We start from the raw sequence: 55,718 nt of genomic DNA on the forward strand, positions 1-55,718 counted from the left end.
CGACAACCACCGTGAGTGACGGCTACTGCATCTTCTGACTCCACATACCTGCCTCTGATGGCGTGAGACTACAAACAATCGACCCTACCCCGTCGTTGTCTTGCGTTCAACAAGGCAAGATTAAACCAATCCACCTTCGCACGCTCCACCTCTATGGGTCGAAGCCCTGTATCGCAAGCTACAGCAATTAATGAAGGAACCTTCCAAGAACTGGCTTGCTTAAATTCTTCAGGCCCCACGTCCTTCTTTGGAATCCCCAATCGCTTTGCGACGAAGATTTTGAGCTGATCTCGCTCTGCGACACTCATCGTCTTATTATTGTAACTCTTGACTGAGGAATATCGAAGCGCCGCCTGGTAGAGATCTCGAAATTCAGTAGGATAGAATCGGTCCTTCTGATGATTGGATTTAACACTGTTTGTGTTCCGAAGATCGATTCCGTGTTCCCAATCCTCGATGTTTTCGTGCCGCCGTTCCCGGTAGTAGTCGAATAGACGACGGAGAGATTTGACATAGTGGTAAGCAACGGAATCAGGATGGGGAGTCCGATCCCGGACGAATCGGATCAGCTCTGTGGCCTGCTGTGGTGTGAAATCACTCGTGTATTCTTTCTCGTTATCCCACAACCATCGGAACGCCTGCTCTATGCGGTAATGCGTCCCGCGAACTGTCTCGCGTGCAAACCCCTCGTTTCGGTCGGGGTTCTTCCCCTCTTCATTTAGGTAATGAATAAAATCCTGCTTGAAATCACGGTAGTCCTGAGCAAGAAAGGGAGCGAACTTTTCTAATTCTTCTTGGGTGGGTCCAGATACTGGAGGCCCTTCGTAGTCCTCTGACTGGTCGTTATACTCATCGTCGGGCTGATCGTCGTTTGTGTACATTGGCGGTATCTGTCGTGTTATTTGCGATCTTTCGACTGTTTATTTCGCTAATGTAGCCGTCGAAAGATCCCGATAGAAGGGGTAATACCGCCGTATGCGCCTACTCCGGCATTGACCGATAGCGCGGCGCTTGGGAAGCCACTGTCCTACCACTGGACCACTGGCGCGCTAGCACCCCGCCCGTGCTGCTTCGGCGGGCCGCTGTGTACGTAATGAACACCAGTCCGCTGGTATAAAAGGTTCGGAGCGGACCGGCGTCTAGTCGTCGGGTGTTTCGACTCCGCGAATCTCGAATCTCGCCCCACCGTCGTCGTTTTCTCCGACCGTGATTTCCCACTCGTGACGCTGGACGACCCGCCTGACGATACTGAGTCCGAACCCCAGGTTCTCTGGCGCGGTCGAGTACCCGGATTCGAACACCTGCTCGCGATCGGCGTCCGGGATCCCGGGGCCGTCGTCCTCGATGTAAAACCCCGCCCCGGTCTCGAGTACCCCGACCCGGACCGTGACGTAGTCGCCCCCGTGCTCGATCGCGTTCCGAAACACGTTCTCGAAGAGGTGTTGGAGCGCGTCGCTGTCGGCACAGATCGTTTGTGTGCCTTCTCTCTGGAGCGTCGCGTCGGCCGACTCGATCATCTCCCACGACCTCTCGGCGACCGCGGCGAGATCCACCGGCCCGGTCTCACTGATCGGGCGACTCGCCCGCGCGAGGGTCAGCGTTCGCTCGATAATCGTCGACATCCGGTCGTGCGCCCGTTCGATGGTGTCGATCTGTGGGCTCTCGCAGTCCTCACGCAGCAGTTCGAGATTACCCTGCGCGACGTGGAGGGGGTTCTGCAGGTCGTGAGAGACGATCCGGGTGAACTCCTCGAGATTGTCCCTCTCCCGTTCGGCTTGTTGCCGTTGCTTGCGCGCCTTTTCGGCCTCGATGCCCCGCAAAATTGCCTGTGCCTGAAGAATCCCCATCAGGAGCCCCGCACCGCCACCGATCGCAGCGCTCCACCGGACTGTCCCGACGACGAGTATCGTCGAGAGAGGCTGTATCTGGATGTTGACCACCAACACTAGGAGAATCATCCCGATCGTTCCGCCGACCCACCAGCGACCCACCTGGTCGTACCGCTCGGATGGCAACTCGCTGTCGGCGAGCCAGTATCCGCCGTACACGAGGCCGATCACGAACGGAACCGAGGTGAGGATTCCGATGGGGAATCCACTGTACGGCATCCCCGAGACGGACACGTACACGAACAGTTCCCCGACGAGGGTGAGACTCAGGAGGCCTCCCGTCCCCGCGATGGCGTACGGCCACCTCTCTGTCGACATTCTACTCACTGTTTTCATCGGGTTGACCGACGACAGTGGCCTGCTCGCCAGTTGGCCCCGATAGCCTCTGTAACTTTGTTGGCGTTCGGAAAAAGCGTTGTGTGGATACCGTCTGTCACCGTCTCGTATGTCCGGCAACGAATCGTGAAGGATACACGTGCCGAACGTATAGGACGAGTCACATTCCAGAGAGTCCCGCAGCAAATGCGGCTCGCTGCCGCATTCGCTCACACCAGCTACATATGGCATCCATCTTACTCGTCGAAGATACGGACGTGCAGGCGACGCTGTTACGCAACTACGTCCAGAAGGAACACACGATCGTCGGGACAGTGTGCGGCGCCGACGACGCGGTCGAACTCGCACGCGAGACGAACCCCGACGTCGTCGTGATGGATCTCAATCTGGCGGAGGGCAATGGCATCGACGCGACTGAGTCGATCAAATCACTCGACACCACTATTTCGGTCATCGTCAGTACCGTCTATGTCAGTAACGAGGTGAAGATGCGCGCGTTCGAAGCCGGCGCCGATGCGTATCTCTTCAAACCGTATAGCCGGCAAGACCTGCTAGAAACGATCGAAGAGACGATAGCATAGCACCGGAGCGGTGTTCTGATCTCGATTACGCTCACTGTTTCCCGCCGAGTGCCGTCCACGGGGGTGGCGCTCGGCGGAAAAAACGGGAGTGATCGTGACGAATCCTTCGATCGGCTGCAGCGACGGCGACACCACCCGTCACGCATCCAGGCGGTGGAACAGCGCCTCGAAGTCCTCGTCGTCGAGTTCGGTGATGTGTTCTTCCGACTGTTTCCGGAGGCGCTCGATGTCCTCCTCCAGTTTTCGATACTGCTCGTTCGATTCGAGGTCGAACCGTGGCTTCTGGGAGGAAAGCGTTTCGCGTTTCGAGAGTTTGGCGAAGAACTCCCGTAGCGTCTCGGTGTACTCGGAGCGCCGCAGGAGACAGTCGACGACCGTCGTGAGTTCCTCCGCGGAGATCGGTTTCGTCACGTAGGCGTCGAAGCCCATCTCTAGGATGTCGAAGTCGGGATCGACTGCCGTGATCATCGCCACGGGGCACTCGGGGTGGCGCTCGCGGATCTCCTCGAGCACCGCGTTCCCGGAGAGCCCCGGCATCCGGCGATCCAGAAGCACCACGTCGATCGAGTCGTGGACGTTCTCGATCGCCTCGGAGCCGCTGTGGGCTGTTTCGACGGTGTGCTTCGCCGAGAGCCACGAAGCGTACAGATCTGCGAGATCCGCTTCGTCGTCTACGACCAGTACGTGTGATTGATTGTCCATACGACCCCAACAGTGTGAGATTAGTTGACCGCCGAAAGAATAAATCTGGCCTTCGGGTTGGCCGTCGTCCCACAGGCGGACCTTCCGCCGTCGGCCTCTCTCGCGGGTGATACCTCTCCTAGGGACTTTGCGCCCGCTGATCGGCCCCAGTCAGAATCACTCACGTCGCCGCGAGTTTCCGTCCGCGGAGTCCGTTTTTTGCTCTTCCTGTCGCACCCACTCTCCGAGGTTGTCGAAGGTAGACTCCACGTCGCTGTCGTCCCTTTCGCGATCCATCGGCTCGCGGTTGCCGTCCACTGAGAACGACTGCGCGTCGTCGCGATTCCCGGATCGGTCGGCGGTTTCTTCCGGTGGTGAGTTTTCGATTGCATCGGTGAACTCGAAGGGGGTATCTTCCGTCGGACTCTCCTCCGGTTCGTTCCATCCGTACTCGCGGGAAGCGGACGACGACGCGTTGCGATCGATTGCTGCTCCCGGGGAACTGTCCTGCTCTGTCGTCGGCCGGTCGGTAGTTCCGAAGTCTCCGCCGCCATTCTCGGTCGATTCCCCACCGACGGGCTCTTTCTCGAACGCGTCGGCCTGAGTGGTTCGGTCTGAGTCGGCCGATCGAGCGTCGGGATCCTGTCCGGGTCCTGCTTGAGAGGGAGACGATGCCGTGGTGTGCTCTGCTGGCTCGATCCCGGCGCCGGCTCCCGTACTCCCGTGTGCGTCGGATCCGGCGCCGTTTCCTTTTGTCGTCACGACGGCTTCGGAGAAGAACAGCCACTTGTCGCGCTCTTCGATCCCAGTCAGAATGCTTTCACAATTCGGACAGTAGGGCCGCGATAGCAGATCGAGATCGACTGTCTCGGCACACGACTCACATTCGCCGGCGTGTACACCCGCCGCTGCGGCATCACGTTTGAGCGAATCCAGTACATCGCGCTCCCAGCGGAGCCGTGAGAGTGCGTCCCCGTAGTGTGAGTCCGCACTCTCGATGTCGGTTTCCAGTTCGTCGGTCCGGGAGATAAGGTACTCGAGAACTGTCTCTAGGTTGTCAAATTCCGTGTCCAGCCACGAACGGATCTGGTCTTGCTCGGCCGTTAATTTCTGCTGTGCCGTGGCACGCGTGTCCTTTTCGCGGCTGAGTTCAGCCTCCAGGCCGTCGATGTCCTCTGCAAGCGAGTCGTAGTCGTCGGTTATTGACTCGCGCGTCGAATCCAGTTCCGTCGCCAGTCCGTCGAGCTCAGCTTCTATCTCGGAGATCCGTTCGACTACCGCTTCTGCGACCGCATCCAGCGATTGCCCGCGCTCGACTTCCGATTCGAGCGTCGACTCTAGTTCGTCGATCCGGTCTTGGAGTTCATCGAGACGGTCGACGATGGCTTCGTGGCCGCGGTCTGTTTCCGCGGCGTCGTCGGACGGTATTTCGTTCGATTCCCGACGATCGGCGTCCGTCCCCTCAGATCCGATGTCTGTCGGCAGCGGGGTCGAACTCTCCGACTGGGACGGATCGAACGGCGGATCGGTGCTTCCGGTGTTCTCAAGCAGTTGTGTCATCTCGGTGAGCGTCCAGTACGAAGAGATCAACTGCTCGAAGAGCTCCTCCCGGGAGAGCCCCTGCGTTGCGGCCTGCTGCTCGAGCCACTCGTCGAAGGACTCCTCTTCGAACGGATCGCCGCCCGGGTCCGGAAACTCTTCCGACATCTCGATATTGTTCGGTGAATGAAACTAAAGATCGTACGAGTAAAAGCTTTGTTACCGTTCCTGTTTGCCAAGTTTCGGCACTTCGGCGCAATGGGTCCCGTTGTCTCTGTAGATTGATACCAAGGTGCCACCGATGACTCCGCTCCGGAGAGACGGCGGCGCGTTGGACGCCCTGCCCGCTCTCTGCAGCCGCCGATACAAATTCCGGTATATTTATTCGCTATCCAACGTATTCCTCGGTATCCCCGGAGAGATCGCAGCGCCTCTTCCGTCGGCGTTTGCCCCGACGCCGACGCGACACTGTGCGATCGACTCACGGGACGTGCGGGACAGGAAGAGCAGTCCGTTGCCGTGCGCTCTTCGACGGACTCACTCCCGATGCAGGGCCCCCTGACCCAGGAACACAGCAATGAACGGCACTGACGACTTGCAACCCGACGATGAGGCCGACGACGGGGAATCTCTCTCTGCCTCCCTGGAAGACCTCGCGAATTCGGTCCGGGAGCGACAGGGCAAGACGCGACGCTCGGATGACAAAGAGCGAAGCGAGGATAATTCCTTCGAGTGGGTCAACGTCCCGGAGCAGGAGGAGACACACACGACCGACAGCATCCCCTTCGAGACGATCGACGACGCCTCCGACGTCCTGGTGCTCGGCCCGGTCCAGGGGGCCGACTGCGACCGAAACTGTACAGCGCTTCTGTCGTACGCTGTTCCGGACCGGACGAACATCCTCGCGGTTACGGTCACGCGCTCTGCGAACGACTGGCTCTCGATGTGGCAGCGGTACAGTTCCGGGTCACCCGCCAGTATGGTCGTCGTTTCTCTGGGTGAGGAGACTGGTGGTGCGCCTGCCTCGACGACCATCTCGACCCAGAGCGGGCCGGAGCAAATCACGATCGAGACCGTCTCGGACCCCTCGGATCTCACCCGGCTCGGAATCACGCTCAGTCGGCTTATCTCCGATATCTCGACGGAAGAGGAGCGAACGGCAGTCTGTGTCCACTCGTTGACCGCGCTGCTTCAGTACGTCGAACCGCGCCGTCTGTTTCGGTTTCTGCACATCTTCCGGGGGAAACTGTCGTCGGTCGACGCGATGGCACACTACCATATGGACCCCGATGCGCACGACAAACAGACCGTGGGCGTATTCAGATCGCTGTTCGACACCGTCGTCCGGATCACCGACGACGGCGACCTCGAAATCGTCTCCGCGCCGTGAACCGCCTCGGCCTGCCCCGCCTGTAATCTGCGTCGGATTCACTCACTCCGCGAGTTCCGGCGGCGGCCCGTCGTCACCGATGTGCATCTGTCGGCTGTAGTAGAACTGGACGAACGCCGAAACGCCGAATGTCACGAGCACGACCGCACCCCAGGCCAGGTCGGGAAGCATCGTAAACGGCCGGATCTCCAACCACGCGAGCAGCAGGATCGCGGCGTTTGCGACTGCCAACCCGGCGTAATAGAGGCTCCAGGGGACGCTTTCTTCGGGGACGACTTCCAGGTAGAGATCGATATCCCGCATCGACTCCGAGAGGGTGACTGTCCCGTCGTCATCGTCGTACTCGACCAGTCCGTTGTCGTCCATCGTCTGCAGGTGAGACTGGTAGAACGCGATGTAGACCCGCTTTCGCTCCTGGGAGGTGAGTTCCTCGACCTCCTTTTCGTTCTCCCAGGCGGCCACCTGTTCGGCCAGCTCCTGCACGGAGACGGGTTCGCCGCGCTGTTTGAGGTAATGCAGCGCGTACCGGCGTCGCGTCTGTGAGAGCGCGTCGTAGAGGACATCGTTCGATAAAGACTCGGTTTCGCTCTCAGGCACCTCAGTAGCCATCTGTTAACTGTAACAAATAACTTGACCGACTGGTCAGGCGTAAAGTTGTCGCTTGTCTCGACCGACGTTCGCCGTCCGTGTCGGCGAGTGCAGCAGCACCGATCGATTAAATCGGGGATTAAGACGTTTTGTTCCCATTCTTTCTCACTGACAGAACCGGATCCTACAAGAGGCTCCGGCGCGTATCGTTAGTTAGGAGACACCTATCGACGGTCGTTTCGGGGGCGCCGATCCCGACTGATCCGCTCGCCGGCGTTCGATCGAGGCGGGAAGGCCCCCCGAGGCCGTTGGTGTATCGTTCAGACGACCACGCGCGGGAACCTCAGCACGACTATGGGACGCAAAACACGGCTGTTCGGACTCCTCGCTATCTTCGCGGCGATCAGCCTCGTGACCGCAACCGGCGCGTTCACCTCTGTTGAAGCCTCCCGGACTGCGACAGTGAACGTCGCGGGCGACGGCAGCGCCCTGCTCGCGATGGATCCCGCTGAGGGACCGAACGGCGACGAGTACGCCCGCATCTCGAACGGCGAACTCGAAATCAACCTCGCCGGCTACACCTCCAGCGCCACCGGCGTCAATCCCAACGCGACGACGGACGTGAAATCGGTGTTCGTCATCACGAACCAAGGGAGCCAGGAAGTAGAGGTGGGTATCACTGACAGCGGCGACAACGACGGCGCAGTGACGTTCTACAACGCCTCCGACCCGGACACGTCGGCAGCAAAGGGCGGACTCGAACCCGGCGGCGCGAACGCGACACTGAGCCCGGGAGACTCGGTGACTGTCAGCATCGAAGTCGACACCACCGGCCTGAGCGGGACGCCCGATCTCGTCGATGGAATCACCATCACGGCGCAGGCGACCAGCAATTAACGACCGATTAGTGTTTCGAGCGGTCGTATTTGCCTTCAGCGGCTCAATCCCGAATCTCTGTCCCCCTCCCGAGTTCCGACTGTTAGATGCGCCTAACTACCGTCTCAGCGCCTGTTAGCGATTACTAACCGTTCAGTAGGTCGGGCTTACAAAGGGGGTAGGATATGTAGGGGTAGGTAAGCCCTGACGGGCTGGCGCGGCGGTCGCGTCGGCTCTCGGGCAACGAAAACACGACAACCCATCCAACTATGAGACCCAAAGGAAAACTGTTCGCGCTGTTCGCAGTCTTCGCCGCCATCGGCCTGGTGACTGCGAGCGGTGCGTTCACGACGGTGACGGCAGAACGGACAGCTGAAGTGAACACAGCCGGCGATGGGGCCGCGCTGCTTGCAATTCAGCCGGCGGACACCGCTAATGGCGACCAGTACGCACGCCTGCAGAACGGCGAAGTTGAAATCAACACGGCTGGAAATTTTGATGGTGATCTCAATAGTGCCCCAAACGGAGTCAACAACAACGCAACGACAGAAATCAATAAGATAATCAATATCACGAACCAAGGGTCGCAAACAGTTGCTATCGAGATTGAGACAACGGGGGGCAACAGTTCAGCGGTAACTTTCTACAACGACAGCTCCTATAGCGAAAATATTACTGTCGCTGGTTCCGGTAAAGATGCTAATCATCAGTTAAAGCTCGGCCCCGGTGATACGACGAATGTGTCAATGAAAATCGACACGACGAGCCTAAATCTTGATCAAGACGCCGAACTCATCAATAACGTTACAATATACGCAAACGCGACGAACCCGGCATAATAGCATTCGCGGATAGGTGGCCCTTTAATTTCGGATCTCCGAGACGACAGACTCTCGGCAACCGTCGAACGCTAGCAGTCGAGTAGTCATCTTATGACCTTCAGGCAGCCGTACCTACGGGATCACCCAAAATGAACCTCATAAAACTCACCCCAATCCTCATCGCCGTTGTCGCTCTCGCGCTGGCCGTCCCGACCGGGGCGGTCACGATCGGCGCCACCGACGACCCCTTCGACGACAACGGCGTCGTCCTCGCTCCTGCCGACGGGCCGAACGGGGAGTACGCCAGCGTCGGCGCGGACGGGAACCTCAGCGTCGATCTAACCGATCCCGGGGTCAACACCAACGGCCAGACGGTCATCCGGCAGGTCTTCGTGATCGAGAACCGCGGCGACCGCGACGCGCGGGTGTGGCTCACGCACGACGCGACCGATTCGGTCATCCTCTACGAGGCGCTTTCGAGCGGCGTCCGCACCGAACCCGTCATCGAGCAGCGGGCGATCCAGGGCGCGGCGAACGACGCGACGCTCGCGCCCGGCGAACAGCTCGTCGTGAGTATCGCCATCGACACGCGGTCCGGCGAGGCGGCTGTCGGCGACACTCTCCTGTCCGAGATCTCCCTGCACGCGCGGCTGCCCGAGACGAGTGAGAGCACGGGCGGGAACGAGACTACGGGTGGCCCAGGAGTCTCGGAGGAACCGACAGGCGTCGAAGTCGAGCCCATCTCCCCGGAGACGGTGGTCTCCGAGAACGGCACCGACAACGGGACCGAGTCGGAACCGGCGGAATCGTTCACCGTCGAGGAGATGGACCCCGAGACGATCCCCGACGATCCGAACCCCGGCTCGAAGCCTGAGCCGCGTGCGGTGATCACGCGGGCAGACTTCTCGGAGCAATCGGCCAAACAGACCGAGCAGCTCCGTTCGCGCGGTGTCGACACGCTCACCCTCGTCGGCGAGGAGGTCACACTGGACGGCAGGCGGTCGACGATCAACCGGACGAACGGCGTCGATCGTGAACGCCGGATCGTCAAAGCCGTCGACATTCAGGCGCCTCCCGGCCAGGAGGATCAGCCGGCGATGGTCCGGATGGAAGTGTCGAGAGAGCGACTCGGGGTGACCGATCCCGCGAACGCCCGGATCGGCCATCTGACCGAGAACGGGTGGGAGCTACTCAGGACGAACGTGGTCTCGACGACCGAGGAGTCGGTCGTCCTGGAGGCGCGGACCACCGGTTTCAGCCCCTTCGCCGTGTTCAGTAGCCCGGAGGTCACCTACGAGTGGACGCTCCCGGACGGCACCACCGTACAGGGCGAAAACGTCCGGTCGTCGTTCGAGGAACCCGGCATCTACAACGTCACCCTGGAAATCACGGACGCGCTCGGCAACACGGACACGACGGACTATCGGATCCTCGTCAACGACGAACCGGAGATCACGATCGAGACGCCCGAGCGCGTCACCGCGAACAACTCGACGACGCTCCGCGCTAACGTCACCGACGAGGTCGGAAACGTCTCCGTCACCTGGGATCTCCCGAACGGCTCACAGGTCGACGGACGGACGGTCAACTACACGTTCGAGAACGGCTCCTACGACGTGACCGCGACGGCAGCAGACGAGTACGGCGCGAACGCGACGGCGGAGACGACGATCACCGTCGGCCCCGCTGCCGCCGGCGGATTCGGTGTGCTCGGCATCGTCTCCTCACGGGGCGTCCCCGTGCTCTCGTGGCTTGTGACGGCGAGCCTGCTCATCCTCGTTCCCGTGGTGGTGCTCCGCCTGTGGCGGTACGGCCTCCCGTCGCTTCCGGGGTGGATCACGGCTCCGGCTCGGCGGCGCCAGGGACCCCGGATTACGGCCTTCGAAGATCCCTCCTGGGACACCCACCGCAACGAGTTCGAGATCTCGACGCTGCGCGTGGAGGATCCGAACGGCGACCTCGAGACCGTCGAGATTTCCATCCGCACGGCCGGGGGGACAGAAGTCGCCCGCCAGACCGTCGATTTCGGACGAACGGACGTCTACGAGGCCTCACCGGTGTACATTCCGGGGATTCCGACCGTCGACGTGGACCCCTCCCGGAAATATTTCGTCCGCATCCGTGCCGTGGATACGGACGACAACGAGGATACCGCGACCTCGGCACTCCAGTTCCTGCCGACGTTCGATCCTCAGTTCGATCGGGGAGTAGCGGCCGATTGACAGTCGATTTCATAGCGAGCGGTCGTCGACGCGCTGCTGCCGCGTGTGTGCATCGTTGCCTCCCGTGCGAAGCATTTACTATCGTGAAGCTGAAACAACATAAGTGAACGTCGACGGACAACAGACGCGCTAACAGCCCAGACAACGCGCCTCGTCGGCAGGAATCCTCTATGAACGACGCCGTCCCTACCGCCGTCCGCCGAAACCAACGCGGGGGTGCATAAGATGCCCCGCAAGCGACGCCGGGGGTCCGGCGGCGGCAGTCGCCGCAAGTTCCTGCTCGTCTTCGGCAGCGCAGCGGGCGTCATCGGCCTCGGCGGTGGAAACATCGCGACCGGCGCATTCAGTTCGGTGAACGCGGCGAGAACCGGGAACTTCAGCGTCGCGTCCGAGGGCAACGCGATGGTCGGGGTTGTCGGCCAGGGCCCTGTGAAAAAGAACAGTCGGGACCCGATGGTCAAATTCGAGAACAACAGGCCCGCCGCGCTGGAGATAACGGTCTCGCTGGATACCTGTTCGGATGGGACGCTCTACGACAACGACGGCGAATCGGGGTGTTCGGTGACGTTCACCGTTATGAGTGGGAACGAACAGTACGTCGACATCGACGCGGCCGTCACGGGAACGATCCCGTACAGCGTCAACATTAGTGGTTCGGACTTCGCGCTCGACACCTCCGGGAGCGTGGATGCCGAATCCGGCAACGTGGCCGGCGCAGTCAGGATCAAGAAACCGACGAAAGATAACGAATTCACTGCGAGACGGAACAAAGACGAGTGGGACACGAAAGTCAGCGTGAGCGACGACGACGGCGACGGCGATCTCGACCGGATCGAACTCGAAGTCACCGAAGGTCAGTCCGGCGGGACAGTCGTCGCTACCAGGACTATCACGCTCAACGGCACCTTCGACTACAAGAACAACAACGAAACGATCCAGCCGGACGATTCGAGCTACAACGTCGCGAAGGGGCAACTGTACACCCTCACCGTCACCGCATACGACGTCGACGGCAACTTCTCGACGTCGACGGTGCAGGCCACCGGCTGATCGCCGAGACCGTGGGCGAGATACTGTTTGCTCTGCGCGGTGTCGAGGCGTCTCGCTCCCGACACCGCCCTGCGAAGCAGTTTTGTCGCTCGAATAACGAATCCAGGTGATGCCGGGACGGGCACGGGGACTATGTCGGTGATCAAGCAGATCGAGCTGGCGGTCGGCCGGTACGGCCGCTTTATTGCCCTCGGAATGGCGATTCTGGGGCTCGTCGCCCTCGGTGGCGCGGGGCAGACGTATCTGAACCCGCCCGTCGAGGAAGTCACCGAGAACACCAACACACAGACGATCCAGACGACCACGGAGACGTCGGCCGTCGTCGAGAACAGCACACCGCTGTACGACGAAGGGCAGGTGTTGCGCGATATGCCGATCTACTTCTTCGAGGCGTCGCCGGAGCTGACGTTGCGCATCCGAACCGATGTGCCGGGCGGCCAGCAGGTCCAGGTCTCCCAGCGACACGTCATCCAGCTCCGCGCGACCCGTGACGGGCAGACGTTCTACGAGGACCAGCGGGTTGTCGCCGCAGATCAGACCCGGGTGTCCGACGGAACGGTCTGGGTGAACACCACGATGAATATGCAAGACGTTCGCTCGTACGTCTCCGAGAAACAGAGCGCCGTCTCGGGGGCCGGGAGCCTCCAAGTCACGCTGCGACAGAGTGTGACCTACGAAACGAACGATTACGCGGGGACGCTCAACACGTCCGCGCCGCTTGCCCTCTCCGGAGAGACGTACTGGATCGACGGCGACCTCTCGGCGAGTCGCACCCACAGCACGCCGGTGACTCGGCGCTCCGTCGGCTCACCGGATATGACGATGGTGGGCGGTCTCGGTGCTCTCGGGATCGGGTTGCTCGCCGGTGCGGTCGCCGTCATCCGGCGCTCCCGGGAGATCGATCCGCTCTCGGTCGAGACCGATCTCGCTCGCTCGCGATACGACGAGTGGATCTCCAACGGCGAGATTCCAACGAAATCGGACAAGGAGTACATCCGGACCGACTCCCTCGAGGATCTCGTCGACATCGCGATCGACTCCAACGGCCGCGTGATATACGATCGGAGCCTCGATGCGTACGCCGTCGTGCAGGGCGACCTCGTCTACTACTTCATAACCGACGAGACGGCACTCACCGAGTGGTTCGACGTCTAGGTGATTCGATGTCCAAGTGATTCGACGTCCAAGTGATTCGACATCCGAGTGATTCGACGTCCGGCCCGTCCACCGATCACCGAAACCACCGGCGCAGTCGCCGCAGTAACGGCTGTTTGGTGCGGGAGTCCACGCGGATCGCCCCCCAGCCGACGACCGCGGATGCGATTCCCACGAAGCCGAGTCCGACGAGGGCGTTGATCGCCAGTACCGGGAGCCACGGATGGACCGTGTACAGCCCGTGGATGATCGGCCGTGGGAGCAGTGCCAGGTAGCGATGTTCCACGAGTGTCCGTTCGTAACTCCCCGTCTCGGGCGGGGCTGAGATCGTCACGGTCGCGTTCGCCTGGCCCCCGCTGCCGACGTACAACCGCTGTGGGGTGACGTTGATCCCCTCGCTACCCGGTTCGAGGTAGACGACCGTCGGCACGAGCCCGTTGCTCGGGACCACGTACGTCAGATTCTCGCTTTCTCCAGTGGGGATCACGCTCGGTCCCGGTGCGTCCGACTGCGAGCTGACGAAGGTGAACGTCTGTGCGCCGGCAGGGGCGACCATACTCAACGTCAGAATCAGCACCAGGACGGCGGTGAGACCGACTATCACGAGCCGTGCGTCGAGCACGCCGGTCTCCCGTCTCGTCCGCCGTTCCCGTTTCTCCGAGGCGAGCACCGCGCTCACGACGTACGACAGCACGCCGATGGCGAACAGCAAATACGCCAATCCCTGGGTTCCGAGGAGGGCCCGCGTTCCGAGCATCGTCGCCAGCGTGCGCTGGGTGGTCGTGAGGAGGTCGTTGACGCCGGTAACGAGCACGCCGACTTTGGGGATGACGACGACGGTCCCGCCGACCTGAAGCGCCTTGGCGACGATCTGGTCGCGTTCGACCGGCGGCTCGTCGCCGTCCTGATCAGTCACGGGATTCGCGTCCCCCTTTGTGATGAATCCGCTGCTCGTCTCGTCGACGACACGGTGGGTAGTGAGTGAGCCGCCGTTGAGAGTTTCCGCACGGAACGTGACGACGTCACCCTCCTCGACCGGGCCCGCAATCTCGGCCGGCACAGCGATGAAGCCGTCTCCGGGTTCGAGCGTCGGCGACATACTCCCGGTTTCGACGAACGCCAAGAGTACGGGCTGTCCGAGCAGTTGCCCGACGAGAAGCGAGCCGACGAAGACGACAACGATCGCACCGAGCGTGTACGATCCCAGGGTACGAAGGTTCATTGTGTGATCCGAAGGGTCGTCCGAGACGGACCGAGAGAGCGGCTATCTCTCCGCCCGTCGGGAGCGGTAGTCGTTTTCACGTTCGGACGACGTGGTTACATCAAGTCGATGCAAAAACATAAGCTGTCGGTCATCGCAGCGAGGCTCCCTGGCGTGCAGTTGTTATAGGAGCGTTTGCGAGTCTTCGTTCACACGATCGTACGACAGCGTGCGATCGGATGAATAATCAGTTGCAATCACTACGATAGCTGCCGCTCGATCTGCTCACGCTGGTTTCGCAAGTATCACAACGTGGCCGGCGGTTCGCGATTCTGTGGATGAATCCGGTAAAATAGCGCGCGGAAGTATACGATCGTTCATATATCAACCGGAAGAGGTGAGTATTAGTGTCCCGAGTCGGTACTGACTGTCGATGACTACGCAAGAGGCGGTTCTCGCCGAGGACGCACCGCTGGATCTGAGACTCTCCGATCCGGAGCTCGAATCGACGGTGGAGCATCTCACCACCTTCATCGCCGACGTCGTCGACGACGCGGGCGCCGAAGGGGCGGTGCTCGGCCTCTCGGGCGGCATCGACAGCACGACCGTCGCGTACCTGGCGGTCGAGACGCTCGGCGCCGACAGCGTCCACGGGCTGGTGATGCCGAGCGTGGTGAACACCGAGGACAATATGAGCGACGCCGAATGGGTCGCACAGGAGCTCGGGATCACCTACGACGTCGTGGAGATCCAGCCCATCGCGGAGGCGTTCTTCGAGGCGTTCCCCGAGGCCGAAGACGACCGGACGGCCGCCGGCAACGTCTACGTCCGGACGCGGGCCGTGATGAACTACTTCGTGGCGAACTACGAGAACAAGGTCGTCCTCGGGACCGGCAACCGTTCGGAGGCGCTGACGGGCTACTTCACCAAGTACGGCGACGGTGCGGTCGACTGCCACCCGATCGGCAACCTCTACAAACAGCAGGTCCGACAGCTCGCGGCGTCGCTCGGCGTCCCCGAAGAACTGGTCGCGAAGACCCCCTCCGCGGAGATGTGGGCCGGCCAGACCGACGAAGCGGAGATGGGACTGGACTACGACACGCTGGATGCGATCCTCGCGCTCCACGTCGACGGGCCGCTGTCGACGGCCGCCACCGTTCGCCATCTCGACGTCACCGAAGCGCAGATCGAGCGGGTCGTGGAACTTTACGAACGGAGCGCCCACAAGCGGTCGATGCCGCCGGCGCCGGAGCCGCAGCACCTGTAGCGCGTTTCTCCCGCTCTCTCCTCAGTTTCGTCCCTCGGGCCACCGCTCCGCGAGCGTCTGATAGAGCCGACGACACCGCTGCAGCGCGTCGATCGAGACGCTCTCGGTGGCGGTGTGTGCCTCCCCGGGTGCTGCAGCGCCCGCGACGAGGCAGGTCGTCCCGGCGGCCGCGAGCCACCCGGCGTCGGTCGCGTGTGGTTTGGTCACGCGCTCGGGCGGCGCCGCCTGGGCCGCGTCGGCCGCGGCGAGTGCGGCGTCGGCGAACGCCTCGTCGTCGCAGGCCATCGGCGGGAGGTCCTGATCGACGGTCCATTCGACCCCGTCTATCTGCTCGGCGCGTTCGAGCGGAGTGCGCTCGCCGGGCACGGTGCGCTCGTCGACCGTCACCGAACAGGTTTCCGGGATGACGTTCCACGCAGATCCCCCCTCGATTTCGGTCACGACGACGCTCCCGCGGACGTGTTCACCGAGAACCTCCGTCGACGGCGCGTCGAGGCCGCGCACGACGTCCACCGCGTCGCAGGCGCGATAAACCGCGTTCTCGCCCGCTTCGGGCTCGCTGGCGTGCGCGGCCGTGCCACGGGCAGTGAGCGTCGATCCCCGCCGGCCGTGGTGGGCGACGGCGACGTCGGTCTGATCTGCGCCCGCGTAGTTCGTCGACCCTTCGCCGACGACGGCGTAGTCGGGCGCGAACCCGTCGTCGATGGCGGCGCGCGCGCCGACGCCGCCCGCCTCCTCGCCGACGAAGGAGGCGAAAACGAGTTCACCCGCGGGATCGGCGTCGCGGAACGCGCACATCGCTGCCGCCAGCGAGCCTTTCATATCCGCCGTCCCGCGGCCGTACAACCGCCCGTCGCGCTCCTCGACGAAGTATGCGGTCTCACCGTCATTCTCCGCCTCGGATTCGACCTGCGAGTCGTCGGGCGCGACGACGTCGTGGTGGCCGACGAGCGCCAGCGAGGCCGCGCCTTCTCCCCGCTGCGCGAAGACGTTGCCGTGGTCGTCACGCCGGACAGTCGCGTCGGTCTCCGCGCGCAGCCACGCCTCGATCTCGTCGCCCGCGGCCGTCTCCTCGGCGTGGCTCGGAATCGACACGAGCCGACGGGTCAGTTCCGTTACCTCCGCTCGATTCCCGCTCACGGTGGGACCTCGTTCGGCTTCGTACAAAAGGCTCCGGCCGCGAGGAGCCGTTACGGCACGATGAGAAGTCGACTTGAGAGTGTGAGACGGGTGACCGGGAGATCGAACGACCGAACGTACTTCGGTGCGGGCTTCACCCTCGGGGTCGGGCTCGCATACTGCTTACTCTCACTGTTTCCCGCCGAGCGCCGTCAACGGAGGCTGCGCTCGACGGGAAGAGACGAGAGTGATCAGTATCAGGTATTCGCCTCGATTACCGGGAGAGAGCCGAATCGAATCCACTCCTTGTCGGTTCTGTTGTCGATAGTGGGTACGAGCGGACGGGAAGATTAATCAGAATAAAACATATAACAGAATAGTTATATATTCGCACTTTACGCAAGCTTCTTCTCTCCCACTGAAAACAATACAAAACTGATATCCATTGTTATCTTGATGGCCTAAACGCCCAAATATGGATATAACCGAACGATCTCACCACTGCTGGACAACTCTACTTGATGGGTTTTGGAAAAGAACAAAATAAAATTATCATATAGCTACACATAAATATAAATTAGTTTATATTGATCTTGGGCGCCAAAGACGACAGATAGTGGTTTACTTTTTACTGCTCGTTGTGCCCGCACTCTTATCCGGACCAGCGTTTCATAAACTCCCTTCCCAGCGCTCTGCGGTCACAGTCGCGTTCAGTTACGACGGCGGAAGTGACCACCGCGAACTGTTCCGTGCCGAGTACAAAAATGAGGGCTCATCAGGCTTGAAAATAATAAAAGTTTACTACATTTCAAGTCCATCTCTCACTATGGTTCCCGAGCCAGTTCTCGAAACGGAGGGGATTCTGTCTCTCCTGGACACACTCCGGTCCTCGATCCAGCAGGAACGTCGGTGTCTGAGAGACGAACGCGAAGCGTTCGACGATTTTCGGTCCCGTCTCGAATCCATCGAGCCGACGAAACCGGATCACGCCGCGGGGGTCACACAGCCGCTGCAAGTGGAACGGACGGTGGGACTCGATAGCGTACGAAATGCCTACGAGTCCACCGTCATGAGCGTCCCTCACTACGACGCAGAGTACGGCGATACCTACGAACAGAGCGTCACCGAAGAATTCGGTCCGGAAGTGGGACTGCTTCTCACCGAAGGGAACTGTTTCGACCAGCGCCTCAAGACAGCGCTACGGGAGAAGATACGCCAGTGTCGGCGCGAACGTGACCAATTCCTGCAGACGCTCGAAATCGAAGCCGACTCCGTCGGCGCGGTCGAAAACAGACTCCGGCCGATAACCGACGAACTCCGAACCTTCTCCCCTGAGTGCTCCGGAACGGAGAGCTACGGAGCACTCGAAGCCGAATGGAACCGGTTGCGGCTGCTCGCGACGAAGGTCGACCGAATCGCCGGCGACCGTCAGACGGCGATCAAGCGGCAACGAGACGTGTTCAATCTCACGCCGGAGGCTCCCGACATCCCGACCTATCTCTATCTGGATTTCGAGGACAACTATCCGCTGCTTTCGGCGCTCGTCGACATTCAGCGGACGATCGAAGCATATCAGTCGGAGCGCGAATATGCGCTTTCCGAACGGTGAATCGGCTGTCGTTCGACCCCGGAGCCTCACCGTTTTCGAAGGCGGTCGACGTACTCGAAGTGCTCGACGCGTCCTGAGCCTGGTGACTGCACGGCCCTGATTGATCGAACGAGCAAACCCGTCATCACAGAGCGCACTGGATCTCGCCCTCGCAAACGACCAGTCCAATCTCGCCTTCGGAAGCGACAACTCCAACAGGTGGACGGGAACTATCGAAAGAATAGCCGCGGAAGCGGGAGCGGTCGACGACTACGCTCCGCCTTTCGCGGAGACCGTCGCGCTGTCCTCGAGCGTCCGTGCGACGACGTACAGACACCAGATGAACAGCCACAGCGTGACGCTCGGGGCGACCACCCACCACCACGCACGGGTCAGTTCGCCCGAGCCGAACACTTCGTGGAGCATCAGCCCCCAACTGACCGTATCGGGGTTCCCCAGCCCGATGAAGCTGAGACTGGCCTCCAGCAGGATTCCCCACGTGATCGCAAACACGAAGTAAATCAGGATGAGCGGAAGCAGGTTCGGCAGCAGGTGGTAGTACATAATCTTCAGATCCGACGATCCTGCTGCCCGGGCGCTTTTCACGAATTCGCGCTCTCTCAGCGACAACGTTTCCGAGCGTGTGACCCTCGCGACCGACCGCCAGAAGAGCAGCGCGATCACGACGGCGATGATGTGGAGTCCCGATCCGAAGATCGCAACGAGGATGATCGCCATCGGATAAAACGGCAGCCCGTACGCCATATCCGTCAGGCCCATCAGTATGGTGTCGATGACACCGCCGTAGTAACCGGAGACCAGACCGATATTCACGCCGATGGTGACGACCAGGATGGCCGACAACCCGCCGACGAAAAGCGACGTCCGGAACGAGTGAATCGTCTGGCTCAACACGCTGTATCCGAAGTACGTCGTCCCCAGCGGGAACTCGCTGCTCGGGGATTCGAGCTGTGCGGTCCCGCCGGACGGCGTCTGTATGTACTCGAACGGACCCGGAAGGGGAAGCAGCGGCCCGACGAGTCCGATAAGCACGTATATACCCAGTATCGCGAGTGCGAACCGCCCCCATCGGTCCTCGAACAACGGCTCGAAGAAGTCCCAGACGATGCTCCGTGCCCGGGATGCCGAATTGTAATATTTTTGGTAGTTCATGTTTTCCCGTAACTGATCCGCGGATCGAAGTATCCGTATGCCAAGTCCACGACGAGGTTGGTCAGCAACACCACGACAGCCACGAGGAAGAATGCCGCCTGTGCGACCGGCATATCCTGCCGCTGTGCGGCTAACACCAGTTCTCGACCGATGCCGGGCCAGGAGAACACGACCTCGATCAGGATCTGTCCGCCGAAGGCGACGCCGATCATCGGCGTCAGCCACGTCAGAAGCGGCAGCATACTGTTACGTGCCGCGCGGCGGCGGACGTTTCGAGGGTGGAGTCCCTTGAGTTTGTGCAGTTCGATGTAGTCCTTCTCGCGCTCCCCGATGATGTTGTTCCGCATCAACATCATCGGATCGGCGATGTAATGGAGTAGCGCCGTCGTGAACGGCAGTGCTGCGTACTTGTAGAATGTCGGAGATGCAAGCTGTTCAAGCGGGGACATGTCTCGTCCACCGATCGGACCCATCCCACCGGTCGGGAGCCACCCGAGGTTGTACGAGAAGGTGATCAAAAGCACCAGTCCCAGGATGAAGTGAGGAACTGCCCGGAGCGACACCGGGATGTACGTCCCCCATCGGTCGATCTGTGTGCCTTTGTTCCATCCCACGACCGAACCCCAGAAGTACGCGATCACCATCACCAGCCCCAGCGCCGGGAGCATGATCATCAGGGTGTTGACTAGCCGGGGGAAGATCACGTCTCCGACCGGTTCGCGGTAGAAAAAGGAGATGCCGAAGTCCCCTTGAAACACGTTCGCGATGAAGATGAGATACTGTTCGTGGAGCGGTCTCGTCAATCCGAAGTTCTCCAGCATCGCCTGTCGCGCCTCCTCGGAGAACTGTCCCGTCAGGAGCGCCGCCGTCGGATCGCCGGGCATCACCCGAAACAGCACGAAGATCGTCGACAGGATGAAAAACAACATAAAGACGAAACTCGCGAGCCGTCTCGCCACAAACTCTGTGAGTGAATTCGACATAGTGGGTTCCTGTCGCCGCTACTCGGCGGGGTAGTGGAGTTGACCGTCGTCGTCGTATTCGTAGCCCGCGTCCCTGAGTGTCTGTTTGGCGGCTTCGAGATCCCGCTCGACCGGCTGCAGGTCGGCGGAGAACGACGACTGCGGGTGCACCAGCGTCCCGTCGCCGACGTCGGCCTCGCCGTTGTAGAAGACGTCGATGATCCGGTCCGGATCGGTCGCCAGCATCAGCGCCTCACGGAACGCCGGATCGCTGAACGGCTGCTGCCCCAGATTGAAGCTCATCTTCATCTGGAGGACGCTCGCCGCACTCGATTTACTGATGTAGTCGTTTTCATCCGCGAGATTGTTGGTCACGGATGGCGGCGGCGACGACGTCGTCATGTGGATGTTCTGCTCTTCGAAGTCCGCCCGGATCGCTTCCATACTGGCCCGGTTGACGAAGACGAACTCGTCGAACGCGGGCGTCTCCCAGTGGTCGTCGAACGCCTCGTACCGGATTTCCGTGTCGGTGATCTCCGTGATCTCCAGCGGCCCGCTGCCGACCAGCTGATCCACGTCTGCGTTCCAGTTCACCGGCTGCTCGACCTCGTCCGGGACGTCCTCCCAGATGTGCATCGGCAGGATGTTCATAAACGTCATCGCGCTGTTGAGGAACGCGACGTTCGGCTGGGCGAGGTCGACCCGAACCGTCAGATCGGTCTGCATCTCGGCGCCTTCGACGTCGCTGAGGAACGGATCGTACTTCGGGAAGGAGTACTCGTTGAGGAACTCGAACGTGAACTCGAGGTCCTCCGCGGTGAGGGACTCCCCGTCGTGGAACGTCATCCCCTCGCGGAGCGTCATGTCGATCGTCGTGTCGTCGACCTGGTCGTAGTTCTCGACGGCCCAGTTTATCGGGTCGCCGTCGAGGCCGACCCGACTCGGCGTATCGTACGCGAGTTTGAGCAGGTACTGGAGGTCGTTCGAGCTGGGCGCCAGCGGGTTCGGGACCGCAATCTCCTGTTGGGCACCGACGATTAAGGTGTTGGTGTCGCCAACGGGTTCGGCGGTCAACACGGTCATCGTCCCCGTCGTCCGGGCGCCGATGAACTCCGTCGGCTGGATGTCGAACTGTCCCGTGTTGATCGGGAGCGTCGCCTTCGGCCAGACGTACACGATTTCCGGGAGGTCCTCCCGGAGGATCTCCTGCATCTGTCCGATGATCTCCGCTCGCTCATCGGGATCGTACGCCGCCCGCTGTTGGTCGAACAGGTCGTCGTACTCCTCGTTTTCGTACCCCGAAATGTTCACCGCCGAATCCGAGGTGTACGTCGAAAGGTGGAAGTCCGGATCGACGCGGTCCGGCGACGATCCCCACGGCGTGTGGCTCACGTCTTCCGGGGTGTTCGTGTATGCCTCGCCCACGAACGTGCCCCACGTCGTCGTGTCGAGCTCGAAGTCGACGCCGAGTTCGCTCCACTGGTTCGCCGTCTCCCCTGCGAGATCAACAAAGTTCGAGAGTTCCCCCACGCGGATCTGCTGTGTGCCGACTGGTTCTCCCTCGACGCCGCCACCGCCGCCACCGCCGCCACATCCTGCGAGCAGGGCTGCCGTCGCGACTGCGCCACCCTGAAGCACTGTTCGTCTGTTGACCGACTGTCCGTCTCGACTGCGTCGTGAATTGGTATTTTCTGTCATAAGTGGACCCGTGCGTCCGGTTCACATATACCGCTGCCTCAAGCGTACAGCGGCATATATAATATAATTTTTGGTGATAGTACTATCCTGGCGGGCGCCCGTCACGTCGTGTGCTCGTCGATGGCCGCCGACAGCGCACCCTCGACACTCGTCGACTCCTCCTCGAAGGGAAGTTGGACTGTCCGGTGGTCCAGGGCCATCCCGGCGACCTCCCGTAGCATCGCGGTGGTAACTGTTGTCTCACCACGGAACGCCGCGAGGGCGCGGACAGCCCGCCGGAGCGTGTTGTCGCCGCGATGCCCGTCCACGCCGAGGCGGATGTTCGTCTCCGCGATGGCACGTTTCACCGGCACTGGTATCGAAACCGAATCGAGCCGATCGCGTGCATCGACGATATCCCGCGTAAGCGCTGCTTCCGTTTCAGCGTACTCCCGTCGGAAGCCCGCAGGGTCGGTCTCGAAGGCGGCCCGCCGGTCGCTGATTTCGACGCGTTCGGCGACGTCCTCGACGCCCTCGACGTCGACGACGAGGCCGAAGCGATCGAGCAGTTGGGGTCGCAACGATCCCTCCTCGGGGTTCATCGTGCCGACGAGGATGAACTCGGCGGGATGCCGGTGGGAGATCCCCTCGCGTTCGACGACGTTTTCGCCCATCGCGGCGGCGTCGAGCAGCGCGTCGACGAGGTGGTCGTCGAGCAGATTCACCTCGTCGACGTACAGGATGTTCCGATTCGCGGCCGCAAGCACGCCCGGTTCGAAGCGGGCTTGCCCTTCGCCGAGTGCCTGCTCGATGTCGAGCGTGCCCGTGAGTCGGTCTTCCGTCGCGTCGAGCGGCAGGTCGACCACGCGCATCGGGCGCGTTTCCGTCGGCAGCGACTCGCCCGCCTGCGTACGGTGCCGACACTCCTCGCACATCCGCTCGATCGCATCGGGCGGACAGCCGTACGGACAGTCGGAAACGACTGTCTGCTCGGGGAGGACGTCGCTGAGGGCTCGGACAGCGGTCGATTTGGCGGTGCCGCGCTCGCCGCGGATCAACACGCCGCCGATCGTCGGATTGATCGCGTTGAGGACGAGCGCCCGCTTCATCGACTCCTGGTTTACGAGTGCGGTGAACGGAAACGGTCCGTCCGTCGTCGATTCGGTAGTCTGTAAGTCAGTGTTGGTCATTGCTGGATGAAATCGCCATCAGGTAGTTCGATCATCGGGAGATACTCTCCGCCCATCGCGTCGGCGAGCCGTCGGTTCCACTCGAACTCCTCGCGCTTTGCGGCCAGTGCCTTCTGATCGGACCACAGTGAGTACTTCGAGTCGTTCAGTCCGTAGCCGGTATCCACGTAGACTGATTCGATATCGGCGTTCCCCAGTGCGGTCGCGATTCGGAGCGCTTCGTCCTCCGGTTCGGCACCGTCCTCGTAGGAGACGTTCGCCTTCCCGTCGCTGAAGAGGACCACGAGCGGGTATGCCTCGCTGTCCCGGCGTCGCTCTCGCTCGGCGAGTTCGTAGGCGGCGACGAGGCCGTGACTCAGCGGCGTGTTCCCGCCGACTCGGAGTTCCGAAACGCGCTCCCGCGCCCGACCGATATTCCGGGTCGGCGACACGATCACCTCCGCGTCGCGTCCGCGAAACGCCACGACTGCAACGCGGTCACGCGTTTGATACGCGTCTTCGATGAGAGACAGCACAGCGCGTTTGGTCTCTTTCATCTTCGAGCCGTTCATCACGCTCCCGCTGGCGTCGACGACCAGAATGAGGAGGCCCCGCGCGCTGTGTTCGCGGATCTTGCTCCGGATGTCCCCGGTTCTGATCTCGAACTGGCTGTCGGCTCCGCCGGCCGCGTTTCCCTGTCGGTGTGCCGCGGCCCGGAGCGTCGCATCGATTGCAACGTCCGTAACGTCGTCACGACGGCGCGCGCCCACGTACCGGCCGCTCCGGAAGCGCACTTTCGACGGGATCCGACGCCCGTAGTCGTCGCGGACCCGCCGATCCTGCGAGATGCGCATCGCCGTCCGGTCGATCGGATAGGTCGACTCCGTCTCGGTAATCAGGTCGTTTCGTCCACCGGTGACTGGGACGCGACCGTCGGACTCGTGATCGCTTGCGGTCGTATCGGCGGCCTCGCCGGCGTCGACGTCGTCAGGCAACAGGACCGCTTCCTCGTCTTCGCTGCGGTGTTCGTCCCCGTCCTGTCGGTGTGGTAACGCGAGGGCCAGTGCTTCCTCCAGATGGCGCGCTTCGACCGTTTCGACCCCATCGAGCGCGGCAGCCGCGACCGCCGTCCGCCGAACCGCGATATCGCCACGCAGTCCCGGCACGTGCTCGTCGACGGCGCGTGCAGAAATCGCCGTTCTCGTCTCGTCGGGGATAGAAACCCTGTCGAGACGGTCGCGGGCCTCGACGATATCTCGCGCGAGCGCCGCCTCCGTCTCCGCGTACTCCGCTCTGAATCCGTCGGGGTCGGCCTCGAAGGCGGCCCGTCGGTCGCTGATTTCGACGCGTTCGGCGACGTCCCCGACGCCCTCGACGTCGACGACGAGGCCGAATCGGTCGAGCAACTGCGGTCGCAACGACCCTTCTTCGGGGTTCATCGTGCCGACGAGAATGAACTCGGCGGGGTGTCGATGGGAGATCCCCTCGCGCTCGACGACGTTTTCGCCCATCGCGGCGGCGTCGAGTAGCGCGTCGACGAGGTGGTCGTCGAGCAGGTTCACCTCGTCGACGTACAGGATGTTCCGATTCGCTGACGCCAGCACGCCCGGTTCGAACCGTGCCTCGCCTCCGCCGAGTGCCCGCTCGATATCGAGCGTGCCCGTGAGACGGTCTTCCGTCGCGTCGAGCGGCAGGTCGATCACCCGCATCGAGCGCGTCTTCGTCGGGAGCGACTCACCACGTCGAGTGCGGCGGCGACACTCCTCGCACATCCGCTCGATCGCGTCGGGCGGACAGCCGTACGGACAGTCGGACACGACCGTCTGGTCGGGGAGCACGTCGCTCAGAGCACGAACGGCGGTGGATTTGGCGGTGCCGCGTTCGCCGCGGATCAACACGCCGCCGATCGTCGGATTGACTGCGTTGAGGACGAGCGCCCGCTTCATCGACTCCTGGTTTACGAGTGCGGTGAACGGATACGGGCCGCTCATTTTCCGCCCATCACTGTGGCTCCGACGTCACGCGGCTTTCGGATTCGGCCGTCGATCCGACACCCGACGGTTGCTCGTCGCGGTCCGCTTCCGTCACCTCGTGGTGGAGGAAGCAGGCGACCTGTCTGTCGGTCTGACTATCGTCGAGCGCCGGAACCGCACGCGAGCACTCCTCCATCGCGTCGGGACAGCGCGGGTGGAACTGACAGCCCGGGATGTCGCGGTCATCGTCGTCCTCGGGAATCGGCAGCAACACCCGTTCGCGGTCACCTGTGAGTGTCGGCAGACAGGCCACAAGCGCGCGCGTGTACGGGTGTTTCGGGTCGTTGACGACCTGCTCGGCGGTCCCCTGTTCGACGATCTTCCCGAGGTACATCACGGCGATCCGATCTGCCACCGACTGCACCACAGAGAGGTTGTGGGTGACGTAGACCATCGCGAACCCGTGTTCCTCCTGTAGCCGGTCGAGCAGCCGCAGGATGCCCGACTGCAGGGAGACATCCAGCATCGACAACGGCTCGTCTGCGACCAGCAGGTCCGGGTCTAACACGATGGCACGAGCGATACAGACGCGCTGGCGCTCGCCGCCACTCAGCTGTTCGGGAAACAGGTCGATGTACTCCTCCGCGGGGTTGAGACCGACGTCGTTCAGTGTCGTCTTGACCTTCGTCCGCAACTCCTCGTGGTCCATATCGCGGAAGTTCTTCAGCGGCTCCGCGATGGATTGAAAGACCGTCTTTTGTGGGTTGAGCGTCTCGTATGGGTCCTGGAAGATCATCTGTGCACGCTCGCGGAACGATCGCAGCTCCGTACTCGAGTACTCACAGATGTCCTCGCCGTCGAAGATGACCTTGCCGTCCGTGGGCCGTTCGAGCTGGAGCATCGTTTCGATGAGCGTCGACTTCCCGGATCCGCTCTCGCCGATGATGCCGAAGGTCTCGCCCGCCGCAACCGTGAAATTCACGTCATCGACCGCCTTCACCTGCTCTTCCCGGCCCAGGAGTTGACGGAAGAACCCGGACTCCGCGGCGTAGTACTTCTTCAGCCCTCTGATATCGACCAGCGGTTCGCTAGACATTGGACCAGTCCACCGTCTTTGCTTCCTCCCGCATCATCTCCGCCTCCGACGCGCGATAGCAGGCGGTCTCGATACCGTCACGTTGCTCCGTGAGTTCCGGATGTGCCGTCCGGCACTCCTCGACCGCGAACGGACACTTGTTCCTGAACCGACACCCCTCTTCGGGGTTCTTCAGGTTCGGCGGTTGCATTTTCATTGCGATCATCTCGTCGGTGTTCTCGTGGAGATCCGGGAGCGATCCCTTCAATCCGATCGTGTACGGATGGATCGGCCGGTCGAACAGCTGCTTGCTCGGTCCCCGTTCGGTGATCTTTCCGCCGTACATCTCGATCAGATACTCGGTGGTCTCGACGAGGTCCGCGATGTCGTGGGAGACAAAGAGCGCCGACACGCCGTATTCGTCCCGGTACGTTTCGATGTCGTTGAGAATCTTGTCCCGGAGTAACACGTCGAGTCCGGTCGTCGGCTCGTCGGCGATGATGAGCTCCGGTTCGAGGATGAGTGCCAGCGCGAGCAACACGCGCTGCCGCATCCCGCCGGAAAGCTGGTGCGGGTAACTCCGGAGCCGCCCGGAACTGATCCCCACGAGATCGAGCACTTCCTTTGCCCGTTCGAGACACTCCTGCTTCGAGACGTCGCTTCTGTGGGCACGGATCGTCTCGAACAGCTGTTCTTTGATGGTCGAGACCGGATCCAGACTCCCCATCGCGCTCTGGGGGATGAACGCAATTTTCTCCCACCGGATCTCGCGCATCTGCTCGTCGGAGATCTCAGTCAGATCAACCCCGTCGAAGAGGATCTCCCCGGACCGAATGACGGCGTTGTCGTCTAAGCCACCGATGATCGACTTCGACAGCGTCGATTTGCCACACCCCGACTCTCCGAGGATACCGACGAGTGACTCCCGTTCGATATCGAACGAGACGTCGTCGACGGCGTGGACGTAGCCGTCTTCGACCTCGTAGTGCACTTCCAGGTCACGAACGGAGAGCAGGGACATCTATTCTTGCCAGTCGTATTTTCTGCAGGGGTTGATCTCCGCACCACGCCGGAACGCGCGCAGGAGGCCGTAGTTGTAACACCGGGCGGTCATCATACTCGTCATGAAGATGTCGCCCTCGTTGAGCGCCTCCAGCGGCGACACATCGCCACGCATAATCCGGCGGAGCGAGTCCGTGTCCCCTTCGACGCGCGTGACATCGTTGACCAGGTCGGGCGATTCGACCCGTCCGAACTCGCAGGTGATCTCCTCGAGGGACGCATCGAGGACGAACGGATCGGCGTCCGACAGGTCGAACACGAACTGTCGGTCGGCGAGCTGTTGATCGAGTACTTCGATACCTTCGTCGTCGTCGGCCAGCGGTTCGAGGAAGCTGGCAACTTGGGTTGTGATGTCGCTCATTGGTCTATTTTTGAGAGAGCAGTTTGTCCGGGTCGCCGTGCTCTGCGGCTACTTCGCGAATCTCGGGCGCGTCGAGGAAGGTGAGTTTGCCGTCCTTGACCACCGGTTCGCCGTCGATTTCGATCGTCGGATCCAGGACGAATCCGTCCAGGTGGAGCTCCGAGCCGCCCGTCTCCTCGAAGGGATACATACTGAACGTCCGCATGTTCCCGATCGCGATGTGGATGTTACCGTACCGCCGTTCGGCCTCGTTCGGAATCGGCTTTTGATCCAGCGGCGCGTCGCGGACCTTCGGGTGGAGCCCGAACATGAACTCCTCGCAGAACCCGACGTTCGGAATCCCCTCGACGATGTCCGCGAGTTCGTTGGCCGTGCTTCCGCCCTCGATGTTCGTGCAGTAGTTGTCCTCGAAGGTCAGTTTGATCGGTTCGTCCCCGACGCCGACGCCGCTGAAGGCGTCGTAGTAGACGACACCGTTCGTCTCCTTCGGGGGGAGTACCCCGGCGATCGCACCCGGGAACGTCGCCGGGTAGGTCCCCGGTCGTTTCTCGTCGGCGGGGACCGTCCCGAAGTCGCCGCCCCAGTCTTCGGGGTTGTACGTCGCGGTCACGTCGGTCCCCTTCTCGCACGTCACGTGGATCTCAGAGCCCGCCCGGGCGAGTTCGAGCGCCTTCTTTTCGATCTCCAAGACGAGTTCGACGGGATACTCCGCCGCCTCTTGGGCGAAAAACTCCGGATCGTTCGGGTTCGCAACGCTGTACATCTCCAGGCCGTGCTCCATCACCGCCTTCTGTGTCCCGCGGTCGTGACTGGTGGCGAACGTCATCCGGAGCATCTTGTCGGCCGACTTCAGCGCCTCGTCGATGATCGGGCCGCCACCCTGCGCCTGGATCGGGTTGAAGTCGATCCACGTCTCGACGACGTTTGCTCCCTGGGCACTTGCCTGGGCGGCGACCTCGCTCACCACGTCCTCGTCGGCGTAGCTGTCGGCGACGACGATGACCTCTTCGCCTTCAGATACCTCCGCCCAGTTTTCGACGTAGTTTCTAATCCCTCTGGCTCTGTCAGATGCTCTCATACCAATCCGACAGAGATAACGATATGTATTAAACTTTTCTAATAGATGGGCGATGCGTCCCCTCGCCGGCGACAAGATTACGGACGACGTATCTGCTCAGTCGACCCGATATCGCTCGACGGCGTCGGCGTCGACAGCGATGCCCATCCCCGGTTCGTCCGGCACGGTAAACGACGGGCCGGCCGCATTCCAACGGTCGGGGTTCTCGACGAGGGACCCGTCGGCGTCTGCATTGAGGAGGCCCGTCGGGTACGCTCGCTCCGGGGTCGCGAGCGCGAAGTGCGCGGCTGCTGCCGCGCCTACACTCAGCTCCAACATCCCCCCGATGTAGCACGGGAGGTTGTGCGCGGCCGCCGTCGCTGCGACACGCTTCGCCCCGGAGAGGCCACCGGCCTTCGCGGGCTTGATGTTGATCGCGTCGACAGCGTTCGCACTCGCCAGGGTGGCAACGTCGCCCGGCGTGTAACACCCTTCGTCGGCCATAACCGATGGTTCGACCGCCTCGCGGACGCGCCTGAGGCCGCTCCGATCGTCGTGGGGGACTGGCTGTTCGACGAATACGATCCCCTGGGCGGCTTCGTTCAGCTCCCGGATCGCACGGACTGACTCCCCCGCAGACCAGGTGCCGTTGGCGTCCACGCGGATCCGTGCGTCGGGGCAGGCGTCGCGGACGGCTTCGAGTCGCCGGCAGTCGGCCGAGCGTTCGTCGGCGCCGACCTTCAGCTTGAACGCGCGAAACCCGTCGGCCGCTGCTGCCGAGGCCTCCTCCCGGACCTCTTCGGGGTCTTTGATCCCGATCGTGTAGTGCAGCGGGAGCGATCGGTCCGTGTTCGTCGGCCCTCCCAGCAACTCGTAGGTCGGCCGGCCGACGTGTTTGCCGAACGCATCGTAGAGCGCAGCGTCCACGCCCGCCCGCGCGAACGGTTGCGAGGCGACCGTCCGGTCCAGTTCCTCGGTGAGCCGCGCCACGTGAGCCGCTCGTCGCCCCTCGACGACGGGAGCGAACTCCGATTCGATCACCGACCGGACCGTCGACTGCGTCCCGCTGTTCGGCCAGTCCGGGTGTGGCGCGACTTCGCCGTAGCCGGTCACACCGCCCGCCGTTTCCGCGCGGACCAGCACGTGATCGAACGACGCCGACCCGGCAGTCGACGCCGTCGACCCGCCGGTGCGGAGCGCTGTCGCCTTCGGAACGCTGACCGGGATCGCATCGAGCGTGGTGACTTCCATCTGCCGGGGCGTTACTCGTGGTCTGCGGTCGAGAAGCTCTCGTCGTCCGTCTCGACGAACCGATCCCGGACGTTGTCGAAGTCGACGCCGACGCGGAAGTCTTTGGGATTCTCCACCTCGTCGGGAACGATCCCCGTGAGCTGCTCGACGCGCGGCACGCGAACCCGCGGGTACGAGCCGATGTGGATGTGCTCCTCGTCGCCGATCACTTCGACGCGGTTTTCGGCGCCGCCGGGGAGATACACCACGTCCCCCGGCCCGGCTTCGATGGACTGCTCGTTGCCGTCGTTGTCCTTGTAGTACCAGATGCACCGGCCTTTGATGGTCGTCAGTATCTGATACATCTCCGGCATATGGCTGTGCAGCGGGAAGACGTCTCCGGGCTGACCGGTGGTCCACGTCACGTACATATCGTTCGTGAGCATCACCGAATGGACGGTCTTGAGGTTATCTCCCGCACCCTCGACCAGGTCGGGGGCGTCCGGCGCGTGGACCTTGAACGCCTGCTGCTTCGGTAGAACGGAATAGTCTTTGTCGGCTACTGGGTTCTCTGCCATACCGTCTCAAATAATTCATTAGTACATATAATTTGGGGCACGAGGGATGGCGAGTGCCTGTCGATTCTGTCGCGTCTCTCTGCGGAGGTGCCCGAGACGGGCTTCCAAACGAGTGCGCCGTTCGATATCACCGATCAATATTTATTATCGTTCATCACCACGCACGAGTATGGCTCGGAAAACCACGAAGGGCGGTGTCAAATCGGACGAGACGCTGCTCGAGATCATCGAGACCGTCAGGGAGCGGAACGGAGCAACAGTCACCGAACTGGCCGCCGACCTCGATTTGGCCAAGAGCTCCGTCCACAGCCATCTGAAAACGCTTGAGGCACACGGGTTTATGCATCGAGAGGACGGGGAATACCGGATCGGATATCGGTTTCTGGACTACGGCATCTGGGCCCGAAACCAGATGGACCTGTTTCAGGTGGCGAAACCACGTCTGCAAGAGTTAGCCGACGAAACCGGATACAAAGTCTGGTGCATCGTCGAACGGCAGGGGAAAGCGGTGTACCTGTACGGTGTCGAGGGCGAGTCACCGATTCAGACGTACGCGCGCGAGGGCGGCGTTACCGAACTCCACTTCCTGGCGGCGGGGAAAGCGATTCTGGCTCATCTCCCCGAAGAGCGGCGGGAGGCGCTGATCGGCGACGGTCAACTCCCCGAAAAGACGAACAGTACAATCACCGATCCTGACGAACTGCGCGCCGAACTGGAAACGATTCGGGAGCAGGAAGTCGCGTTCAACATCGGCGAGGCGCTGGAAGGTCTCAACGCCATCGGAGCGCCGATTAAACGCATCGAGGAGGGCGTCCACGGCGCTATCAGTCTCTCGGGCCCGGCGAAACATCTCACCAAGGAGCAACTGGAAGATGAGTACGTCGAGCGTCTCCTGGGGAAAAAGAACGAGATCGAGATCAACATCCGACATCCCCGATAGCGGTTCGCTCTGAGCGAACGGATTTTCTCCATATAATTATATGTTGATTCTGCTTAGATGAAGCGCTGGAAGTCTTGATTACGGCAAAATCTGCCTTCTGCGACTGATCCCGAAACACCTCTAGAATCCACTGTTAGTGGGTCTGAAAGCAGATTTGACAACTACTTTCTATTCGGTAACAGCGAACAATCTCCCCGAAGTTATATCAGATAAACAATGTATTTTGGGGCACCCTCAGTGGGAGAATCGATTCCGGCAGTGTTCGGTCGGAATCGAACCTCCGCTGTGTCTGTTTTTGTCGGTTGCACAGCCAAACGGCTGTGAACTATCAACCTGTCTTCGCCAATGGCTATGTCCGATCGGTAGCGGGCCACATACACGCCTAGTGAGGATGGTATTGCACACGGAACGACGCTATCGGGACGAGAGAATAACAGACGTACGTATGTTAGTTTAGGCGCTGTCCCCGACTGCGGCGACGTGTATACACGCTCGTTTGGTTCACCAACCGAACTCGATCACTGGGAGGCCGTGTCTCACAAAGGGGGAGGAGACGGGGATCGAGTTAAAGGGCTACACCCAGTGCGCCCTCCATCGAGTGTACCGAGTCGAGCGGCAGGCGGGCCGTCGAGCGCCCGAAGCGCGGTAAACTACTGACTGACCGCTCGCCAACAGACGAATAATACCAATTTTATTTATAGTTAAGTCATATTATATTAATGTCCATAGCACACCTGCTCACAGTGACGGTCGGAGCTATGGTTGGTTCATCCCACGCGGGCGGCGGGAGTTCGAATCACGTCGTTGTCGGTGGGAGAGTTCTCCAGCACACCCACGGCTACCCCAGACTACAGCCGAATTCGATCCCGGGGCCGATAGATCCGTGCTCTTTTGTCTGTCCCCGTGTCTTCACTGTCGATTGCACGAGAACTGCCCACTGCACCGGCCACGGGCGCGGCGTGCTCGACGCTGTCCCCACTACTGGGAGTGTAACCGCCCTCACTGTGGCCCCGGAACCGATCCTGGCTCGCTCGACAATACGACGATATGAAACGTTTGTATAAGTATACTAAAGCTGACCGAAAATCAGAAACATAAGAATACAAACTATTTTCTCACAGAGATGCAAGAGGGCCGTTCACGGCTTCTGTCCCAGGAGCGGCCAGACAAGACTCGGTGGGAACCACCACGATCGGCTCTGTCGACTGCCGGTACGCCCCGAAGCCTACGCCTCGACGGCCATCTCGTCGAAGAACGCCAGGTCGTGAATCCGGCTGTCGTTGGTCAGTTCGGGGTGAAACGCGGTACCGACGACCGGCCCTTCGCGGACGGCGACGGGGTCGTCCTCCCACCGGGCGAGAACCTCGACCTCCTCGCCGACCTCGTCGATGACGGGGGCGCGGATGAAGACCGCCGGAAACGGGGCCGAAAAGCCCGCGACGTCGAGCGGGGCCTCGAAACTGTCGACCTGGCGGCCGAAGGCGTTGCGGTCGACGGTCACGTCCAGGATATCGAGGGTGTCGACGCGGTCGTCCTGCGCGTTGCGGGCTGCGACGATCAGTCCCGCACAGGTCGCAAGCACTGGCTTTCCCGCGTCGACGTGCGTCTGGATCTCCTCGTCGATCCCCTCGCGGGCCAAAAGCCGGGAGATCGCTGTCGACTCCCCGCCCGGAAGCAGGAGGACGTCGCAGTCGGGGACGCTGCCTGACTGTCTGATCTCGACTACCTCGACGTCTTCATCGTGGGCCGCCCCCGCGTTTCGGATCGCCGCGGCGTGTTCGGAGACGTCACCCTGGACGGCGACGACACCCGCTCGTAACATACCTGCGAGTGAGGGCCGTATCGATAAAAAGCGTCCGTTCCGCGTAACGTTGCGGGCATTTCATACTGAGTACTCCCGTCTCTTGCCACCGACCGCCGTCACCGAGGGTGCCCTCGGCGGGAAACAGTGAGAGTACTCAGTCTCAGATCGCGACGGCGTTCAAAACGAGGACGCCGACGCCGAAGAGGAGTCCGAACGCGACGATGGTTTTCGGGTCGATGCGGATCGCGTTGCGGTCCTCGGCGTCGAAGTACCGGACGAGCCCCGCACTCGACATCAGGCCGCCGCTATTTTGGCCACTGCTCATACCCCTATGTCGTCGGTACGCCGCCTAAACGTTTCGGATGCTCGCCGAAGGTCTCGGGTACCTCTCGACCGTCTCGGAGGCCACACGCTCGACCGTCCCGGGACGGTGTGCGTCCTTTTCGCGTGAGGCGACGCGGAATGCCGCGTGAGTCGGCGCGGGATGGGCCGGTAGAAATGTTTATGCGACGCCCCCCGCAACGTCTCGCCGCACACGATGAGTGTCCGATTACTCGATTTCTACGCCGACTGGTGCGGCCCGTGTAAGAAGCAGGACCCGATCTTAGAGGAACTAGCGTCCGACTACGGCAACGTCGACTTCCGCAAGATCGACGTCGACGACGACCAGGAGGTCGCAAATCAGTATCAGGTCCGGTCGCTCCCGACCGTCGTCGTCGAGCGCGACGGGGAGATCGTCGACCGCTTCGTCGGCTTCACCGGCCGGGAGGACATCGAGGCGGCGCTCGAATCGGCCGCACAGCCGGCCGACGCCTGATTCGGCTCGTCGTCGCAGTCGACGGCTGCGACGGTGGCACGACGCACGCCGAACTTCACGCGACCCGTCGCTGCGATCGAGGCCGCCCGCGCTCCGAGGTTTTTCGTCTCGCAAGGGTTATACTCCCGCGTCCGGAAGCGGAGTGTATGCCCAAGAACGAATCCGCCGTGAAGCGTACACTGGAAAAGCAGATCTGTATGCGCTGCAACGCCCGCAACCCGCAGCGGGCCGACCAGTGCCGCAAGTGCGGCTACAAGAACCTTCGACCCAAGTCGAAGGAACGCCGCGCAGCCTGAGACGGACCGAACACTCCTCGCGCGATTCTCTCGTTCGATTCCGCTCCCGGCTCTCTCCGTCAGCAGACCCGTTCTCGCGGATACTCGGTGCGGTCCCCATTTCGTCTTTTGCGTGCGCTGTGCCCGCCAGCGGCCGCTACGAGACCAAGTCGGGGCCCCCGCCACGTGATACCAGAAATACGGGATATCTGTGCAAAGATATTTTGTATCTTGCGCTGTTTCGAACCCATATGGCCGATAAATCTGAACAGTCAAGGGTTAAATCCCACACGGAGTACACGCACACTCGGTTCCGGTGCCGCCGGTGTGGGGTAACGATCCCCGAGGAGGACGTCGACGACGCGCTGTGTGTCAACTGCCGGAGCGAGTGACTGCCCCGGCTCAGGCCCGCTGTGGGTCGATCTGCCGCCCGACCAGGACGAGACTCCCCGCAAGCAGGAGCACGGAGACCGGAAGCAGAAACTGAAACGCCGTCAGGAGGACGCTCGAGGCCTGGATGCCGAGGACGATCAGGACGACCGGTCCACAGCAGGCCGTTCCCGAGAGGACGGCTGGCAGACTCGCCAGGAGGCCCGAGGAGGATTCACCGATCCCACAGGCCGCCGGCTGTGTCCAGGCGAGGTACGTGAGCGCGAGGTTGGCGCCGACGAGCACGGCGAGCAGGAGGCCGATGACGGAGTTAAACGAGAACAGGTAGGTGACCGGCCCCAGGCGGATGCGCGCGACAGGTTCGAAGGAGAATGGGCCGAGTGCGGGCCGCAACAGGCTCGCTAAGGGGTCGGCGGCGACCGTGAGGGAGTAGCCCCCGAGTCCGGGTGCGATATCGCCGATCGCCCGGAGATACACGAGCAGATAGACCACAGTGACGACGCCGAACACGAGACGCGCGTCGGTTCTGGTCCGCACCATCGTCAACGCTGTCAGCGTCCGGGAGACGGCGTGCTTCGACCGACGATCGGGCGATTCGTTACGCATAGACGTTCGTCTCGGGGTAGTAGCCGGCCCAGGCGAACCACATCGCGTCGAAGGTGTGAATCCGGGAGAGCGGCAGCGCATCGAACGCGTGCGTCGTGCCGTCGGGGCCGACGACGCCGTCGTCGCCGTGGTCGTACTCCTGGCGCTCGGGGTTCCGATAGACGTAGCCCGTGTCGTATCGCGGGTCGTACACTGCCAGCACCGACTCGCCGCCGACTTTGCCGTCCATCAACTTCGCCTCCCGCAGGCTCTCCTTGCGGAACGCGACGGCTCCCTCCGGCGCTCGTGCGCCCATCACCACGGTCTTCCGCGGGTATCGGTCGTCGTTCCGCAGGGCCGGAAACAGGAGGCTGTCGTTGTCGTAGTAGCCCTCGCGGGGGTTGTACCCGCCGTACGGATCGCGGCCGTAGTTCTTCGTGTAGCCGGTGTCCGTCGAGAGCACGGTCGTGTCCGGGTGTTGGCGCTGCCAGCGCTCCCAGGTAGTCCAGATCAGCCGGAACTCCAGGAGGGAGGCGATTGTCGGGTTCTCGTTCCACGGCCCCGGGATCGACGTCGCGAGGATCTGCGGCCACCACGTCTCGGTGGCTCGGTCGTACATCACCAGATTGTTGTTGATGAGTCGGCCGGAGACGCCGAACGTGGTCTCCCCGCGCAGGAACCCCTGGACGGTCCCGGTGAGGGGGCAGTAGGTAACTGCCACAGGCGTCCCGCCCAGTTTGTCGTTGACGATCTCGTGTTGCGCCAGGATCTTCTGTGGGTAGGCCTTCGCCGACTCTCCCTCGACGACTCCGAAGACCGGATCACCGGGATCGAGGAAATCGACCGCGTCGGGAGCGACGAACTTCGGGCTATCGATCGAGGGAATCCCGTCTTTCGGCGGGCCGCCCGACCGCGAGGCGTCGCGCAGCGCTTTCGGCGACTTCGAAAGCGGAAGCCGCGCGTCGGCCGTCGGGACCGCCGGGTCGGTCGTCGATCCGCTCCCGTCGGTCGCCTCTGCAGTCGTCGCTGTCGACGTGGGTGTCGTCGTCCCGCCCGCGCTTCGGCCGGCACAGCCGCTCAGTGCCGCGAGACCCACGCCGCCGAGGAACTGCCGTCGGGAGAGCGGTACCATACCGACTGAATACGGCCGAGACGGGATTAACGCTTGAGCGACTGTGCAAACGGTACACACACCCCGTCGCGGCCGTTGCGGAGGTTTATATAACGGGGCGCCGCCATCCTTCGTAACGGCTGAAGGGTGGCGAGTCCGAATCGGACTACCGCCCTGACGCGCGCATTCACCTCGAAATCACTGCGTCCGATGACAACGAGAGAACCCGACACGCAGGCGGAAGCAACGGGGCCGTTGGAGACGTTCCGGCGATTCTTCGCGCTCGAACGCGACGTTCTGGTGCTGTCGCTCGCGATGTTCGCGTTCAGCCTCGGGTTCCAGATGACGAACCGGTTCCTCCCGGAGTATCTGGTCGCACTCGGCGCCAGCGGCTTCGTCGTCGGACTGTTCGGGACCGTCGGCAACATCATCTCGGCGGTGTATCCGTATCCCGGCGGCGCGATCTCCGATCGGATCGGCTCGCGGTACTCGCTGACGCTCTTCGGCCTCGTGTCGACGCTGGGCTTCGTGGTCTGGCTCCTGGCGCCGGATCTCGGGGCGCTCTCGGTCGCCGGCGTGACGATCCGGCCGTGGCTCTGGCTCTTCGTCGGGCTGTTGCTGGCGCAGGCGTGGAAGTCGTTCGGCCTCGGGGCGACCTTCGCGGTGGTCAAGCAGGCGACCGATCCTTCCCGGCTGGCGGCCGGGTTCGCCAGCACGGAGACCTTCCGGCGGACGGCCTTTCTCGTCGGCCCGGTGCTCGCGGCCGTGCTCATCGGCTTGCATCCGGCGTTCACGGTGAGTTTCCGGTACGTCCTCGCGGTCGCCGTCGGCTTCGGCGTCGTCGGGACGCTGGCGCAGCATTTCCTGTACGACGCGAGCGAGGACACGATCGGCGACTCCTTCGCGGGCGTCGGGGAGATCCGCCGTGATCTCCGGGAGATGCCCGCAGCCCTGCGGCCGTTGCTCGTCGGCGACACGCTCGTCCGCTTCGCTAACGGGATGGTCTACGTGTTTTTCGTGCTCGTGGTCACCCAACTCTACGAGGTCGGCCTCGAGGCGACCGTGTCGGTCGCGGGCTTTTCGTACGCGCTGGATCTTTCGCCTGCGGCCTTCTTCGGCTACCTCCTCGGCGTGGAGATGCTGATCGCGCTGCTCGTGATGGCGCCCGCCGCGAAGGTCGCCGAGCGCGTCGGCCTGAAACCGGTCGTCGCCCTCGGCTTTGCGGTCTACGCCGTCTTCCCGATCGTCCTCATCAACGCGCCGGCCACGTGGGGCGCGATGGCGCTCGTGTTCGCCTTCTCGGGGGTGCGGTTCGCCGGGCTTCCCTCACACAAGGCTCTGATCGTCGGCCCCGCCGAGCGGGGTGCTGGCGGTCGCGTCACGGGGACGTACTACCTCCTCCGGAACACGGTCGTCATCCCCAGCGCCGCCCTCGGCGGCTACCTCTGGGAGTTCGTGAACCCGGAACTCGCCTTCACCATCGCCGCCGCGATCGGCCTCGTCGGGACCGGGTACTTCCTGGTCTTCGGCGAGGAGTTCGAGGCGTACGCCTGAGCAGTACGCTCGGGGTGAGAAGCGCGCCCGCACAGGGATACGTTTTTACAACCCTCACGTAGATTTCAATCGTATGAACGGAAACCGGTTCGCCGTCGCCCTGTTCGGCATCCTCGTCTCCGTCGCCATCGGCTTTCTCGCATACGAGTTTATCGCCCCGCTCACCGTGTCGGTCTTCCTCTACTATTCGACGCGACGCTACCATCAGGCCCTCAGTCGCTTCCGCCTGCCCGCGAACGTCCGGGCGGCGATCGTGATGGCCTCGCTTGCGATCCCGCTCGTCTTGCTCGTGAGCTATGCGGCGGTCCTTCTGGTGATCGAGGCTCGACAGTTCGTCGAGGCGTACGCCCTCGTCGACGTCGCCGCCAAGAACTTCGAGTGGTTCGGCGGCGTCACCGACATCCCCGAGTTGACTGTCGAGGGACTCTACGACGCGTATCAGTCGGGCGATCTGGCGCCCTTCATCGACTTCGCGACTGAGCACGCCCGGTTCCTGACGACGCTCGTCTCGCAGTTCTTCTTGAACCTCTTTGTCGTCATCATCGTCACCTATTACCTCCTGATCGACGGCGATCGGATCAGCGCGTGGCTGCTGCGGTTCGACGAGGACGCCATCATCCGCGAATACCTCGAAGCCGTCGACACGGAACTGGAGGCGGTCCTGTTCGGCAACCTCCTGAACGTGCTCGCAATCTCGCTGATCGCGATCGGCGCTTTCAGCGGGTACAACGTGTTCGTCCCGGAACCCGCCCAAGTGCCTTACCCCGCACTCGCCGGCGCCCTCACCGGGATCGCGAGCCTGATCCCCGTCGTCGGAATGAAGATCGTCTACCTGCCGCTGACGATCATCAGCGCCGTGCCGATCCTTCTCGGGGGCGATCCCACGAACCTGGTGTACATTGCCGTGTTCCTGTTTGTCGCGGTCGTTATCGTGGATACGATCCCGGATCTGGTGCTCCGGCCGCTGCTCAGCGGCGAGGAGACCCACGTCGGACTGCTGATGTTGGCCTACACGCTCGGCCCGGTCGTGCTCGGGTTCTACGGCCTCTTTTTCGCGCCGATCTTGCTCGTCGTCGGGCTGACGTTCGCGAACACGGCGCTCCCGCGGCTGCTCGGCGCGTCCGATTCATAATGATTACTCTCGTCTCTTACCGCCGAGCGCCGTCAACGGGGGTGGCGCTCGGCGGTAAAAAGTGAGAGTAATCATTATCAGAGGACGAATCGACGGCAGCGTGACCGACAGTCCCCGCGTTCTCGCGGCCACGCGATGCCGTTTTGGCGCCGCCGTTCATACGCGTGGATATGGCTGAAATCGATGCCGACGATATTCTCCCGAACGACCGCGTCCAGCAGTCCGTGCGCGACGGCGACATCACCCAACTGACGCGCGGTGCCGGCAACCGCTACGCCAGCGAGGGCGACACCTTCGAGATCGACGGCGACCGGTTCGAGGTGACGAGCGTCGAGCACCGGACGCTCGGGGACTTCACCGACGCCGACGCCCAGCGCGAGGGCTCTGAGTCGCTCGAGGCGTACAAACGGCGGATGCAGCGGGTCCACCCCGGCGACTTCGAGTGGGACGACAGCGACGAGGTGCTGACCTACCGGTTCCAGCCGGTCGAGTGACGTCGCGTCCGGCGGGCGCGGTGAGGACGAGACTGCAGACGAGAGTGCGTGGCGACGAGACTGCAGACGAGAGTGCGGTGACAGCGGCTCGAAAGAGCGGCAGCCCACAGCGTCTTTGTATCGGCAGCGACTCCTCTCGGGTATGCTCCGTCAGGCCCGGGAGGTCGGCCCCGCGTTTCTGGTCCCGCTCGCGTGGACAGTGGTGGTCCTCGCCCACCTCGGCGCCGTCGCCGACTCGACGCTCTTCGTCGCGCACGTCGTGATGTCGATCCTGCTTGCGGTGTTCACCGTGACCGGGTACGCCGAGATGCGACACGGTGCGCTCCGGGTGTGGTGGTCGATCGTCGCCGTCGGATTCGTGGTGACGGCGCTCGGAACCGTCGGCTTCCGCCTCGGTGCCGCCGGCGCCCCGTTACAGGCGGTCGCGCTGTTCGGCTGGATGCTCCTGCCCGCCGTCGGCTTCGTCGACACCGCCCGCCGCGGCGCCGATCGGCCGCTGCTCTACGTCGGGAGCGCGGTCGCCTCGGTACTCGGCGCCGGACTGTACGCGGGGAGTTTTGCCGTGACGGTGCCGGCACTCACGATTTCCGGACTCGCCGTCGTCGGCGTCGGTCAGACGGCGGCGATTCTCGACGCCGCGTTCGGGTACTGATTAAGTGGTGTCCCGAACCACCAGCACCGGCCGCTCGGACTGCTGGATGATCTTCGTCGGGACGGTCCCCAGGATGCGTTCGGTCAGCGACGGTTCCGTCTCGCCGATGACGAGGACGTCGTGGTTCTTCGCGGCGTCGACGATGTCGTCGACGGGCGAGTCGCTCTCGATACTCGTGGTCTCGATGCGGTCGGCGTCGACGCCGGCGTCGGCCAGCCGATCGGCCGCGCCCGCCACCAGCGTCTCGCCGATGGTCGGATCGGTTTCCCCCGCGGGTGTCGCGTTAAACAGCGTCACCGACGCGTCGCTCTCCTGCAGCAGGGTCGCGACGACCGAGAGGATCCGGTCGAGGTTCACGTCCCCCCGGATCGGGACGAGCATCCGTTCGAGGACGCGCACGTCTTCCGGGACGACGACGACGGACGCGCCGTGCTCCTCGACGACGCGATCGACCGTCTCCCCGCGGTCGCGAGTGAACACGACCAGCGTCTCGACGTCGGCTTCCGCGGGCGCATCCGCAGCGATGGCTTCGATGCGCTCGATCGCCGCGTCCTCGTGTTCGTCGCGCATCTGCTCTAAGGCGACCTGATCCGGCACGGGATGCCAGCCGACGAGCACGATTTTCGCCGGGTGCAACAGCGCCAGCAGGTCCGGATCGGGCCGTTCGTCGCTCGACACATCGACTGGCACCAGTACGGTAAGTTCGGATTCGGTCATTGTCCTCTGTCTTTCCGGACGACCAGAACCGGTCTGTCGGTTCGCTCGTGAATCCGCGACGGCATATCGCCGACGACCCGCTCGCGGATCCCGGGTTCATACTCCCCCATCACCACGAAGTCGTGCGACTCCGCCAGATCGAGCAGGTCTCGGTCCTGTGTCTCGGCCGTCGGTTCCTTCCAGGTGATCGCCTCGCGGTCCAGTCCGCGCTCGACCAGCCAGTCGGTCGCCCCGCGGAGGTAGAGTTCGGACTTGGCGCTGCCCTTCTCGATGCTCTCGGCGTGGAACAGCGTCACCTCGGGGTCGCCGGCTTCCATCATCAGTTCGACGATTTCGAGGACCCGGAACATGTTCTGCTCGTCCTTCAGCGAGACGAGCACCCTGTCGAGGCCCTCGACGTGGCCGGTGACGAGTACGGCATCGCACCCGTACTCGTTTGCGATTCGGTCGATCGTCTGGGTGCGATCGCGGGTGAACACGAGCACCGACTCCACCTCGGCGCCCGCATCGGCGAACTGTCGGACGCTCTCCTCCAGCGCGTCCGTCGCCTCCGTCTCGTACTCCTCGCGGATCTGCTGGGGTGGGGCCTGGTCGGGAACCGGGTAGTACCCGGCGACGACGATCCGAAGCGGGTGCAACACCTCGATCAGTTCCAGTGCCGGTTCGTCCGGATCAGATGTGTCGATCGGAACGAGTATCGTGGGATCTTCGATCATAGCTGAGTTCCTCCGAGCGTCGGTCGCTGCGGCGCTTCCGCGGCGGGGAGACGGGATCGACCGCCTCGCGAAACGGCGGCGGTGACCGTCGGGTCCGCTCGCTTCCAGCCCGACGGACTGCGGTCAGTTGTCGGCATCTGCCCTCGGGGTCGCCGGCGTGCTGTCGCCCCCGATGTCGAAATCGACGTCCACTTCGATCTCGACGGCCGGCGGCGAGCGGTACCGTGCCAGCGCGCTGGTGTCATCGACGCGCTTGCGGACGTAGGCGACGTACCAGACGATCCCGGCACCGACGAGTGCGGCGGCCAGGAGAATCTGCTGTGGGTCCATGAAGCCGATGAGCGCGAACGACGCCACCGCGCCCAGTGCGGGCACGAAGGGGTAGCCGGGCACCTCGAATCCGGGATCGTAGTTGGCTGCCTCGGTCTCGCGCATCACGATCAACGAGACGTTCAGGAGTCCGTACACGAGCAGGTGCAGGACGCTGCCGGCCTTCGCCAGGGCGTTGACCTTTCCGGCGACGATGAACACCAGGATGAGCGCGCCCGTCAGTGCGATCGATCGGTAGGGGGTGTTGAACCGGTCGTGGACCTTCGAGAGCCGCGTGTCCATCAGCCCGTCGCGTCCCATCGCGTAGTTGATTCGCGAGGCCGACAGCACCGACGCGTTCGCCGACGACGCCGTCGCCAGCAGCCCGCCGAACGTCAGCAGTCCGACGCCGATGATGCCGATGCCGAACCCGCCGAAGACGGCCCGTGCGCCGATCGCGATCGCGGTTCCCTCGCCCGCGACCTGATCCAGCGGCACGACGCCGAGCAGGATGAGCATCGAGATCGCGTAGATGGTCGTCACGAGCAACACGCCGCCGACCATCGCCCGCGGGAGGTTCCGACCGGGCTGTTTGATCTCGCCTGCAACCGTCGCCACCTGGGCGAATCCAAGATACGAGACAAACACCAGGGCGGTCGCCGGGAGGATGGCATCGGGACCGGAACCCTGCGGGAAGAAGGGCCGTAGTTTCGACGGGTCCACCTGGACTGTACCCAGTGCGATGAACGCACCGAGGATCCCCAAGAGGACGATGACGATGACGTTCTGGAGGTTGCCGGTCCCGTCGGTGCTCAGGTAGTTGACCACGATGAACGCGCAGGCGGCGACCAGCCCGCCGATCTGTGGGCCACTCAGCGGTACGGCGGCGACGACGCCGAGATTCAGTTCGAGGCTGGCCATCAACGGCGTCACGTAGTTGCCGAAGCCGACGGCGTAGAACGCTGTCGCAAAGGCCAACCCGAGCCAGTTCCCGAGGCCGGCGATCGAACCGAAAAGCGGGCCCAGTCCCTTGTTGATGAAGTGGTACGGCCCGCCGGAAGCCGGCATCGCCGTCGCCAGTTCGCTCGCCGACAGCGCGGTCAACATCGCGATCGCGCCGGCGACGATGAACGCGACCGACGACGCCGGCCCGGCCAGCGCTGCCGCGGCGCCGGGGAGGACGAAGATGCCGGCCCCGATCATCGTTCCGACACCGATCATTAACGCCTCTTTCAGCCCGAGCGTCCGCTCAAGTTGAGTTTCCGTTTGGCCGGCCATCGAGTGTCCTCACGGAGGCAACCGTAAAAATCCTTTAGCACGTTCCCACGAAATCCTTCGATACATTCTCACGATCACACTGCGTCTTTCTTTTTCCCGGATGTTTGGCGACCCTCGCCGAGAAAGCCTGCTACTGTCTGTTGTCGTCTCATACCGCTGCTCGGCGGTACCAGAGAGTGGCGAGCACGCGACACAGTTACAACAGTTATTTTGAAGGGACTGAACTGGACTTCGGCGTTGGTCAGTTGTGGATTTTCTACTTCACCGGTCGGACCCGTGTATCCTGCTACGGGCCGCGGAAATCTATTTGAATACGTAGGTACAATGTATGTACAAGAAGGTTGTGAGTATGGGCAGCACCAAAGTCAACTTCCGACTCCCGGACGATCTCGTTGAGAAGGCGGATGTCGCAGCCGAGGTCAGCCACAGGAACCGGACAGAGATCGTCAAAGAAGCACTCCAGGAGTACCTGGAAGCAATCGAAGACGACGAGGCGTTCAAAGAGGCAGTCATCGAACTCTACCTCGACGACCGAATCGGATTCGACACCCTGAAAGAATTCATCGGACGGCAGGACGCTGAATCGGTGAAGGCTTCCAAAACTATCCTCGACCAGGGCGAAGATTTGGCCGACGAACTCGCAGACCTGTAGACCCAAAAAATATGATCGTCGCGGACACGAGCAGCCTCATCTCACTCGCCTCCATTGACCTCCTCGATATGCTTCTAACCGAATTCGACGTCCGCTCCACAGCACTGGTGATAGCGGAACTGGAGGAAACCAGCGAATACGAAGACCAGCACGGAGCCGCAGCACAGATCGTCCCCGACAACCGGGACAGACTCACGGTTCACGACCTAGAGCGGGCGTTCACTTCTTCCCGAGTAGACGAAGGCGAAGGAAGCTGCGCACTCCTGACCAAAGACATAGACGCCGATTTCTTGCTCACAGACGACCTCCGCGCACTCCCCGAACTACAGACAGTCGCCGACGCGAAAGTAGCGATCTCACCGATCGTCCTCAAGGCCCTGGTGCAGAGAGATGTTCTCGCGGGCGAGGAGGCGAGAGGGAAGTTGGATGCGCTTGCGGAGATCCGCGACTGGCTCGGTGCACCCATCTACAGGAGAGCGCAAAAGCTGTTCGAGTGAATGGGGGTCAGGTGCCGTTCCGAACGTAGGCGGAGTTCCCTCTGGATTGGAGCGTTTGAATAACGGTTGCAAGTCTTCGCTCACATAATCGCACGACGGCGTTCGATCAGATGAGTAGATAGTTGCAACTGCAACTCTATTCGTCCTCAGTCGACGACAGAGAAGCTTGAAACGCTCGAAAGAAGTGGGGAAGAAGCCTAGGCCGGGATTTGAACCCGGGGTCTCGTCCTTACCAAGGACGCGCAGGGCCGCTACCCTGAATCAGGCGTTTTGAGGGGGAATTTGCCGGTTATCTTCCCACTTCGACTGCTCTTACGAGGTCATACTAATGCCACACTTAAAGAACACCCGGTTAGACCCGCATATGCCGAACCAAGACCAGTCGGTTTCGCTAATCGGAGAGTCGCACGCCCTATGATTTAACAGAATTCCTCGAAAAGTGATAGCCGAATGAATCACAGGGATGCAATCGAACTAATTGAGGAACTCGATGGGGATGAACACTCTTGGGTGGATTACAAGTCTGACTATTATGTTGACGGAAATCCACATCTGAAAGTTGAATTTCTGAAAGACGTTCTCGCGTTAGCAAATGCTACGCACGATGAGGCCGAGCGATACATTCTGATTGGGTGCGATGAGGAAGAGGGTATTGTGGGCGTTTCAGAGGACGCCTCTGAAGAGAGTGAGGACGAACGGCATATTTTGGAATTTGATGAAGATGATTTACAAGAGAAGGTGGATGGGTGGATGACTCCAAGTCCCCGGTTAGAGTTACATACATACGACGAGGGAGGCGACACTTTCGCCATTCTCGTTGTTAATGAACCGGACAACCCCCCGAGCATCTCTACCACACATATCTCTCACGATGGAGATGGCCTGCTTCAAGAAGGAGAAATTTGGGTTCGAGGCTCTTCTGGAAAACATAGAGTAACTCACGAAACTCTCGAAAACATTATTCAAAAACGGATAACAGATGAGCGGGAATTCATCTTGGAAGGTGTTCGCCGCGTTGTCGGTATGGGGCCTGATGCAGTTGCAGATATAGGGAAACTCCAGCCTTCAGAAAAAGCAGAAGCCGATATAACATTCGAAATTTCGCCTGAAGGAGACTATGAGGTTTCGGGTGACGTTTTCAGACGGAATTTCGGCTCTCTACAAGAGGAAATTGATGCTGACGTTGCTAAAAGTAGAGTGACTTCAGGTTATTCCGTTGATTTGCAGACTCTAATGCGGTATTATGCTAACGTAGAGAGTCTCGATGATGCAGAAGTAGCAGAACTTCTCACTCATAGTTCACTAACCGAGTGGCTTCAGGGCACGTACTGGATGCAAAATGTAACGTCAGATACTCGTAAAGAGATTCTGGAAGGAACTCCGGATAATTCGGCGGCACGACACTCTGCTTGTAAAAATCTACTAATCTCGGGAGAGAGAGACACTTTTGACGAGTTCATATCGAACAGCGAGAGTGTCAACCATCCAAAATTCAACGTCGCCAAGTACCGCCGATTATTCGACCGTGGAAAACAATCCCGAGTGGAGGAGATTCTGACAAATCAATCGCCTGTGACTGTCGATGGCGAGGAGATAGACACGCGAAATGAGATTGATGCTGATACTGCGAGAGAACTCATACCTAAAATTGCTAAGAAGTGGTTAGAGGCCACAGATGACTCTCAAAAGAAGGATTATAAATACACACTCAGGAACCTCGAACTGTGGCTGGCTCTGGATTTGCTGTAATAATTCGATGAGGGGGGAGGAAGTCATTGTGATGAGGCTAAGCCCTGTGTCCCCGAAGTTTCGCCCGCCCTCATCGCACTGCCGCTCTCGAACGCCACCGCAGAGCATATGATACCAGCATAGAACAGTAGTCATATGCCTATTTCACTTGACGAACTGGAATCTCACCTATTCAAGTGCGCCGACATAATCCGTGACGCTGTTGACCCGACCGATTACAAGGAGTACATTCTCCCGCTCGTCTATTACAAGTCCATCTCCGACGAGTTCGAGAAACAGTACGCCGAGAACGTCGAGGAGTACGGCGAGGACTTCGCACGTCGGAACAACCTCTACGACATTCCCGTTGTCCCCGAGGGCTATCTGTGGGAGGACATTCGCGCCGTCTCGGACAACGTTGACCAAGCCCTGAACGAAGCGTTCGACGCGCTCACCGAGGAGAACCCCGAACTAACGGGCGTCTTCCGTGCGGACTACATCGACGCCGACGCGCTCGATGACGACCGGCTCGGGAAACTCGTCGAACACCTGTCGAAGCACGACCTCGACCGCGACAGCGTGCCCCCGGATATGCTCGGAGAGGCATATATGGACTTGGTACGCCACTTCGCGGAGGAGGAAGGCAAGTCCGGCGGACAGTTCTTTACGCCGCCCCACATCGTCAATCTCTGCGTGCGACTGGTCGATGAGTTCGAGGACGGTATGACCTTCCACGACCCGACAGTCGGCTCGGGTGGGATGCTCATCGAGGCCGCGCGGTACTACCGCGAGGAGCAGGGCGGCGACCCGACGAAGATGACCTTCACCGGGCAGGAAATCAACCCGGATATTGCGGCTATTGCGAAAATGAATCTGTCCATCCACGGCCTTGATGGGGAGATACAGCGAGAGGACTCCCTTTCGAGTCCCGCGTTCACGGACGACGAGGAGAACGAACTCACGCGCTTCGACCGCGTCCTTGCTAACTTCCCGTTCTCGGCGGATTGGGCGAAAGATGACCTCCAAGACGACCCATATGGCCGGTTCGACTGGCACAAGAAACTCCCGCGTGCTGACCGAGGGGACTACGCCTTCATTATGCATATGGCGAAGCAACTCAAGCGTCCCGAGCGCGATGAGGCGGGGGGTAAGGCCGCTATCGTCATTCCCCACGGCGTGCTGTTCCGCAAGCACGAGCAACGGTATCGGAAACCAATGCTGGAGAACGATATGGTGGAGGCCATCGTCGGGCTTCCCGAGAACCTGTTCCAGAACAACTCGATTCCCTCCGCCGTCCTCGTGTTGAATACGGACAAGCCCGCCGAGCGCGAGGACGAGGTGCAGTTCATTCACGCCGCAGACGAGGCATTCTACGAGGAGTTATCGAACCAGAACGAACTCACCGAGGAGGGGCTTAACCACATCGTTGGGAACTTCCGCGAGTGGGCGACTGAGGAGCGCGTGAGCCGGGCGGTATCGCTTGATGAGATTCGAGAGAACGACTACAACCTCAACATCGCGCTGTACGTCGATACGACCGAACCGGAGGAGGACATTGAGTTGGAGGAAGAACTGGCGAAACTACGCGCGTTGCAGGACGAAAGGAATGAGATTGAGTCGCAGATGAGTCAGCATATGGAGGCGTTGGACTATGAGTGAGGATGCCACGTTAGATGAGTTCGTGAACGCCGAGGGAGATGACTCTAGGGAGTCAGCCACGGATACCGAGACATTAGACCAGGAGCAATTTGGGCCGTTCACGCTATCAACTCCGGGTGAGTGGAGCGCAAAACGTCTCGGTGACATAAAGAGGCTAATCACGCGAGGAAAACAACCAACATACGATGATGACGGTATTCCAGTCATCAATCAAGAGTGCATTTATTGGGATGGGTGGCATTTTGAGAATCTCCGTTACCTGGATGAAGACGTAGGAGAAGACTGGAAAGACAAATACTTTCCACAGAGAGGGGACGTAATTCTGAACTCAACCGGGCAAGGTACGCTTGGACGGGCACAGGTCTATCCAGATAACAAGCGGCGTGCAATAGATTCTCACGTCACCCTTCTTCGGACTGATGATGAACTAAATCCGTACTTCCACCGGTACTTTTTGGAGAGCCATCTCGGTCAAGCACTTCTCTACTCAATGTGTGTGAATGGTTCGACGGGTCAAATCGAACTCTCGAAAACTCGACTTGACCTGCAACCCGTTCCACTCCCACCACTCCCCGAACAGCGCAAAATCGCCACCGTACTCTACACGGTTGACCGGGCGATTGAGAAGACTGAGGAGGTCATAACACAAACAGAACGCCTGAGAGAAGGGGCGATGCAGGATTTATTCTCTCGTGGAGTTCGTGGTTATGATGATTTCCAAGAGACGAAGTATGGCACTATCCCGGCCAGTTGGGAGGTTAAGCCAGTACGTGAGATAGCAGACCGAATTGGTTCCGGTGGAACTCCAAATACAGGCAAGGAGGAGTACTATGGAGGAGATATTGAGTGGGTCAAAACAGACGACTTGAATAGCGGATTAGTAGATTCTGCTAAAACTACAATAACAGCGAAGGGACTGGACGAATCAGCGGCTAAACTATTCCCAGAGGGAACAGTCGTGTTTGCGATGTACGGCGGTGCATTAGGGCAGAATGGCCGGTTAGGAATGGAGGCGGCTATGAATCAGGCTTGTTGTGGAATCGTCACCGACAAGTCAGAGATGGACTCCTACCTCCTCCACCAGCAACTCATCCACCGGAAGAAACAACTCACCGCTCTTAGCGCCGGAACTCACCAGCAGAACATCTCCCAATCTATGATTGAGAAGTTCGAGGTGTTTGTCCCCCCTCTTGATGAACAGAAGGAGATGGTGAACATTCTAAAGAGTATAGAGAGGACGATTGAGACAAACACGAACGAAAAAGAACGCCTGAAGCGGCTCAAACGCGGTCTAATGCAAGACCTCCTCTCAGGAACAGTCCGAACAACCGACACTAACATAGAGGTACCCGAGGAAATCGCACAGTATGGTTAGCATCCCATCCGAGAGCGGCGTCGAACGCTCGCTTCTCTCGTGGCTCGACGGCGTCGGGTGGGAGACGCACGGACAGGACGGCGGACGAGGTGCGAACGTTCTCGATGAGGCCTACGAGCGCGACAGCCACGAGGTCATCTACTGGAACCTCCTTGCCGAGCAGGTCGTCGCGTTGAACGAGGACGTGACCGAGGACAACGTCGATAAGTTCGTTTCCTCCCTCCGCCGCGACCTCGACGCCGAGAACCTGATGGATGGCAATCGCGCGTTCTACCAGTTGCTCACCAAGGGCAAGACATTCAATGTCCAGCGCGATGACGGCGCGACCGACACAATCTACGTTGACCTCATTGACTACGAGAACCCCGAGAACAATCGCTTCCACGCGGTGAACCAGTTCTCTGTCTCCCGAGAGACGACCATCCGTCCGGACGTGAATCTGTTCGTCAACGGGATTCCGCTCGTGACGATGGAACTCAAGAGCCTCGCGCAGGATAACGACTGGCACGACGCCGTCCGTGACCTCAAAGACTACGAGGAGGACGTGCCCCGGCTGTTCGTTCCCGGTCTGTTCAACGTCGCCGCCGATACGATGGAACTCCGCTACGGCGCGGTCGGCGCTCCAAAGGAGTTCTACGAGCCGTGGAACGACGCCCCGGAGGAGTTCGAGGACGACAATGCGATGAGGCAGGCGGTCAAGGCGCTGTGTAATCCCGATTCGATTCTCGACCTGCTGAAGAACTTCGTGTTCTACGAGCGGCGAGCCGGTGGAGACGCGAAAATCGTCCCTCGATATATGCAGTACTACGCGGTGAATCGAATCCTCGACCGCGTCCGTAAGGGCGACCACAACCGCGGCCTCATCTGGCACACACAAGGGTCGGGCAAATCCTTCACGATGCTGTACGCCGCCGAGAACCTGCTCTCACGGCCAACAGTTGCCCGCAACCCGCAGGTGTTCGTCATTGTGGACACGGACAAGTTGAACAGCCAGATGCGCGACCAACTGGCGAATCTCTCGCTGGAGCAATGGACGGAGGCTGAGAGTATCGACCACCTCCAGCGTCTCATCGAGGAGGGGAGTAGTCAATTGGTTCTGACGACCATCCAGAAGTTCGAGGACGTTGACCCCGACGTGCAAGGGAACGACGAGGTCATCGTGATGAGCGACGAGGCGCACCGATTTATGGAGGCCGACCTCGGGAGTCGCCTCGATGCCGCACTCCCCAACTGCTACCACTTCGGGTTTACCGGCACGCCTGTTCGTGAGGGGGAACGCCACGAAGACCGCAACACGTTCCGCGAGTTCTCTCCCGAGGGTGAGGACTACCTCCACCGCTACTCGGTAAAGCAGGGTATCGACGACGGCCTGATTCTCCCCGTCTACTTCACGCTCCGGCACGAGATGGAGTGGGACATTGACGAAGCGGGGCTTGATGAGGAGTTCGAGCAGGAGTTTCGTGGAATGACGACCGACGAGAAGCGCGAGGCAATCCGCGAGAACGTCACGGCGACGACGCTCGCAGAAATCGAACCGCGCGTAGAGAAGGCCGTCGAAGAAATCGACACGCACTACGACACCCACGTTTCCCCGAACGGCTGGAAAGGGATGGTAGTGACCCCAAGCCGCCGGTCTGCGGCGATGTATGGCGAGCGTCTACGCCGTCGAAGGGGCGATGAGGAGGTGGAAGTACTCTACACTTCGACTAAAGACGACTCCGACTTAATCAAGCAGTTCCACACGGACTCCGAGGAGCGTGACAGTATCGTCAAGGCGTTCAAAGAGGAGGTGAATCCGAAACTCCTCGTCGTCCACAATATGCTCCTGACGGGGTTCGACGCGCCGATTCTGAAAACGATGTATCTCGACCGCAACCTCAAGAACCACAACCTAATGCAGGCTATCGCTCGGACGAACCGGCCTGCCGCTGGTAAGGAGAACGGCGAGATTGTAGACTTCCAAGGCGTCTTCGAGAACATTGACGAAGCACTCGACTACGACGCCGAGACTAAAGCGTATGCCGCCCGCGACAAAGACGAACTCTACGACGACCTCGTGGAGCAAGTGGAGCGCGTAATGAGTATCTTCGATGGGATTCCCAAAGAAGATACGCAGGAGGCGACCTCCGAAGCCGTCGAACGTGTCAGTACGCACCCGGAACGCCGTGAGTTCAAGCAGAACTTCCGACGGCTCCAGAATCTCTACGAGGCTGTCGCACCGGATGGGCGGCTGGTAAGTGAGGGCATTGAGCGCGAGTATAAGTGGCTGAGCCGGATTCACGTCGCGTTCAAGCGCACGACCTCGGGCGACGACGACCCCGAGGAGGAGATGCGCGAGAAAACGAGGGAGATAATCAACAAACACGTCGATATTCCCGAAATCAAGCGGGACTTCCCGACGTACAAACTTGGGGAGGAATACCTTGAAGACGTAGAGGGGTTAGAAAATCCCGGCGTCAAAGCCTCGCAGGTAGCGCACGCGACCCGTGAACACCTTCACCCACGCGAGAACCAGAATCCTCGGTACAAGCGACTGAGTGAACGAGTTACAGATATAGTTGAGCGATGGCAAGGCGAGGAGATTAGCGACCCCGAGGCGGTTGAAGCCCTGAAATCTGTCGAGGAGGAGGTGCTGAAGGTCGAACAGGAAGCCGATGAGGAGGGGATGGAAGCCGCCGAGTTCGCCATCTACACGCACTTGACCGAGGAGACGCCGGACGCAATAGAGTCCGATGAGCAGGCGGAGAGAGTCGCAGAGGAGATTGTCTCGCAGTTCCGCGAGCGTGTTGACCGTGGCTACTCCGGGTGGAAAACAAACCAACAGACCATCGCGGAAATTGAGCGTATCCTATTGGATGTGCTGGTAGTTAAACACGACCTCGGCCACCTCATCCAAGATGACGACGGGTTCGTTGACGACGTGCGGAACTACCTCATACAGAACAATGGCTAAGACCCAACGGCGGAGGGTGGAGTTATTAGGCCAGTCCGTCGAGTACGAACTCCGGCGGAGTGACGATGCGACCGAGCCGCGCATCGACGTGGACATTCACGGCGTCACGGTCATCGTTCCACAATCGGACGAAGCCTATCCCGAGGAACTGCTCAAAGAGAACGCGGTGTGGGTTGTGGAGAAGAAAGAGAAGTATGACACGTATCGCGAGCAGATTCCGGAGCGAGAGTACGAGGAGGGCGCAGTGTTCCCGTATCTTGGCTCCGAGCGTGAAGTCGTGGTGGAGCGCCGTCCGTCATCGGACGTTACTGAGGACACGCTACGGCTGGCGAAACACCACGTTGAGGATACGTCGGTGAAGCGTGCCCTCGAAACGCTCTACCGACGCAAGGCGCGTGAGACATTCGAGGAACGTGCAGAGTACTTCGCTCAGCAAATGGACGTAGAGTACGAGAAGATTGAGATACGAAACCAACGAACGAAGTGGGGTTCCTGCTCTACAACTGGAACACTCGGGCTGAACTGGCGACTGATGATGGCCCCTCAGGAGATAGTGGACTACATCGTGATTCACGAGTTGGCTCACCTTCGAGAGTCGAATCACAATGATTCGTTCTGGTCACTCGTTGGGGAACACGACCCGGAGTATCAGGAACACTCGCGTTGGCTTGAGGAGAATAGCACCCGCTTGATTTTCTCTGAGGACGATTTGTGATATTTTCTGTATCATTCTGATTTACTACCAGATTTATTATCTATTTGGGGCTGGTGCCACCCCTACGGAATCCACAGTAGGCCCACAGTGCGGTTTATTTTCTCGATACGATGCATCCCTCTCGGAGTTGTGTCGGGTGGCTCTACGGGCGTCCTGTGGCCGTGTGTTGGATTGTGGGGGTTGGCGGACGAGCGGGTTCACAGATACCCACGCGTGCGCCCTGCGGTGTGCCGCATCTATGGGTCGGTACTATGGGCCGCTACTGAGTGCTTCCTCATCAACATCTCATAATTAAACTCGTAAAGTTCGATGCGATGAGGCGGGGCTTATACAACAGATTTTACTGTAGATATAGACCTTTGAGTTGAATGTGAACTGTTCACGGTACAACTCTGTGGGATACAGTTCCGTAGTGTACTACAGGGTTGCACCTTGGAGTGGGTACACACACGTTTGGACAGTTCCTGAACGCCCTACAGAGAATGTCAGACAGTATGGCAACCTGTAGAGTGGCAACGCGATGTACCGGCTCAACCGCCCGCCTCATCGCGGCATCCCTCGCGGTCGTGAGTGCGGCGATGGTACCAGAATCCAAACTACCAGATAATTTAGTATCCTGTGAATTTTATACTACTCCAGTTTCAACTCTCTCGCGACTTCCTCGGGTGGTTCCGGGGTGAACTCCCATCCCCAATAGACGTAGGGGTACTCCTCTTTCAGATACTCAAGATACTCCTCATCGCCGTCCTCTAGCCGCTCCTTGATTTCTCGGCGACCGTCTGCGAGCCAGTCGTTGTAGTTGGAGATATAGGCACTTACTGGTGAGACGACAAGAAAATGAGTAATCACGAACTTGCATACTCTCCATACACTCACGTTTGGGATACGCTCGGTGTCGAGAATTTGGGGGCTGTCGAACTTCCTTTGACGCGAGGTCGCTCCCCTGTCGAGAGTCTATGGACGCATACCATTCACCCAAAACTGCATCTCTGAGTGGGATATTTCTCACGCGGGGTTACGTAAGCCTGCGCTCGCGCTCGCCCGCCGTGTGCCAACCGGTGCGCGCCGACCGTAGTGTAGTTCATAAGTTGGGGTGCGATGAGGCGGGGATATGGGCCAAGTGTGGGGTTCTGCTGTGGACTTCAATATCGCTAAGGTTCTGATGGATTCTAACCCACCGCAGAACTTACGCCCGGCCTCATCGCGCTCTTGATTCGTTTGCTCACTCAGGTCGCCACCACACTACCGCTCGTGAGCCGACCTTCTTCTTTCGGAGGTCGCCCCGTTCTTCGAGGTCGCTCAGTTTGTTGTAGGCTGTCCGTCGAACTACGCCGAGTTCCTCCGCGACCTCTTTCGCGGTAAGTGGTTCGTTGTCTGTGAAAACTGCGAGTGCATCATCGGGCGTGATTTCCTCCACATACTCGCCCCCTTCCCCGCGTGGACGGGATGTATTGTCGGTCATAATTGTGCGTACACACGGACGAGGGATAGGTTTTCTCCTATTCCTTCGAGATACAACGGGAAGACTTATCACAAGTACCGTCGTAGGAATAGGTGAGAAGGTCGCCTCCCTTGGGGCGTGGAAGTTCGGAAAACGCCCGGTGCTTGGAACACCGGACGGCGGCCTTCTGTGGAGAGAAAGCCAATGGAAGATAGCACTACGACGGCTGATAAGCGCATCGTTGAGGAACTGAACTACGGCTCGAAGACCGCGAAGCGCGTGGGATGGGAAGCGTGGGAGTTCGCTGTTGAAGCGCCCCACCTCGTCCGGGTGACGAACGCGAGTTACGGATACGAGAAAGACGACCACTCGTATCTCGTCGGCGTCGAAGACCGCGACGGGCTTCTCGTTCCTGCCGAGTGCGAGTGTCCGGCTGACAAGTATAACGAGGAGTACGACTGCAAGCACAAGGTCGCGCTCGCTACAATCGGCGGCCCGGTCGTTCTGCAAACGGCTGTGGACTGTCCAACCCCCACCGTGGACGGCGAAGGAACGGACTCCACGACACTCGCGGAACGCCTGCGTGCTGACGGTGGTGTGATTGCCGAGGAAAGACGCGAGGACGGCGCGGGCGTCATCGAAGCCGAACGCGAGGAGTGTCCGAACGGCGAGGAGTGGTGTCCGGGGCCGGGCGCTGATTCGCTCCCCTGCTTCGCGTGCTACGAGTTACCGGAGGAACGATAATGGCGCTCGAACGTGACCCCGCACACCTCGGGGATATTGGCGACGACGAGCCGGAACCGGAACCCGACCCCGACCGCGTCTATGAGCAAGAGATAGAACAGCGAAAGGAACGCGACGAGTAACCCGATGCCTGTCGCTTGGAAGACCAAGGAAAATTGCCCGCGCTGTGGCGACGACAGCGACGTGTGGATGTTCGAGAAGGACGAGCCGACCGTTACAAAGGAACACTACACCTGTGAGGCGTGTGGGTGTGAGTGGACGGAGGTGAGGAAGGACTAACTACGCCCCCGCCTCATCGCAAATCAACGCGAATGAGCGGATTCACCACGGGCGACCGCGTGCGTGTGGACATACCCGATACGACCGACCCCGACCACGACCGATACCACGGGCTACACGGGAGAGTGATTGACGTTCTGGAGGACGAAGTGAGCGAAGTTACGGGCGATGACCGCGATGCGGTGATTTATCGAATCGAACTCGAAAATGAGGAGACGGCTGATTTTCGCTGGCGTGACCTACGACCGCCGATTGAGTGAGTAGTCACCTACCAAATTTGC

The 55,718-nt window shown here is 60.9% G+C and carries 56 protein-coding genes and 1 tRNA gene (1 of these 57 running past the window's edge); 28 read left to right on the forward strand and 29 right to left on the reverse strand.

Annotation, left to right across the window (positions count from 1 at the left end):
• Positions 1-68: 68 nt before the first annotated feature.
• Both RJT48_RS13945 and RJT48_RS13950 read right to left on the reverse strand, forming a co-directional pair.
• Positions 69-881 (reverse strand): hypothetical protein, encoded by an 813-nt coding sequence (locus RJT48_RS13945; RefSeq protein ID WP_311172943.1) that lies wholly within the window; start codon positions 879-881, stop codon positions 69-71.
• Between the two features lie 258 nt (positions 882-1,139).
• Positions 1,140-2,207 carry a sensor histidine kinase gene (locus tag RJT48_RS13950; RefSeq protein WP_311172944.1) on the reverse strand — a complete coding sequence of 356 codons (1,068 nt, stop codon included), beginning with the start codon at positions 2,205-2,207 and terminating at the stop codon, positions 1,140-1,142.
• A gap of 242 nt (positions 2,208-2,449) precedes the next feature.
• On the opposite strand from RJT48_RS13950, the gene RJT48_RS13955 reads away from it, so the two are divergent.
• On the forward strand, positions 2,450-2,806 hold the full coding sequence (locus RJT48_RS13955; RefSeq protein WP_311172945.1) for a response regulator: 357 nt from the start codon (positions 2,450-2,452) through the stop codon (positions 2,804-2,806).
• Positions 2,807-2,944: 138 nt separating this feature from the next.
• Here the strand turns inward: RJT48_RS13955 and RJT48_RS13960 are convergent, their stop codons facing one another.
• Positions 2,945-3,508: a response regulator gene (locus RJT48_RS13960; RefSeq protein WP_311172946.1), complete on the reverse strand. Its 564-nt coding sequence runs from the start codon at positions 3,506-3,508 to the stop codon at positions 2,945-2,947.
• A 156-nt stretch (positions 3,509-3,664) separates the two neighbouring features.
• Positions 3,665-5,194 carry a hypothetical protein gene (locus RJT48_RS13965; protein WP_311172947.1) on the reverse strand — a complete coding sequence of 510 codons (1,530 nt, stop codon included), beginning with the start codon at positions 5,192-5,194 and terminating at the stop codon, positions 3,665-3,667.
• 409 nt (positions 5,195-5,603) lie between these two features.
• On the opposite strand from RJT48_RS13965, the gene RJT48_RS13970 reads away from it, so the two are divergent.
• On the forward strand, positions 5,604-6,416 hold the full coding sequence (locus RJT48_RS13970; RefSeq protein ID WP_311172948.1) for a DUF7504 family protein: 813 nt from the start codon (positions 5,604-5,606) through the stop codon (positions 6,414-6,416).
• A gap of 42 nt (positions 6,417-6,458) precedes the next feature.
• Here the strand turns inward: RJT48_RS13970 and RJT48_RS13975 are convergent, their stop codons facing one another.
• Entirely contained in the window at positions 6,459-7,013 is a 555-nt protein-coding gene (locus RJT48_RS13975) for a DUF7344 domain-containing protein (protein ID WP_311172949.1), read from the reverse strand.
• A 345-nt stretch (positions 7,014-7,358) separates the two neighbouring features.
• On the opposite strand from RJT48_RS13975, the gene RJT48_RS13980 reads away from it, so the two are divergent.
• From RJT48_RS13980 to RJT48_RS14000, 5 genes are all read left to right on the forward strand, one after another.
• Complete coding sequence (locus RJT48_RS13980) at positions 7,359-7,901, forward strand: DUF1102 domain-containing protein (protein WP_311172950.1); 543 nt, start codon at positions 7,359-7,361, stop codon at positions 7,899-7,901.
• Positions 7,902-8,149: 248 nt separating this feature from the next.
• Complete coding sequence (locus RJT48_RS13985; RefSeq protein WP_311172952.1) at positions 8,150-8,719, forward strand: hypothetical protein; 570 nt, start codon at positions 8,150-8,152, stop codon at positions 8,717-8,719.
• Positions 8,720-8,850: 131 nt separating this feature from the next.
• Positions 8,851-10,923 carry a PKD domain-containing protein gene (locus RJT48_RS13990; RefSeq protein ID WP_311172953.1) on the forward strand — a complete coding sequence of 691 codons (2,073 nt, stop codon included), beginning with the start codon at positions 8,851-8,853 and terminating at the stop codon, positions 10,921-10,923.
• 225 nt (positions 10,924-11,148) lie between these two features.
• Positions 11,149-11,973: a hypothetical protein gene (locus RJT48_RS13995; RefSeq protein ID WP_311172954.1), complete on the forward strand. Its 825-nt coding sequence runs from the start codon at positions 11,149-11,151 to the stop codon at positions 11,971-11,973.
• Positions 11,974-12,111: 138 nt separating this feature from the next.
• The gene (locus RJT48_RS14000; RefSeq protein ID WP_311172955.1) at positions 12,112-13,128 is read left to right on the forward strand and encodes a DUF5305 family protein; all 1,017 of its coding nucleotides are present in this window, start codon (positions 12,112-12,114) and stop codon (positions 13,126-13,128) included.
• Positions 13,129-13,204: 76 nt separating this feature from the next.
• Here RJT48_RS14000 and RJT48_RS14005 read toward each other — a convergent pair whose 3' ends face one another.
• On the reverse strand, positions 13,205-14,350 hold the full coding sequence (locus tag RJT48_RS14005; protein WP_311172956.1) for a signal peptidase I: 1,146 nt from the start codon (positions 14,348-14,350) through the stop codon (positions 13,205-13,207).
• A gap of 412 nt (positions 14,351-14,762) precedes the next feature.
• Here RJT48_RS14005 and RJT48_RS14010 point away from each other — a divergent pair, with 412 nt between their 5' ends.
• A complete protein-coding gene (locus tag RJT48_RS14010) occupies positions 14,763-15,596 on the forward strand; it encodes an NAD+ synthase (RefSeq protein ID WP_311172957.1) in 834 nt (277 codons plus the stop codon).
• A gap of 21 nt (positions 15,597-15,617) precedes the next feature.
• On the opposite strand, the gene RJT48_RS14015 is transcribed toward RJT48_RS14010, so the two are convergent.
• The gene (locus RJT48_RS14015) at positions 15,618-16,736 is read right to left on the reverse strand and encodes a M20 family metallopeptidase (protein WP_311172958.1); all 1,119 of its coding nucleotides are present in this window, start codon (positions 16,734-16,736) and stop codon (positions 15,618-15,620) included.
• A gap of 805 nt (positions 16,737-17,541) precedes the next feature.
• Between RJT48_RS14015 and RJT48_RS14020 the strand changes: the two genes are divergently transcribed.
• Positions 17,542-18,324, forward strand: coding sequence for a DUF7260 family protein (locus tag RJT48_RS14020; RefSeq protein ID WP_311172959.1), 783 nt, complete (start codon positions 17,542-17,544; stop codon positions 18,322-18,324).
• Between the two features lie 249 nt (positions 18,325-18,573).
• Here RJT48_RS14020 and RJT48_RS14025 read toward each other — a convergent pair whose 3' ends face one another.
• The 11 genes from RJT48_RS14025 to RJT48_RS14075 form a co-directional block, all read right to left on the reverse strand.
• A complete protein-coding gene (locus RJT48_RS14025) occupies positions 18,574-19,476 on the reverse strand; it encodes an ABC transporter permease (RefSeq protein WP_311172960.1) in 903 nt (300 codons plus the stop codon).
• Entirely contained in the window at positions 19,473-20,459 is a 987-nt protein-coding gene (locus RJT48_RS14030) for an ABC transporter permease (protein WP_311172961.1), read from the reverse strand. Before RJT48_RS14030 ends, RJT48_RS14025 begins: the two co-directional genes overlap by 4 nt.
• Positions 20,460-20,477: 18 nt before the next feature.
• Complete coding sequence (locus RJT48_RS14035; RefSeq protein ID WP_311172962.1) at positions 20,478-22,136, reverse strand: ABC transporter substrate-binding protein; 1,659 nt, start codon at positions 22,134-22,136, stop codon at positions 20,478-20,480.
• Between the two features lie 101 nt (positions 22,137-22,237).
• Complete coding sequence (locus RJT48_RS14040) at positions 22,238-23,305, reverse strand: magnesium chelatase ATPase subunit I (protein ID WP_311172963.1); 1,068 nt, start codon at positions 23,303-23,305, stop codon at positions 22,238-22,240.
• On the reverse strand, positions 23,302-25,275 hold the full coding sequence (locus tag RJT48_RS14045) for a VWA domain-containing protein (RefSeq protein ID WP_311172964.1): 1,974 nt from the start codon (positions 25,273-25,275) through the stop codon (positions 23,302-23,304). The genes RJT48_RS14040 and RJT48_RS14045 overlap by 4 nt, the downstream gene beginning before the upstream one ends.
• Before the next feature lie 10 nt (positions 25,276-25,285).
• Positions 25,286-26,353, reverse strand: a complete 1,068-nt coding sequence (locus RJT48_RS14050; protein WP_311172965.1) for an ABC transporter ATP-binding protein — start codon at positions 26,351-26,353, stop codon at positions 25,286-25,288.
• Positions 26,346-27,353, reverse strand: a complete 1,008-nt coding sequence (locus tag RJT48_RS14055; protein ID WP_311172966.1) for an ABC transporter ATP-binding protein — start codon at positions 27,351-27,353, stop codon at positions 26,346-26,348. Before RJT48_RS14055 ends, RJT48_RS14050 begins: the two co-directional genes overlap by 8 nt.
• Positions 27,354-27,755: a hypothetical protein gene (locus RJT48_RS14060; RefSeq protein WP_311172967.1), complete on the reverse strand. Its 402-nt coding sequence runs from the start codon at positions 27,753-27,755 to the stop codon at positions 27,354-27,356.
• Positions 27,756-27,759: 4 nt separating this feature from the next.
• Positions 27,760-28,833, reverse strand: a complete 1,074-nt coding sequence (locus RJT48_RS14065; RefSeq protein WP_311172968.1) for a 2,5-dihydroxypyridine 5,6-dioxygenase NicX family protein — start codon at positions 28,831-28,833, stop codon at positions 27,760-27,762.
• A gap of 96 nt (positions 28,834-28,929) precedes the next feature.
• Positions 28,930-30,063 carry a mandelate racemase/muconate lactonizing enzyme family protein gene (locus RJT48_RS14070; protein WP_311172969.1) on the reverse strand — a complete coding sequence of 378 codons (1,134 nt, stop codon included), beginning with the start codon at positions 30,061-30,063 and terminating at the stop codon, positions 28,930-28,932.
• Between the two features lie 11 nt (positions 30,064-30,074).
• Positions 30,075-30,620 carry a cupin domain-containing protein gene (locus RJT48_RS14075; protein ID WP_311172971.1) on the reverse strand — a complete coding sequence of 182 codons (546 nt, stop codon included), beginning with the start codon at positions 30,618-30,620 and terminating at the stop codon, positions 30,075-30,077.
• A 169-nt stretch (positions 30,621-30,789) separates the two neighbouring features.
• Between RJT48_RS14075 and RJT48_RS14080 the strand changes: the two genes are divergently transcribed.
• Positions 30,790-31,560 carry an IclR family transcriptional regulator gene (locus tag RJT48_RS14080; protein ID WP_311172972.1) on the forward strand — a complete coding sequence of 257 codons (771 nt, stop codon included), beginning with the start codon at positions 30,790-30,792 and terminating at the stop codon, positions 31,558-31,560.
• 1,225 nt (positions 31,561-32,785) lie between these two features.
• On the opposite strand, the gene pdxT is transcribed toward RJT48_RS14080, so the two are convergent.
• A complete protein-coding gene (gene pdxT / locus RJT48_RS14085; protein ID WP_311172973.1) occupies positions 32,786-33,382 on the reverse strand; it encodes a pyridoxal 5'-phosphate synthase glutaminase subunit PdxT in 597 nt (198 codons plus the stop codon).
• Positions 33,383-33,524: 142 nt separating this feature from the next.
• Positions 33,525-33,689 (reverse strand): preprotein translocase subunit Sec61beta, encoded by a 165-nt coding sequence (locus RJT48_RS14090; RefSeq protein ID WP_185193118.1) that lies wholly within the window; start codon positions 33,687-33,689, stop codon positions 33,525-33,527.
• A 213-nt stretch (positions 33,690-33,902) separates the two neighbouring features.
• Here RJT48_RS14090 and RJT48_RS14095 point away from each other — a divergent pair, with 213 nt between their 5' ends.
• From RJT48_RS14095 to RJT48_RS14105, 3 genes are all read left to right on the forward strand, one after another.
• Entirely contained in the window at positions 33,903-34,181 is a 279-nt protein-coding gene (locus tag RJT48_RS14095) for a thioredoxin family protein (protein ID WP_311172975.1), read from the forward strand.
• 146 nt (positions 34,182-34,327) lie between these two features.
• Positions 34,328-34,477 (forward strand): 50S ribosomal protein L40e, encoded by a 150-nt coding sequence (locus RJT48_RS14100; protein WP_311172976.1) that lies wholly within the window; start codon positions 34,328-34,330, stop codon positions 34,475-34,477.
• A gap of 230 nt (positions 34,478-34,707) precedes the next feature.
• A complete protein-coding gene (locus tag RJT48_RS14105) occupies positions 34,708-34,848 on the forward strand; it encodes a hypothetical protein (RefSeq protein WP_311172977.1) in 141 nt (46 codons plus the stop codon).
• Positions 34,849-34,858: 10 nt separating this feature from the next.
• Here RJT48_RS14105 and RJT48_RS14110 read toward each other — a convergent pair whose 3' ends face one another.
• Together RJT48_RS14110 and RJT48_RS14115 are read right to left on the reverse strand one after the other, a co-directional pair.
• Positions 34,859-35,452, reverse strand: a complete 594-nt coding sequence (locus RJT48_RS14110) for a hypothetical protein (protein ID WP_311172978.1) — start codon at positions 35,450-35,452, stop codon at positions 34,859-34,861.
• Complete coding sequence (locus RJT48_RS14115) at positions 35,445-36,563, reverse strand: DUF3179 domain-containing protein (protein WP_311172979.1); 1,119 nt, start codon at positions 36,561-36,563, stop codon at positions 35,445-35,447. Before RJT48_RS14115 ends, RJT48_RS14110 begins: the two co-directional genes overlap by 8 nt.
• A 189-nt stretch (positions 36,564-36,752) precedes the next feature.
• On the opposite strand from RJT48_RS14115, the gene RJT48_RS14120 reads away from it, so the two are divergent.
• The 4 genes from RJT48_RS14120 to RJT48_RS14135 all read left to right on the forward strand — a co-directional run bounded on the left by RJT48_RS14120 (position 36,753) and on the right by RJT48_RS14135 (position 40,374).
• Complete coding sequence (locus tag RJT48_RS14120) at positions 36,753-38,096, forward strand: MFS transporter (protein ID WP_311172980.1); 1,344 nt, start codon at positions 36,753-36,755, stop codon at positions 38,094-38,096.
• Positions 38,097-38,169: 73 nt separating this feature from the next.
• Positions 38,170-39,228 carry an AI-2E family transporter gene (locus RJT48_RS14125; protein ID WP_311172981.1) on the forward strand — a complete coding sequence of 353 codons (1,059 nt, stop codon included), beginning with the start codon at positions 38,170-38,172 and terminating at the stop codon, positions 39,226-39,228.
• Positions 39,229-39,398: 170 nt separating this feature from the next.
• On the forward strand, positions 39,399-39,722 hold the full coding sequence (locus tag RJT48_RS14130; RefSeq protein WP_311172982.1) for an ASCH domain-containing protein: 324 nt from the start codon (positions 39,399-39,401) through the stop codon (positions 39,720-39,722).
• A gap of 142 nt (positions 39,723-39,864) precedes the next feature.
• The gene (locus tag RJT48_RS14135; protein ID WP_311172983.1) at positions 39,865-40,374 is read left to right on the forward strand and encodes a hypothetical protein; all 510 of its coding nucleotides are present in this window, start codon (positions 39,865-39,867) and stop codon (positions 40,372-40,374) included.
• Here the strand turns inward: RJT48_RS14135 and RJT48_RS14140 are convergent, their stop codons facing one another.
• From RJT48_RS14140 to RJT48_RS14150, 3 genes are all read right to left on the reverse strand, one after another.
• On the reverse strand, positions 40,375-41,091 hold the full coding sequence (locus RJT48_RS14140) for a universal stress protein (RefSeq protein ID WP_311172984.1): 717 nt from the start codon (positions 41,089-41,091) through the stop codon (positions 40,375-40,377). It abuts the gene before it with no gap.
• Positions 41,088-41,807 (reverse strand): universal stress protein, encoded by a 720-nt coding sequence (locus RJT48_RS14145; RefSeq protein ID WP_311172985.1) that lies wholly within the window; start codon positions 41,805-41,807, stop codon positions 41,088-41,090. Before RJT48_RS14145 ends, RJT48_RS14140 begins: the two co-directional genes overlap by 4 nt.
• A gap of 123 nt (positions 41,808-41,930) precedes the next feature.
• Positions 41,931-43,394, reverse strand: a complete 1,464-nt coding sequence (locus tag RJT48_RS14150) for an APC family permease (protein WP_311172986.1) — start codon at positions 43,392-43,394, stop codon at positions 41,931-41,933.
• Between the two features lie 349 nt (positions 43,395-43,743).
• Here RJT48_RS14150 and RJT48_RS14155 point away from each other — a divergent pair, with 349 nt between their 5' ends.
• Both RJT48_RS14155 and RJT48_RS14160 read left to right on the forward strand, forming a co-directional pair.
• Positions 43,744-44,046, forward strand: coding sequence for a CopG family ribbon-helix-helix protein (locus RJT48_RS14155; RefSeq protein WP_345784753.1), 303 nt, complete (start codon positions 43,744-43,746; stop codon positions 44,044-44,046).
• Positions 44,047-44,057: 11 nt separating this feature from the next.
• Positions 44,058-44,543, forward strand: a complete 486-nt coding sequence (locus tag RJT48_RS14160) for a PIN domain-containing protein (protein ID WP_311172988.1) — start codon at positions 44,058-44,060, stop codon at positions 44,541-44,543.
• Between the two features lie 194 nt (positions 44,544-44,737).
• Here RJT48_RS14160 and RJT48_RS14165 read toward each other — a convergent pair.
• Positions 44,738-44,800, reverse strand: a tRNA-Thr gene (locus RJT48_RS14165).
• A 193-nt stretch (positions 44,801-44,993) separates the two neighbouring features.
• Here RJT48_RS14165 and RJT48_RS14170 point away from each other — a divergent pair.
• From RJT48_RS14170 to RJT48_RS14190, 5 genes are all read left to right on the forward strand, one after another.
• Entirely contained in the window at positions 44,994-46,292 is a 1,299-nt protein-coding gene (locus tag RJT48_RS14170) for an AlbA family DNA-binding domain-containing protein (RefSeq protein WP_311172989.1), read from the forward strand.
• Positions 46,293-46,427: 135 nt separating this feature from the next.
• A complete protein-coding gene (locus RJT48_RS14175) occupies positions 46,428-47,930 on the forward strand; it encodes a type I restriction-modification system subunit M (protein ID WP_311172990.1) in 1,503 nt (500 codons plus the stop codon).
• Positions 47,923-49,305 carry a restriction endonuclease subunit S gene (locus RJT48_RS14180; protein WP_311172991.1) on the forward strand — a complete coding sequence of 461 codons (1,383 nt, stop codon included), beginning with the start codon at positions 47,923-47,925 and terminating at the stop codon, positions 49,303-49,305. The genes RJT48_RS14175 and RJT48_RS14180 overlap by 8 nt, the downstream gene beginning before the upstream one ends.
• Complete coding sequence (locus RJT48_RS14185; RefSeq protein WP_311172993.1) at positions 49,298-52,258, forward strand: type I restriction endonuclease subunit R; 2,961 nt, start codon at positions 49,298-49,300, stop codon at positions 52,256-52,258. Before RJT48_RS14180 ends, RJT48_RS14185 begins: the two co-directional genes overlap by 8 nt.
• Positions 52,251-52,973 (forward strand): M48 family metallopeptidase, encoded by a 723-nt coding sequence (locus RJT48_RS14190; RefSeq protein ID WP_311172994.1) that lies wholly within the window; start codon positions 52,251-52,253, stop codon positions 52,971-52,973. The genes RJT48_RS14185 and RJT48_RS14190 overlap by 8 nt, the downstream gene beginning before the upstream one ends.
• 630 nt (positions 52,974-53,603) lie before the next feature.
• Here the strand turns inward: RJT48_RS14190 and RJT48_RS14195 are convergent.
• Both RJT48_RS14195 and RJT48_RS14200 read right to left on the reverse strand, forming a co-directional pair.
• Positions 53,604-53,822: a hypothetical protein gene (locus tag RJT48_RS14195; RefSeq protein WP_311172996.1), complete on the reverse strand. Its 219-nt coding sequence runs from the start codon at positions 53,820-53,822 to the stop codon at positions 53,604-53,606.
• Positions 53,823-54,195: 373 nt separating this feature from the next.
• Positions 54,196-54,435, reverse strand: coding sequence for a helix-turn-helix domain-containing protein (locus RJT48_RS14200; protein WP_311172997.1), 240 nt, complete (start codon positions 54,433-54,435; stop codon positions 54,196-54,198).
• A gap of 183 nt (positions 54,436-54,618) precedes the next feature.
• On the opposite strand from RJT48_RS14200, the gene RJT48_RS14205 reads away from it, so the two are divergent.
• Genes RJT48_RS14205 through RJT48_RS14220 form a run of 4 tightly spaced genes read left to right on the forward strand, consistent with a single transcriptional unit; the run spans position 54,619 to position 55,697 of the window.
• Positions 54,619-55,158, forward strand: a complete 540-nt coding sequence (locus tag RJT48_RS14205) for an SWIM zinc finger family protein (RefSeq protein ID WP_311172998.1) — start codon at positions 54,619-54,621, stop codon at positions 55,156-55,158.
• Positions 55,158-55,280 (forward strand): hypothetical protein, encoded by a 123-nt coding sequence (locus tag RJT48_RS14210; RefSeq protein ID WP_311172999.1) that lies wholly within the window; start codon positions 55,158-55,160, stop codon positions 55,278-55,280. The genes RJT48_RS14205 and RJT48_RS14210 overlap by 1 nt, the downstream gene beginning before the upstream one ends.
• 4 nt (positions 55,281-55,284) lie before the next feature.
• Positions 55,285-55,437: a hypothetical protein gene (locus RJT48_RS14215; RefSeq protein WP_311173000.1), complete on the forward strand. Its 153-nt coding sequence runs from the start codon at positions 55,285-55,287 to the stop codon at positions 55,435-55,437.
• Positions 55,438-55,469: 32 nt separating this feature from the next.
• Complete coding sequence (locus tag RJT48_RS14220; RefSeq protein WP_311173002.1) at positions 55,470-55,697, forward strand: DUF8139 family protein; 228 nt, start codon at positions 55,470-55,472, stop codon at positions 55,695-55,697.
• An 8-nt stretch (positions 55,698-55,705) separates the two neighbouring features.
• Here the strand turns inward: RJT48_RS14220 and RJT48_RS14225 are convergent, their stop codons facing one another.
• Positions 55,706-55,718, reverse strand: the final stretch of a protein-coding gene (locus tag RJT48_RS14225; RefSeq protein ID WP_311173004.1) for a tyrosine-type recombinase/integrase. It continues 1,181 nt past the right edge of the window; only the last 13 of its 1,194 coding nucleotides appear in the window; the start codon falls outside the window, past its right edge; its stop codon occupies positions 55,706-55,708.

Origin of the sequence: Halobellus ordinarius (genome assembly GCF_031823395.1) — an archaeon.
GTDB classification, from domain to species: domain Archaea; phylum Halobacteriota; class Halobacteria; order Halobacteriales; family Haloferacaceae; genus Haloquadratum; species Haloquadratum ordinarius.

Excerpts from the sequence above, each read along its gene's own strand:
- RJT48_RS13995 (WP_311172954.1), top strand. The coding sequence starts at position 11,149 with ATGCCCCGCAAGCGACGCCGGGGGTCCGGCGGCGGCAGTCGCCGCAAG.
- RJT48_RS13970 (WP_311172948.1), top strand. The coding sequence starts at position 5,604 with ATGAACGGCACTGACGACTTGCAACCCGACGATGAGGCCGACGACGGG.
- RJT48_RS13985 (WP_311172952.1), top strand. The coding sequence starts at position 8,150 with ATGAGACCCAAAGGAAAACTGTTCGCGCTGTTCGCAGTCTTCGCCGCC.
- RJT48_RS14005 (WP_311172956.1), bottom strand. The coding sequence starts at position 14,350 with ATGAACCTTCGTACCCTGGGATCGTACACGCTCGGTGCGATCGTTGTC.
- RJT48_RS14025 (WP_311172960.1), bottom strand. The coding sequence starts at position 19,476 with ATGAACTACCAAAAATATTACAATTCGGCATCCCGGGCACGGAGCATC.
- RJT48_RS14220 (WP_311173002.1), top strand. The coding sequence starts at position 55,470 with ATGAGCGGATTCACCACGGGCGACCGCGTGCGTGTGGACATACCCGAT.
- RJT48_RS14185 (WP_311172993.1), top strand. The coding sequence starts at position 49,298 with ATGGTTAGCATCCCATCCGAGAGCGGCGTCGAACGCTCGCTTCTCTCG.
- RJT48_RS14130 (WP_311172982.1), top strand. The coding sequence starts at position 39,399 with ATGGCTGAAATCGATGCCGACGATATTCTCCCGAACGACCGCGTCCAG.
- RJT48_RS14040 (WP_311172963.1), bottom strand. The coding sequence starts at position 23,305 with ATGACCAACACTGACTTACAGACTACCGAATCGACGACGGACGGACCG.
- RJT48_RS14090 (WP_185193118.1), bottom strand. The coding sequence starts at position 33,689 with ATGAGCAGTGGCCAAAATAGCGGCGGCCTGATGTCGAGTGCGGGGCTC.
- RJT48_RS14070 (WP_311172969.1), bottom strand. The coding sequence starts at position 30,063 with ATGGAAGTCACCACGCTCGATGCGATCCCGGTCAGCGTTCCGAAGGCG.
- RJT48_RS13960 (WP_311172946.1), bottom strand. The coding sequence starts at position 3,508 with ATGGACAATCAATCACACGTACTGGTCGTAGACGACGAAGCGGATCTC.
- RJT48_RS14105 (WP_311172977.1), top strand. The coding sequence starts at position 34,708 with ATGGCCGATAAATCTGAACAGTCAAGGGTTAAATCCCACACGGAGTAC.
- RJT48_RS13980 (WP_311172950.1), top strand. The coding sequence starts at position 7,359 with ATGGGACGCAAAACACGGCTGTTCGGACTCCTCGCTATCTTCGCGGCG.
- RJT48_RS14065 (WP_311172968.1), bottom strand. The coding sequence starts at position 28,833 with ATGAGAGCATCTGACAGAGCCAGAGGGATTAGAAACTACGTCGAAAAC.
- RJT48_RS14095 (WP_311172975.1), top strand. The coding sequence starts at position 33,903 with ATGAGTGTCCGATTACTCGATTTCTACGCCGACTGGTGCGGCCCGTGT.
- RJT48_RS14140 (WP_311172984.1), bottom strand. The coding sequence starts at position 41,091 with ATGACCGAATCCGAACTTACCGTACTGGTGCCAGTCGATGTGTCGAGC.
- RJT48_RS13955 (WP_311172945.1), top strand. The coding sequence starts at position 2,450 with ATGGCATCCATCTTACTCGTCGAAGATACGGACGTGCAGGCGACGCTG.
- RJT48_RS14170 (WP_311172989.1), top strand. The coding sequence starts at position 44,994 with ATGAATCACAGGGATGCAATCGAACTAATTGAGGAACTCGATGGGGAT.
- RJT48_RS14020 (WP_311172959.1), top strand. The coding sequence starts at position 17,542 with ATGGTTCCCGAGCCAGTTCTCGAAACGGAGGGGATTCTGTCTCTCCTG.
- RJT48_RS14100 (WP_311172976.1), top strand. The coding sequence starts at position 34,328 with ATGCCCAAGAACGAATCCGCCGTGAAGCGTACACTGGAAAAGCAGATC.
- RJT48_RS14155 (WP_345784753.1), top strand. The coding sequence starts at position 43,744 with ATGGGCAGCACCAAAGTCAACTTCCGACTCCCGGACGATCTCGTTGAG.
- RJT48_RS14175 (WP_311172990.1), top strand. The coding sequence starts at position 46,428 with ATGCCTATTTCACTTGACGAACTGGAATCTCACCTATTCAAGTGCGCC.
- RJT48_RS14035 (WP_311172962.1), bottom strand. The coding sequence starts at position 22,136 with ATGACAGAAAATACCAATTCACGACGCAGTCGAGACGGACAGTCGGTC.
- RJT48_RS14200 (WP_311172997.1), bottom strand. The coding sequence starts at position 54,435 with ATGACCGACAATACATCCCGTCCACGCGGGGAAGGGGGCGAGTATGTG.
- RJT48_RS14150 (WP_311172986.1), bottom strand. The coding sequence starts at position 43,394 with ATGGCCGGCCAAACGGAAACTCAACTTGAGCGGACGCTCGGGCTGAAA.
- RJT48_RS14145 (WP_311172985.1), bottom strand. The coding sequence starts at position 41,807 with ATGATCGAAGATCCCACGATACTCGTTCCGATCGACACATCTGATCCG.
- RJT48_RS14110 (WP_311172978.1), bottom strand. The coding sequence starts at position 35,452 with ATGCGTAACGAATCGCCCGATCGTCGGTCGAAGCACGCCGTCTCCCGG.
- RJT48_RS14180 (WP_311172991.1), top strand. The coding sequence starts at position 47,923 with ATGAGTGAGGATGCCACGTTAGATGAGTTCGTGAACGCCGAGGGAGAT.
- RJT48_RS14050 (WP_311172965.1), bottom strand. The coding sequence starts at position 26,353 with ATGTCTAGCGAACCGCTGGTCGATATCAGAGGGCTGAAGAAGTACTAC.
- RJT48_RS14160 (WP_311172988.1), top strand. The coding sequence starts at position 44,058 with ATGATCGTCGCGGACACGAGCAGCCTCATCTCACTCGCCTCCATTGAC.
- RJT48_RS14210 (WP_311172999.1), top strand. The coding sequence starts at position 55,158 with ATGGCGCTCGAACGTGACCCCGCACACCTCGGGGATATTGGCGACGAC.
- RJT48_RS13950 (WP_311172944.1), bottom strand. The coding sequence starts at position 2,207 with ATGTCGACAGAGAGGTGGCCGTACGCCATCGCGGGGACGGGAGGCCTC.
- RJT48_RS14080 (WP_311172972.1), top strand. The coding sequence starts at position 30,790 with ATGGCTCGGAAAACCACGAAGGGCGGTGTCAAATCGGACGAGACGCTG.
- pdxT (WP_311172973.1), bottom strand. The coding sequence starts at position 33,382 with ATGTTACGAGCGGGTGTCGTCGCCGTCCAGGGTGACGTCTCCGAACAC.
- RJT48_RS14135 (WP_311172983.1), top strand. The coding sequence starts at position 39,865 with ATGCTCCGTCAGGCCCGGGAGGTCGGCCCCGCGTTTCTGGTCCCGCTC.
- RJT48_RS14055 (WP_311172966.1), bottom strand. The coding sequence starts at position 27,353 with ATGTCCCTGCTCTCCGTTCGTGACCTGGAAGTGCACTACGAGGTCGAA.
- RJT48_RS14030 (WP_311172961.1), bottom strand. The coding sequence starts at position 20,459 with ATGTCGAATTCACTCACAGAGTTTGTGGCGAGACGGCTCGCGAGTTTC.
- RJT48_RS14205 (WP_311172998.1), top strand. The coding sequence starts at position 54,619 with ATGGAAGATAGCACTACGACGGCTGATAAGCGCATCGTTGAGGAACTG.
- RJT48_RS14060 (WP_311172967.1), bottom strand. The coding sequence starts at position 27,755 with ATGAGCGACATCACAACCCAAGTTGCCAGCTTCCTCGAACCGCTGGCC.
- RJT48_RS14120 (WP_311172980.1), top strand. The coding sequence starts at position 36,753 with ATGACAACGAGAGAACCCGACACGCAGGCGGAAGCAACGGGGCCGTTG.
- RJT48_RS14190 (WP_311172994.1), top strand. The coding sequence starts at position 52,251 with ATGGCTAAGACCCAACGGCGGAGGGTGGAGTTATTAGGCCAGTCCGTC.
- RJT48_RS14215 (WP_311173000.1), top strand. The coding sequence starts at position 55,285 with ATGCCTGTCGCTTGGAAGACCAAGGAAAATTGCCCGCGCTGTGGCGAC.
- RJT48_RS14075 (WP_311172971.1), bottom strand. The coding sequence starts at position 30,620 with ATGGCAGAGAACCCAGTAGCCGACAAAGACTATTCCGTTCTACCGAAG.
- RJT48_RS14045 (WP_311172964.1), bottom strand. The coding sequence starts at position 25,275 with ATGAGCGGCCCGTATCCGTTCACCGCACTCGTAAACCAGGAGTCGATG.
- RJT48_RS14010 (WP_311172957.1), top strand. The coding sequence starts at position 14,763 with ATGACTACGCAAGAGGCGGTTCTCGCCGAGGACGCACCGCTGGATCTG.
- RJT48_RS14125 (WP_311172981.1), top strand. The coding sequence starts at position 38,170 with ATGAACGGAAACCGGTTCGCCGTCGCCCTGTTCGGCATCCTCGTCTCC.
- RJT48_RS13965 (WP_311172947.1), bottom strand. The coding sequence starts at position 5,194 with ATGTCGGAAGAGTTTCCGGACCCGGGCGGCGATCCGTTCGAAGAGGAG.
- RJT48_RS14115 (WP_311172979.1), bottom strand. The coding sequence starts at position 36,563 with ATGGTACCGCTCTCCCGACGGCAGTTCCTCGGCGGCGTGGGTCTCGCG.
- RJT48_RS13990 (WP_311172953.1), top strand. The coding sequence starts at position 8,851 with ATGAACCTCATAAAACTCACCCCAATCCTCATCGCCGTTGTCGCTCTC.
- RJT48_RS13945 (WP_311172943.1), bottom strand. The coding sequence starts at position 881 with ATGTACACAAACGACGATCAGCCCGACGATGAGTATAACGACCAGTCA.